Source organism: Paenarthrobacter sp. OM7, assembly GCF_029873575.1.
GTDB lineage: Bacteria > Actinomycetota > Actinomycetes > Actinomycetales > Micrococcaceae > Arthrobacter.
On the sequence record NZ_CP123579.1, the window covers coordinates 57,672 to 113,077 of the forward strand.

Genomic DNA, 55,406 nt, shown 5'->3' on the forward strand with positions numbered 1-55,406 from the left:
GCCTCGGAGCGTGCTTTGGTGGAGGCTGTTGCTGCAATCGCCGGCGACACCACGGTAATCACCGTGTCCCACAGGGAGTCCACCCTGGCCGCATGCCACCGGCGGGTGCAGCTGGGTTAGCTTCCCGCTCCCCCTTCCCCCGCCCGTCCCCTCGGGCGGGGGAATTGGAGGACTTAGAACGCGTCGGGGTGGAGGCCCTTGGCGATCTGCTCCACGGCGCGGAGGTTGCCCCAGGTTCCGGGCATGACGTCATCAGACTCGACGGCCACCAATCGCTGGTTCTTCACTGCGTCTACCTCGGGGAACTTCTCCTGAAGGAAGGCGCGGGTGGCGTCCTCGTGGGCCTTGTCCAAGGTGGTGAACACGATGACCTCGGGGTTCTTCTGTACAAGTGTCTCCGGAGAGATCATGGCAGAGAAGAACGTGGCGAAGGCTTCATCGGACGGGCTGAAGAGGTTCTCGCCACCGGCAGTCTTGATCATGTCGTACTCGATTCCCGCCCCGATGGCCGCAATGGAGTTCCCCTCAACAAACAGCTCCACCACGGTGGGCTTCTCTTTGCCTTCCACCTTTGATGCAACCGAAGCCAGCATCTCAGCTGCTTCCGTCCGAACGGCTGACGTACGCTCACCCGCGCCAACCACAGCGCCGATGTTCTCGATATCCGTGAGGATGTCCTTGACCTCGGCCTTGCTCCGGCGTTCCATGCAGCCCGCCGTTGCTATGTAGGACTCAGCGCCTGCAGCTTTGAGTTGTTCGATGCTCGCAAAGCCCTGCTCGGCAGTGAATTCATACGCTGTGGGGGAGTAGACGAAATCGGGGTTGGCGCCCAACAGGACTTCGCGCGACGGCGGCATCTGATCACTCAACTGCTGCACGTTACCGCGCTCTTTAAGTTCCGGCAGCAGCTCGCTGCCCTTGCTCTGTGCCTCGGCCACTACCTTGTCCGCGGCGCCCAGCTTCACCAACAGCTCGGACTGTCCGGGAGTCATGGCCACCACCCGCTGGGGCACGGAGGTGAAGGTCAGGGTGCGGCCGCAGTTCTCGATTGCTCCCGCGGGCTGCGCAGCGACACCGGCGTTTTCCTTTGCAGGTGTTTGGCTGACTGCTTGACCGCAGCCGGACAACAGCATTCCGCTGAGTGTCATCACGCTCAGGACCGCAGCGGTTTTGGGCAGGGTGGATTTCTTCATGTGTGTGCCTCCAGTTGGGTTGTATCGGGTGATGGGTACGTTCAATGGCGGGCGGCGGAGAAGTCCGCATCCTGGCTGGGTGGGGGCGTCTGTTCCGGCGTCTTCGCTGCAATGGCGATCAGCGCCCGCCCGGTCAAAGGATGCTCCAGCGTCCGGGATTCAACACCGAAGCAGCGGCGGACCAGTTGGGGGTCCAGCAGCGTTGACGGCGGACCGAAAGCCTGCAGCCGCCCGGACTGCAGCACTGCCACCTGGTCACAGAATTCAGCCGCCAGGTTCATGTCATGCAGGGCGGCCAGCACGGTCCTTCCCCGCGAAGTGACCAGATGCATGAGCTCCAGTTGGAAGGCGACATCGAGGTGGTTGGTAGGTTCGTCCAGGACCAGGACCGGTGCTTCCTGAACGAGCGCCCGCGCCAGGAGGACCCGCTGCTTTTCCCCGCCGGACAACCCCGCAAAGTAGCGGTCCGTCAGGGAGGAGGCTCCGACGTCGAGCATTGCTTGGTGGACGAGGTGGTGATCCCGGTCTGAATCCGCACCAAACCCGCGCTGATGCGGGGCGCGGCCCAGCATCACAACCTCGCGGGCCGTCATGGGAAAGTCCTGACTGGATTCCTGGGCCATCACGGCCACGCGGAGCGCGGCCTGCCGGGAGGTAAGGGCGCGAACATCCCGGCCGCCTATGGTGACGGTCCCCGAGGTGGGTTTGTTCACCCGGTACAGGGCACGCAAAAGAGTGGATTTGCCGCATCCGTTGGGCCCCAGAATGCCAACCACGGAGCCGCTGGGTGCAGTAAAAGTGACGTCGTGAACCACCGGAGTGCCCCCAAGGGCGATGCTGACGTTGAGGAATTCCACCTTCATCGTTTGATGCCACCCCGTACAGCGCCGTTGCCGCGCATGAGCCACAGGAAGAAGGGCGCTCCGACGGCAGCGGTGAGGATGCCCAAGGGAATCTCGGCCGGCTGCGCCACCGTGCGGGCCAGCAGGTCAGTGAGCATGAGGAAAAGAGCCCCGCCAAAGATGGTGACGGGCAGCATGCGGCGGTGATCGGAGCCCACCAGCATGCGCGCGGCGTGCGGCACCACCAAGCCAACAAATCCGATGCCGCCGCACACGGCAACCGTGGTGGCAGTCAGTAATGCCGTGGCCAGCAAGAGGGTCCGGCGCAGCGATTCCACGTTGACGCCCAGGGCCGTGGCCGTTTCGTCGCCGGCCAGGAAGGCGTTCAGCGCTCGGGATCGGAACATCGCGAAGACGCTGATGGCCACGAGTGCCACGCCCGGCAGCAGCAGTTGCGGATAGGTGGCTGCGGAAACGCTGCCCAACAGGAAAAACAGCACACTGTAGACGTTCTGGGCGTCGGTGGTGATGGTCAGGAAGTTGGTGATCGCGGAGAGGAGTGAGCCCAACGCCACGCCTGCCAGGATGAGCCGGGAGGGTGCAATCACACCATCCTGTTTCGCGAGCAAGTACACCAGGGCCGTCGCCGCCGCAGCTCCCGCGAATGCCGACGCGTTCAAGCCCAGCCCGCCCACCGCCGTCGAGCCTGCCACGATGGCCAGAACGGCTCCCACTCCCGCCCCGGCTGAAACACCCAGAATGTAAGGCTCGGCGAGTGGGTTGCGGACGTTCGCCTGGAGCAGGGCTCCGGCCAGCGCGAGGCTGGCCCCGGCAATGCCGGCCAGGAGCGCCCGGGGGAGCCGGAAGCTCCACACGGCTTGGTCCTGGGACACGGTGAGCGAGCCGTCCGACATCCATGGCAGGCCAGGGATCAGGTGCCCGGCCATGATCCGCAGCGATTCCAAAAACGTTGTTTGCAGCGGCCCGGTGCTGCCCGAAACCACCAGAAGCACAACGATTCCGAGCACCAGCATTGGTGTCAGCAACCGTTCAAGCACTGACCTGCGTGGGCGGGCGGGGCCGGCTGATGGGGTGGGGCGGTTGCCGCTGACTGGGCGTTCGAGGTCAGCGGTCATGGAGGAGTCCAATCACGCCCTGACACTATCTTAAATGAGAATGATTCGCATATATGTGATTGCCGGGTTGGTACTCAGTGCCCGTGTTGTCGGGTGGGATTGCTGTTGAGTGTTACCTCGGCGCGGGCACTCCGGCAGCGGGGACCCCTGCAGCGCGCTCAGCTTCTTCGAGCGCCTCTGCGAGGCGTTCGACGGCGGCCCGGTAGTCAGTTCCAGCCGTCACCTTGCAGTATTCGGCCTCCCGCATGGCCCGGGTGAGCGCAGCAGTCTCCGCTGACCTCACGTCCGTCATGGCGGGGAAATCGATGGTGCGTGCGGGGTCCAGTTCATACCGGCTCCACTGCTCCAGGACGTACTCGTGGCGGGCGGCGTCGTCGGCAAAGCCGGCACGACGGCGGGGCTCGGCGGCGTGGATCCGTTCCACTTTGCGGATGCTGACCAAGGTTGCTGCCGCCGTGGCGAGGCCGATGGAAATCATGATGAGCCCTGCCGGCGGCCATTGCACCGCGGGGACCAAGATGGCGGGCGCCACCACGACGAGCCCGCCGAACACGTCCCAAAAAAGCCCGTCCGGCTCCGCGCCGCGGCCGTAGGTCAGTTTCCTGTGCAGGACATACGTGGTTGCTGCGGTTGCGAGAACCAGAGCAACACCCCACAGGAGCATCATGGCGGGCATCGGACCACCTCCAGGCGAATTCGCTGCTTTGCCTTCAGTATGCGGCAGTGCCCGCGTTGGCGCGAGGGGTCATGTTGCCCCGGGGCGTAGCCTAGGCACCATGAGACTGAAAATGTGCAGCATCCACGTCAAAGACCCGGCAGCAGCCCATGCCTTCTACACGGAGACGCTGGGTTTCGAGACCTTGATGGCCATGCCCGAGTACAACCTCTTCATCATCAAGGATCCCGGAGCGGACAACAGCAATTCACCCGGGCTTCTGTTGGAACCCAGTGACAACCCCATCGCCTCGAACTACATGAACGCCCTGCACGAGTCCGGGCTGGCGGCCATTACGTTCGGGGTGCCTGATGTCCAGGCGGAATATGAGCGTCTGCTTGCCGCCGGCGTAACGTTCCAAGGCGAGCCCACCGAGGATCCCTCAGGCGTCAGTGCGGTTTTCGACGACGGGTGCGGCAACTTCATTCAGCTTCACCAAGACTGAGCTTAAACAGTTGTGGCCGGGACCATTGGTCCCGGCCACAGCTCAGACAGACTTAAGCGTGGTCGCGCTTGGAGGTCTTCGGGGCGTCGCGCTTTGCGGCGGCGTTGTCCCGGGCTTCCTTGGTGGCGGCCTTCTTGGCGGCTTCGTCCTTGACCCGCTGGGCTTCGGAGCGGACGGCAGCGTGGGTGGCGCGCTCGGTGACCAGCCACTGCGGCGGAGCCTGCAGCAGCTCGGTGATTTCCGCCGTCGTGAGCGCATCTTCAACGCCGCCGCGGGCGAGGCCGCTGATGGAGACGTTCAGCTTCTGCGCGACGACCGGGCGGGGGTGCGGGCCGTTCCGGCGAAGTTCGGCGAGCCATTCCGGGGGATTGGCCTGGAGTTCGGCGAATTCGTCACGGGTGATGGACGAATCCTGGAACTCTTGGGGTGTAGCGGGCAGGTAGATGCCGAGTTTCTTGGCAACTGTTGCCGGCTTCATGGACTGGGAGTTCGAGGACGTCATGCTTCAAGGGTATCTGGCCGGTACTGTGAGTGTGTGCCAGACGCTGAAGATTCCGCCGAAACAACCGGGCCCCTTGCCGGCCTCCGCTTCGCCTACGTTGCGGGTGTGACCCCTGGGAAATGGATCCGACGGTGGGAAGAGCGCATGCCCAACTTTCCGTTGCACTCGTTCATGTCCGACGACGACGCGCAGGTTTCGGTGTTGCATGACGGTTCCGCTGACCTGAGCTTTGTTCGGTTGCCTGTGGACCGTGAAGGCCTGAACGTCATCCCTCTTTATGAAGAGCAGCCAGTGGTGGTCGCTCCCAAGGGGCACGAGATCTCCGTGTTCGAAGAGGTGGCCCTTGAAGATCTTTCCGACGAGAACTTCCTCGACATTGAGGAAATGGGCGGGCCGGACATGGCCCTCCAGGTTGTCGCGTCCGGTGCTGGGCTGGCGATCCTGCCAATGTCAGTTGCACGGCACTTGAATGCCAAGGACACCGTCATGCGCCGCCTGACCGGCGCTCCCGGGACGCAGATCGGCCTGGCTTGGCTGGTTGGAACCGACAGTCCCGTGATCGAGGAGTTCATTGGAATTGTGCGTGGGCGGACCGCGCAGAGTTCACGCCAACCCTCGGCCCAGCAGGAGAAGCCCAAGAAGGAACCCAAGCCCGACCGCCGCGGGGGAGGCCCCAGGAAGCCTGCAGTCGCGCAGCGTTACGCCCCGAATCCTGACAAGGGCCGGGGCAAAGGTTCGCGCAAGAAGGGCAAGCGCTAGCTACGCGCCGTGAATTGCGGTCTGTTGCTGCTCTGAACGGTTGAGATAGGCCAGAAGAAGGTCGCCGGCCCGTTCCAGCTCTCCAGCCTCCAGCGCTGAACAGATGCGCTCGTTTTCTGTGAGCCAGTCGCTGTAGAAGTGCGCATTCAGGGTGGCCTTGTGGAAGTAAAGGCGCATCTCGGCCAGAATCTGGGCCATGATCGTGTTCAGCCGGTTGCTCTCGGCGAGGGCAACAATCGCGCCGTGGAAATGCTGGTTGGCACTTCCCAAGCCTTCGTTGTCCTTGGCTGCCGCTGCCCGCTTCCCCTCGTCGACGGCGGCCCTGACGGCGGCGATGCGTTCCGGTGAACCGCCCGCCCGGATGGAACTGACCTCAATCGCACGGCGAACCGTGTAAACGTCGTGAATGTCGCCTGCTTCAAGGGTGGCAACAAAAACGCCCTTATTGGGCTGGCGGAGGAGCAGCCGTTCACCGGCCAGCTCAGCGAATGCTTCGCGGACCGTGTTCCGGGAGACGCCCAGATCCTCGGCAATGGTGGCTTCGGTCAGCTTGGCCCCCGGGACCAGGAAACCTTCGGCCAGCTGGTAGCGCAGCTCTTCGGCGACTCTTTCGGCAACGGAAGGAACTCTCATGCGGACCCGGGCCCGCGCGCTGACAAGGCCAGCGGTTCCGTCTTTTTCCTGATCTGCACTGGCCATGACACCAAAATTACACGATTGCCCAAAACTGGGATCGCTGGATTGTTGAACAATCCAACAGATTGAGGCATTCTAGATGTAACGCACATCACGAGGCAGGGATCACATCATGGCAATCATCGACATGAACAGCGACGTCGGAGAGTCTTTCGGGCGCTGGACACTCGGCGATGACGCAGCCATGTTCGAGTCGGTCTCCAGTGCAAACGTTGCCTGTGGATTCCACGCTGGGGACCCCAGCGTCATCCGCAGCACCTGCGAAAAGGCGGCGAAGGCCGGCGTCGTCATCGGCGCCCATGTTGGTTACCGCGACCTCGCTGGATTCGGTCGCCGCTTCATGGACATCCACCCCAGGGAACTGGCGGATGATGTGGTGTACCAGATTGGTGCCCTGCAGGCTCTGGCGGCCACCGCCGGTGCACGCGTCCAGTACGTGAAGCCCCATGGTGGCCTCTACAACGCGATCGTGAAGCACACGGCCCAGGCCCGTGCCGTCGTCGAAGCTGTGAAATCGGTGGACCCCAACCTCCCGATTCTCGGCCTCCCGGGCTCCGAAGTACTGCGTCTCGCCGAAGAAGCAGGCCTTCGAGGCGTCGCCGAGGCTTTTGCCGACCGTGCCTACAACCCGGATGGAACACTGGTTTCCCGCTCACAGGCGGGCGCCGTTCTCCATGATCCGGCTGAAGTGGCAGAGCACGTCCTTCGCATGGCCACCGAACAATCCGTCAAGACCATTGATGGTTCCATCCTGAAAATCCGCGCAGAAAGCATTTGCGTGCATGGTGACTCGCCGGGGGCCGTTGCAATGGCCACCGCAGTGAAGTCCGCTTTGGGCGAGGCCGGCGTCACCGTCGGCTCGTTCCTCTAATCCGTTCCATTCAGGCCCAGCACTACATCCCTCACCCCCGGAGGAAACCATGACCAGCACCAACAAGGCAGCCAAGGCCGTGACAAGGAAGCCACCGGCCGGCGCCATCAAGGCGTACGTCGCCAGCCTCACCGGCACCTCGCTTGAGTACTACGACTTCGCCATCTACTCGGTGGCTTCGGCCCTCGTGTTCCCCAAGATCTTCTTCCCCGGCAATGACGAATTTGTCGCGTTGCTGCTCTCGTTCTCGGCCTTCGCAGTTGGCTACCTGGCCCGACCCATTGGCGGCGTCATCTTCGGCCGACTGGGCGACAAGATCGGCCGCAAGTACGTCCTGGTCTTCACGCTCGTCCTGATCGGTGTCGCAACTGTCCTGATCGGCGCATTGCCCGACTACTCGGTGATTGGCGTCGCGGCTCCCACCATTCTCGTCCTGCTGCGCCTGGCGCAGGGCATTGGCGTTGGCGGCGAATGGGGCGGGGCTGTACTGCTCTCCAGCGAATTCGGCGATCCCAATAAGCGGGGTTTCTGGTCTTCCGCAGCACAGATCGGCCCGCCTGCCGGTAACCTCATGGCCAACGGTGTCCTTGCCATCCTGGCCGCCTCGCTGAGCGAAGAGGCCTTCCTCTCCTGGGGCTGGCGCGTAGCCTTCCTTGCCTCCGCGTTGCTGGTGGTGTTCGGCCTGGTCATCCGACTCAAGCTCGAAGAAACTCCGGTGTTCAAGGCCATCCAGGCCCACGGTGATCGTCCCAAGGCTCCTATCAAGGAAGTCTTCACCACGCAGCCCAAGGCACTGGTCGCCGCAGCCCTGTCCCGAGTTTGCCCTGACATCCTTTACGCGCTGTTCACGGTGTTCGTCGCCGTTTACGCCACCAAGGAACTGGGCATGACAACGGGCAACGTCCTGTCCGCCATCCTGATCGGCTCCGCCTTCCAGCTCTTCCTGATCCCGTTGGCCGGCGCGTTGACGGACCGCTTCAACCGACGCTGGGTCTACGGCATCGCTGCAGCTGCGACCGCAGCCTATATCCCGCTGTTCTTCCTGATGATCCAAGGCAAGTCAGTAGCCATGTTGACCGTCGGTACGGTCATCGGCCTGGCCCTCCACGCCTTCATGTACGGACCTCAGGCGGCCTTCATCACCGAACAGTTCCCGGCCCGTCTCCGTTACGCCGGCAGCTCGCTGGCGTACACCTTGGCCGGTGTGATCGGTGGGGCGGTTGCACCCATCATCTTCACCGCTCTCTACGGAGCAGCAGGTGGCGGCTGGTATTTGATCGCTGTTTACATCCTCGTCGCTTCTGTTGTGACGATTGTTGGCATGCTCCTCGGTCGCGACCCCAAACCGGAAGAAGACGTCCGTTTGATGCAGGGGACGCACGCTCAGCCGGCGTCGTAGCGAAAAATGGAAACCGTGATGCACACAGCCACCGCAAAAAGGGTTCGTTCTGTCAGGCCTGTCGGTACCCGTGCCGTGCTCGCTGAACTGGATGGGCTGCAGGACGTCTTGGCCCTGCAGGACATGCTCAACAAGTCCCCGCTGCAGGGACAAGTGGACGTTCTTGCCGCCGCCGAAACTGTCATGGTGGTGGGCGAGTCCGCAGCGGCCACCCGCGCCATCGGCACCCGGTTGCTCGAGCTGGAAATCACGGCTCCGGAAGTCACCGACTCCGGGCTGGTGGTCATCGAGACCGTATACGACGGCGACGACCTCGCCGACGTCGCGGAGCTCACCGGCCTGAGCGTGGACGGCGTCATAGCCGCCCATACCGGCCAGATCTGGACCGTTGCCTTCGCAGGCTTCGCACCAGGTTTCGGCTACATGGTGGGCGAGAATGAAGCACTCACGGTTCCCCGCCGCTCTTCCCCGAGGACAGCTGTCCCCGCTGGATCTGTAGCCCTTGGTGGCCAATACTCGGCCGTTTATCCCCGCAGTTCACCAGGCGGTTGGCAGCTGATTGGCCGGACCGGTGCGCGGATGTGGGACCTTGACCGTGCACAGCCTGCCTTGGTCCGCCCCGGTGACCGTGTGCATTACAAGGCCGTCCGCGAGGTTGTGACAGCCGGCGCACACTCGGCAGGGAATACCTCAGCCGGCGACTCCCCGGCCGGCGGCTCCGACAAGGAGCGCCACACTGAGTCCGGTCTTCGGATACTGAATCCAGGGCCGCAGAGCCTTGTCCAGGACCTCGGCCGCCGGGGCTTCGGTCCGCTGGGAGTGTCTGCTGCCGGGGCTTTGGACCGGGCATCGCTGCGCCGCGCCAACCGGCTGGTGGGGAACGCTTCGTCGGCTGCGGCCATTGAGAGCGTCAACGGCGGCCTCACGGTGGAAGCAATCGGCGACCAAGTGATTGCCGTGGCGGGTGCGCCGACGACGCTGACCATCGAGTCGCCGTCGTGGGTTGATTCTGAAGGATCCGACGACGACGGCTACGTCCAGCCCGGCTCTCAGCGGACCGTCCCCATGGCCGCGCCCTTCGCACTGCTCGACGGCGAAGTGCTCACCGTGGGGGCTCCCGAGTCGGGATTCCGAAACTATGTGGCGATCCGTGGCGGCGTTGATGTCCCTGAGGTTCTGGGCAGCCGGTCCGCTGACACGATGTCCGGGATTGGTCCTGCGCCTTTGGCAGTCGGCCAGGAGCTTCCGGCTGGTGAAGACACCGCATCCACAGCCGTGGGAAGCCCAGAGCTCCAACCGGATTTCCCCGGCCTCCCCGGCCATGGCGTCACGGTACTTGACGTCGTTCCCGGACCACGTGCCGACTGGTTCGACCAGGAAGCGCTTGATTCCCTCTGCGGCCAGGACTGGCTGGTCACGCCGCAGTCCAACCGCGTGGGCATGCGCCTGGACGGAACCCCGTTGCGGCGCACCCGTGAGGGCGAGCTCCCCAGCGAGGGCACCATGGCCGGCGCCCTTCAGGTTCCGCCCGCGGGGCTGCCCGTCCTCTTCCTGGCGGATCACCCCATCACAGGCGGCTATCCGGTGATTGGCGTGGTGCGTGACGAACACCTCGACCTCGCTGCCCAGGTTCCCATCGGCGGACGGATCCGTTTCCGCCTCGTTCCGGATGCGCCGGACTTCACCACGACGTTTACCAAGACCCCAGAGAATTGAGTATTTGATGCGCAAGGTCCTGATCGCGAACCGCGGCGAAATCGCAGTCCGCATCGCCCGAGCCTGCGACGACGCCGGCATCCAGTCAGTCGCCGTCTATGCAGACATCGACGCAGATGCCATGCACGTTGGTGCTGCCGACGAAGCCTACAGCCTGCGCGGCAACTCGCCGGCTGATACCTACCTGAACATTGGGAAGCTACTGCATGTTGCCGAGGAATCCGGCGCTGACGCCGTCCATCCCGGTTACGGTTTCCTGTCCGAGAACGCTGACTTTGCACAAGCAGTGCTCGACGCCGGACTCAAGTGGATCGGCCCGTCGCCGGAGTCGATTCGCCAGCTGGGCAACAAGATCACGGCGCGCGATATCGCCGTCCGCGCCGGTGCACCTTTGGTGGCCGGCAGCGACGGCCCGGTGTCGTCTGCGGCAGAGGCCCGCGCTTTCGCCGAGGAACACGGACTCCCCCTTGCGATCAAGGCGGCCTTCGGCGGCGGTGGCCGCGGCCTGAAAGTGGTTCGTGAGCTTGCCGAAGTAGAGGAAGCCTTCGACTCCGCAGTGCGTGAAGCAGTGGCTGCATTCGGTCGCGGCGAGTGCTTCGTGGAGCAGTACCTCGACCGGCCCCGGCACGTGGAGGCGCAGGTCATCGCAGACATCCACGGCAACGTGGTGGTGGTGGGAACCCGCGACTGCTCCCTGCAGCGACGCCACCAGAAACTCGTGGAAGAAGCTCCGGCGCCTTTCCTGAGCGACGAACAGCGAAAGCAAATCTACGAGGGCTCCAAGGCCATTGTCCGCGAAGCAGGCTACTACGGTGCCGGGACAGTGGAATTCCTGGTCTCAGCTGACGGGGCCGTGGCTTTCCTGGAGGTCAACACCCGCCTTCAGGTCGAGCACCCCATTACGGAAGAGACTGCGGGGATTGACCTTGTCCAGGAGCAATTCCGCATTGCTGCCGGACTGCCGCTGAGCATCACGGAGGACCCCGTTGCCCGTGGACACTCCTTCGAGTTCCGCATCAACGCAGAGGATGTCGGGCGCGGGTTCCTTCCGTCGCCGGGCACCGTTGCGTTGTTCGAAGCCCCGACGGGACCCGGCATCCGAATGGATACCGGTGTCCGGTCCGGTTCCTTCGTGGCGCCACAGTTCGACTCCCTGCTGGCCAAGTTGATCGTGAGCGGAGCTGATCGCCAGCAGGCACTCCGCCGCGCACGCCGGGCCCTTGCCGAAATCAACATCACCGGCCTCCCCACCGTTCTGCCGTTCCACCGCGCGGTTCTGGAATCCGAAGACTTCACGTCCATTGCCGGAATGCGGGTCCACACCCGATGGATCGAAACCGACTTCGCGGACCAGATCCCGGTGGATCCCGAGTACAACGTGGTGGCCACGGAAGGTGCGCGCAGAACCATCACCATCGATGTGGACGGAAGACGCCTCGCCGTGGGACTACCGGCTGACCTGCTGGACGGCTGGGCCCGATCAGGGCAGGGCCTTCCTGCCGCGCCAGACGTGACGGGTTGGCCGGGTTCTGCCGCCGGTACCGGGGACTCGCCAGCCGAATCCGCGCTCGTCTCCAGCATGGCCGGCACAGTAGTGAAGTGGCTGGTGGAACCCGGTGAAGAAGTCGCCGCGGGTGACCCCTTGGTGGTCCTTGAAGCCATGAAGATGGAAACCCAAGTTCCCGCCCACCGGACTGGTACGCTCTCCGAGGTCCTGTCCGCACCGGGCGGAGTTGTCACCGCTGGCGCCGTGCTGGCCCACATCCAGTAGCTCCGCTAGGCGTGTGCCGCCGCTGATATGCCCAGCACGCTGTCCAGCAAGCTATTGCGGAACTTGCCAGTGGGGTCGTTCGCCTGAACCAAGGCGCGGAAGTCTTCGAACCGCGGGTAGAGCGCTGCGAAGTCGTACTGCCCGGGCGTGAAGAGTTTGCCCCAGTGCGGCCGTGCCCCGAACGGACGCAGGGCTTCCTCAAGCTCCGGGAGCACTGCTTCCACGTCAGACTGGAGGGGCTTCCACGTGAAGTGCAGCGCCACACTTTGCTGCTGATAGAACGGGCTGAGCCAGAACTCGTCAGCGGCAATGGTGCGGATTTCCGAGATGAACAGGAGCGGCGCCAGCTTGCCTGCAAGCGCGCGGACTGCCTGCAAGGCAGCAGGCGCCTGGTCCAGCGGCAGAAGGAACTCGCTCTGCAGCTCCTCACCGTTGCTCGGTGTGAATTCGTGGCGGAAATGCGGCAAGCGGTCCAGCCATTTTCCAGCGACATCCAGCTGCTCGGTGCAGTTTTCGGCCGACATGTCCGGCAGGGGGTGCATGGCCGCGGTCGCCGCTGTTGCTCCAAAGAGGTCCGGCAGGGGAGCCTCGGAGTCGAGTGCTTTGAGCCAGACCTGCGGGATGGTGTCTCCGGCGTAATCCGTGAAGAAGCTGACGCTGTAGGCGCTGGATGCGATGGCCTGGAAGTTCGCCAAGGCACCTTCCCACGACAACCCGGTGAGCACACGCTGCCGGACCTCGTAGCTCGGGCGGACTGCCAGCTCAAGTCCCGTGACGATGCCAAGGGCTCCCACGCCCACCACGCTGGCGGGGAATTCGTCGTCGTCCGCTGTCAGTGTCACCAGCTCGCCGGAGGCGCGCACCAGGTCAACACCCACGACGGCGGCAGCCAGCGAGGGGTTGTTGACCCCACTACCGTGCGTGCCGGTTTGGATGGCGCCGGCGACGGAGATGTGGGGGAGCGAAGCAAGATTGTGGATGGCGTAGCCCTGCTCCTCGAGCGCGCGACCCAGGGCGCCGTAGCTGATGCCGCCGCTGACCTTGACCGTGCCCTTCGCGACGTCCAGCAAAACTTCCTGGGGGAGGGCGTCGAGGAGGATGTGGGTCCCGTCCGTGTCGGCCACTGTGTTGAAGGAGTGCCTGGAGCCGAGGGCCTTGATCTTGGTTGCGTTCGCCACGAGCTCCTGCAGTTCAGCCACCGAGGTGGGGCGGTGGACTTCCGCGGAGGAGTATTCGAGGTTTCCTGCCCAGTTCTTCATTGAAGGATCTTCCCATCTGGCGTTATACGGACGTCCATAAATTGTTAACGTTCACAAATAGTTGAGTCAAGGGGTGTCCAGCCCTTGCCGATAGAGTTCAAGAAACCCGCTGTCTACCAGGAGCTGCACGTGAGCCAGGGATCCAAGCCCACCATCCGGGACGTTGCGAAGGCGGCTGACGTATCGCTGACCACTGTGTCCTACGTGCTTTCCGGCCGTCACGGCGGGACAACGCGGATCAGCCAACCCACACAGGACCGGGTGTTGGCGGCCGTGAAGGAGCTCGGTTACGTGCCCAATCAGGCCGCGCGAGGCATGCGTCGGGGGAAGACGGACGTGGTGGCGGTGGCTATCGGGAACCTCGATTGGCCATGGGACCGCGCCCTCGCCACGGCGGCGGCCCGGATCCTCCCGGAGCGTGGGTACCAACCGGTGATCCTGCTGGGCGACGATTGGCGGAAGTTCATGATGTCCGGGGGCGCCGATGGTGTCATCATCGGCTACTTCCCCGAGGCCAAGGCAGACGACGAAACCGTCACCGAACTGGCTCGCCGCGGCGTCGCCCAAGTAGTGATCTCCGGAACCATGAAGCCCGCCGGGTTTGATGTCCTGGCCCCCGAATCCGATGAAGGGCTCGCGGAGTGCATGGAATTCCTCACCAGATCCCACCGCAGAATCGCGTGCATCCGCAGGGCAGACCCAGCTGGACGGCCCAAGAGCCGCTTTGCCGCCTATGCTGCCGGGTTGGAGAAGGCTCGCATACCCCTGGATGAGTCCTTGGTCAGGACGTCGCAGCACCACCCTGCCACCGCGTATCGGTCAGCGGTGGAACTACTCCAACTGCCGGACAGGCCCACGGCCATCTTCTGCACGGACGACATGGAAGCGCTGCAAGCCATCCGTGCCGCGTACCGCCTGGGCCTGCGGGTCCCTGAGGATATCCAGATTGTTGGCGTAGGAAACTCCACTGAGGGCCAGGAGTACGACCCGGCCCTGACCACTGTTGGTCCGGACCCTATTTTTGAGCAGGTGGTCAGGATGTTGCTTGATCGCTTGGCGGGTGTGACGCCAGCGGAGGGAATCCGGATTGCTTCGCCATGGAAGTTGCACCATCGAGGCACCACGCAGCCCTAGGAGCTAGTCCTTCAGTGGGCGGCGCGCCAGCCAGGCAGCCACAATTGCCCCCGAGATGTTGTGCCACACCGAGAACACGGCCGACGGCAGTGCGGCCAAGGGGCTGAAATGCGCTGTGGCCAGCGTGGCGGCCAGTCCGGAGTTCTGCATGCCAACCTCAAACGCGAGGGCGCGGCGTGCCTTGTCGTCCAGCCGGCCGACCTTGCCCGCGAGGTAACCCAAGCCCAGACCGAAACCGTTGTGGAGAACGACTGCCAGGAAAACGATCGCGCCTGCAGCCACGATCTTGCTGGCACTTCCCGCAACGACAATGGCTACGATCAGCGAAATCACGACGGCGGACGCCCACGGCAGTGCGGGAAGAACCTTTGCGACGAGCTTCGAGAGGAAGAGGCGGGCCAGCAGGCCAGCGATGACCGGCAGCAGCACCGTCTTCACGATGTCCATCACCATGGCACCCGCTTCGATGTGCAGGAAAGATCCGGCCAGGAAAAGTGTCAGGGCAGGGGTCACGATGGGCGCGATCAGCGTGGAAACCGAGGCGACGGCTACGGAAAGGGCAACATCGCCCTTGGCCAGGAACGCCATGACGTTCGAAGCGGTACCCGAAGGTGCGCAACCCACCAGGATCAGCCCGACGGCCAGTTCCGGCGGCAACTGCAGAAGGACGGCGATGAGCCATCCGGCGCCGGGCATGATCACGTAGTGCGCCACAATGCCAAGGGCAACGGCCCATGGACGCCGGGCCACCGAGGCAAAGTCCGGCGGGGTGAGCGTGAGCCCCATGCAGAACATGATGACGCCCAGCAGGTAGGGAACCGCGACGCCCATTGGTTTGAACAGATCCGGAACCAGGAAGCCGAGGACTCCTGCTGCAACCACCAGGAGTGGGAACACAGTGACAGCGATGCGCGCAATCTTGGCTTCAGCCGCAAGGGCGGCGTTGACGGGCGCAACGGCTTGTTCGGTTGTCGACGGGGTATTGGTTGCCTCAAGCATTCATCCATGCTCACACTCGGCGCCCAACCCGAACGACTTCGTTACATCCACGCAGGGGTATATGTCAGACAACCGCTGTTTCGCACCCAACTAGGTGACAGTAAACGCACCACTGAGCCCTCATTAGGACGTGTGCTGTTACCTAGTTGGGAGGGGCGGATCAGGAGTTGAGCTTCCCGGCCAATCTCTCGCGCATGCGGATGCTGGCCTCGTTGAGCCCGATAAACTCCACCTCGCGCCCGTGATTCCTGTACTTTTCGGTCACGGAATCCAGCACGGCAACAGTGGACGCGTCCCAAATGTGGGAGCCGTGCAGATCGATGATCACACGATCTATGCCTTCTGAGGAATCTTTTGCATAGTCGAACTGCGTGTACAGATCATTGGACGACGCAAAGAACAGCTCGCCGTCCACGGTGTACGTGGCAACAACTTCGCCGTTGAGCTCGAGTTCCGTCCGCTCCACCGTTGCGAAATGAGCCACCCGCCGCGCGAACAGCACCATGGCAGTCAAAACGCCGACGCCGACACCCACCGCGAGGTTGTGGGTCGCCACGACAGCGGCAACAGTAATCAGCATGACGGCGGTCTCCGACTTGGGCAGCCGCTTCAGGGTTGAGGGCTGGATGGAGTGCCAGTCGAAGGTGATCAGCGAAACGAAGATCATCACGGCAACCAGCGCGGCCATGGGGATCATGCCCACGACGTCGCCGAGGACCACTACGAGCACCAACAGGAAGACACCGGCCAGGAACGTCGAGAGCCGGCTCCGGGCGCCGGAGCCCTTGACGTTGATCATGGTCTGCCCGATCACCGCACAGCCACCCAGGCCCCCAAGGAACCCGGTGACGATGTTCGCCGCACCTTGTCCCCAGGAGACGCGGGTTTTGTTGGACCGGGTGTCCGTGATGTCGTCAACCAGCTTGGCGGTCATCAGCGATTCGAGCAGGCCCACCAATGCCATGGACAGCGCGAAGGGTGCAATGATCTGGAACGTCTCCAGGTTCAGGGGAACGTTGGGGAGGAAGAAACCGGGCAGGCTGTCCGGGAGTTCACCCTTATCGCTGACAGTCGGAACATCGATGCCACCCAGTACGGTGACCAAGGTGATGGCAACAATAGCCACCAAGGGAGCCGGAATGGCAGTTGTCAGGCGGGGCAGTCCGAACACAATGACCAGGCCAACGACGACAATCGGGTAGACCATCCACGGCACGTTGAAGAGCTCTGGCATCTGGGACATAAACACCAAGATGGCCAGCGCGTTCACGAAGCCGATCATCACGGACCGAGGGATGAACCGCATCAACTTGGTCACGCCGAGCACCGCCAGGATGATCTGGAAGACGCCGGCCAGGATGATGGTGGCAATCAGGTAGTCGAGCCCGTGTTCCTTCATGACGGGAGCGATCACCAATGCCACCGCGCCAGTGGCAGCGGAAATCATGGCAGGACGGCCGCCCACCAGCGCGGTGACCACGCCCATGGTGAACGATGCGAACAAGCCAATACGAGGATCCACACCGGCGATCACCGAGAACGCGATGGCTTCCGGGATTAAGGCCAGAGCCACCACAAGTCCCGCGAGGGACTCCGTCAGCAGCCGGCGGGGCGAGCGAAAAGTCGCCCGCAATGACATGAGTTGCTCCGGAGTCATGGGTCCTTACAGGGCAGGTTTCTTACAGTGCAGTCTGGCGGTAGCGCTCAATCTGCTTAAGACGCCGCTGGAGGCTGTCGCGCCGCGGGTGCGGAACGGCGTCGGGCGCCTCAGCAGTGAGATCAATGTGTTCGGTTCCGTACTGCCACAACAAGAGGTCATCCAGGAGGCGGTCGGGGCCGGGTGAATAGCGATGGTCCAGGGCCTTGCGGACCTCGGTGATCCGGTTGGCACTGAGAAGCCCGGCCAGCTCCACGGTCTTGGTGAGCCCGTGGGCGGCGAGCAGTTCGGCAGCCCATCCCCAGTCGTCATCAACTTTACGGTCAACGTGCGGCAGGAGCGTACGCCAGACGTCCCGGACCCGGTTGGGGGTCAGCGGCGAGCCGCCCTCACCCTCCAGGTCCCAGTAGCCCCGGACTTCCTCGTACCGCTCGTGAAGATCGGCGAAGGCGCTCTCCACTGTTTCCAACATGGCAGCTGTGGCAGTGAACTGGCGGTCAAAGTGGGGCGTCCACGCACGCGGGTCTTCGGCCTTGAACCGGATGTCGTGCTCGATCTCGCTCCAGGCGTGGGCAAAAACGGTGCGGATCTGGCATTCGAAGAAGTAGCTGCCGTTGGCAGGCATGTCCGGATTGAAGACGTGCTGGTATTCCTTCACGGCCTCGTTCTGGATGGTCCGCAGAATGAGGTGGCGGCTGGAGTATCCGTAGGTTCCCGACTCGATGGAGCCGATGTCCTTCTCACGGTCTCCGCGGCAATCGAAGAGCTGCCGCTGCCGCTTGATGATGTTGGCCACGGCGGCGTTCTCGGCCGGTAGCTTGGTGATGACACGGATGCCCACCATGTCATTCAACGTGCGGAAGGGATCCGGAAACTTCAACAACCGGGGGCCACCCGGCTCCAAGGGATCATCGGTGCGGGAGATCTTTTCCCGAAAGGACTCCACTGTCTTGGTCCGTCCTGTGACAAACAACGGAGTGACCTCGGCGTCATTCAGCATGTCCCTCAAGGTGAGCAGGACATCACGCGTGACCCGCTTCAGGGCAGGGCGGACACGCTCATAGAGCGCCACGTTTGCTTCCACTGCGTCGCGCTGATCCTGGTCCAGGCTGTCCCAATTGCTTGCCATGCCCCCAGCTTACGGGGCGGGTCCGACACTGAACCGAGCCACTCGCCGTCGGGGTGCCTCTAGCCAAACTAGTGAATCGTCACGATAGGCTCAGTACAAAGGAGGGCGCAATGTTGCGGCACAAGTACAGCTACGGCGAACACCCCAGCCAATGGGGCGAACTCTTCATACCTGAACCGTCCAACGGAAACCATCGCGGCGCGCCTGCGCTGGCCGGTGGGATCGCCGTTGTGATCCACGGCGGTTACTGGCGGTCCCAGTACGGCGCGGAGCTTGGCGAGCCCCTTGCACGGGACCTCGCAGCGCACGGCATCACCGCCTGGAACCTCGAGTATCGGCGGGCCGGCAACGGCGGTGGTTGGCCCCACACTTTCGAGGACATCCTGGCCGGCATCGACCACTTGGCCACCATCGCCGGTGATCACAATCTCCAGCTCGGCAAAGTGGTCGCGTTGGGTCACTCGGCCGGCGGCCATTTGGCGGTCTGGGCTGCTGGACGGCAGCGGCTCTCGGACATCGGAACGCCTGACGCCGACCGCCAACTCCAGCGCAGCCCGGAGGACAATGCCGTGCACCTGACTGGCGTCGTCAGCCAGTCCGGCCTCCTGAACCTCGCGGCCGCGGAGAAGCTGAACCTCAGCAACGGAGCCGTCTGCAACCTCATGGGCGGGGATTCCCATAGATTCCCCAAACGGCATAAGTACGCGGACCCCATGAGTTCGCTGCCGCTGGATGTTCCGGTATATGCCGTCCATGCCACGGACGATGAGGACGTTCCCGCCAGCCAGTCCGAGGCCTACGTTGCTGCAGCCACGGCGGCAGGAAGCGCCGCCCAGTTGCTCCGGGTTCCCGGTGACCACTTCGACCTGATCGACCCCAAAGCCGTCGCCTACAAGAAGTGCCGCGAACTGGTCCAACGACTGCTCTCGTAAACTCTACGTCGCAGGGGCTTGCCTCTGGCAGAGTTGTCCCATGCTGACAGTCATTGGTGAAGCTCTTGTTGATGTGGTCCAACGCTCGTCCGGAATCGAGGCGCACGTTGGCGGCAGTCCGCTCAACGTAGCCGTCGGTCTGGCGCGCCTTGACCACCCGGTGCAGTTCATCGGGCGCTATGGCCGGGACGCCTATGGTGACTCCGTGGCGGCCCACCTCCGCTCAAGCTCCGTAATGGTGCCGCTTCCGCCGGACGAGAAGCCCACCAGCGTGGCCACTGCCACAATCGACGACGACGGCGCCGCCACCTACGTCTTTGACCTCGCCTGGGAATTGCCCGGACTCGCCGCAAGGTTGCCGCTGATGCTGCAGGGCGCCACCTTGCTGCACACAGGTTCCATAGCCACCGCACTGGAGCCCGGCGCCGCAGAGGTGCTTGCCGCCGTCGAACATGCCCACCCGGGCAGCACCATCAGCTTCGATCCCAACTGCCGTCCGAGCATCATTACGGACGTTGATTACGCGCGGACGCAAGCCGAACGCTTCGTGGCGCTGTCCGACGTCGTCAAGGCCTCCGACGAGGACCTTGAGTGGCTGTACCCCGGCATCGATCCAACGGAATCCGCGCGCCGATGGCTGACGTTGGGAGGCGCAGGAGGTCCGGCCCTGGTTGTGGTGACACGTGGTTCTCGAGGTCCGTGGGGCATCACCAGGGCAGGCGAGACCCAGATTCCCGCACCAGCTGTGAACGTGGTGGACACTGTGGGCGCGGGGGATTCGTTCATGGCGGGGTTGTTGTCCGCCATTGTTGACCATGGGCTGGATGGAGCGCAGAATCGTGACGCTTTAAGGGCCATGCCGGCTGAGACCTTGGCAGCCATCATGGATCACGCAACACGTGCGGCCGCCGTGACGGTGTCGCGGGCAGGTGCGAATCCGCCCACGCGGGCTGAGCTCAACCACGGAGTGGCGTAACCACGGGCCGAAAGCATAGGGGTCTAGCTGGCCCCGTGACCGGCGGCCACTTCCTCGCCGGCCTTCACTGGTCCCGGCGGGGTGCCTTCCCCGAACGGACTTCCTCCCAGGGATTCCCGCCCGTGGGGACTCAGCCAGCCGGATAGGTCCGGTCCCGCAGGAACGATCTGCGTGGGATTAATGTCCTCGTGGACGATGTAGTAGTGCTGTTTGATCTGCACAAAGTCGATGGTGTCGCCGAAGCCCGGCGTCTGGAACAGGTCCCGGGCGTAGCCCCATAATGCCGGCATTTCGCTGAGTTTGTTGCGGTTGCACTTGAAATGACCGTGATAGACGGCATCGAAGCGCGCCAAGGTGGTGAACAGCCGGACGTCGGCCTCGGTGATGGTGTCACCCACGAGGTATCGCTGGCCGGTCAGCCGTTCCTCAAGCCAGTCCAAAGCGTTCCAGAGACGGGTGTACGCCGCATCGTAGGCTTCCTGTGATCCGGCGAAGCCGCACCTGTAGACCCCGTTGTTGACCTCGGTGAAGACTCTCTTGTTGACGGCGTCGATTTCCTCGCGAAGGTGCTCCGGATACAGCTGCGGCGCGCCCGGACGGTGGAACTCCTTCCACTCCGTGGAGAAGTCCAGCGTGATCTGGGGGAAGTTGTTGGTGACCACTTGGCCACTGGGGACGTCCACCAAAGCTGGAACTGTGATGCCTCGGGGGTAGCCCGGAAAGCGCTGGAAGAATGCCTCCTGCAAGCGTTCGATGCCGAGTACCGGGTCCTTGCCGTCCGGATCCAGATCGAAGGTCCAGGATCGGGCGTCGTGCGTGGGACCGGGTTGGCCAAGGCTGATGACGTCCTCAAGTCCCAAGAGCCTGCGGACGATCACGGTGCGGTTGGCCCACGGACAGGCCCGGGCGGCGATCAACCGGTAGCGTCCCGGCTCCACGGGCCAGCCGGGCTCGCCGTTGGGTCCGGTGGCGCCGTCACGGGTGATCCGGTCCTCGATGTAGTTGGTATCGCGGTTGAACTCACTGCCAGTGACGTACGCGCCGCGGGTGCTGTGTTCGTCGACTTCGCTGGTCTTCTCACTCATGGCTTCAGCCTAAGCCGGGCTCACCGAACCGCGCGACCTTGTGGGCCGTTGTGCCCACGTAGACTGGCATGATGCGGCTCGTAGCAAGCGATATTGACGGCACCATCCTCGGTCACGACGGCAAAATCAGTGACCGGACCATCAAGGCATTCCAGGCGTGCCGCGACGCAGGGGTGGAACTCGTCTTCGTCACGGGTCGTCCGCCACGCTGGCTGTACCCGCTCCAGGAGCAGCTTGGCCATAGCGGAATCGTGATCTGTTCCAATGGGGCGGTGGTGTGGGACCTGGAAACCGAGAAAGCACTCTCTTCGTGTGCCCTGGACGCCGACTCCGTTTTTGAGGCCCGTCGGATCATCAAGTCGCTCAGGCCTGACGCGCTCTTCGCCGTTGAGACCCTCACGGGTTTCCAACTGGAGCCGGGCTTCATCGAGAACGAAACCAGCGAGCTTCTCGCCGAATTCACCCCGAAACCTCTGGCTGAGACGCTCACGGCGGATGACGCCGTCGTGAAGTTCCTGGCAATTACCCGGAAAGGCACGCCGGACGAATTCCTCGCCGAAGTTCAGCCTGCCGTCGCCCACCTGGTGAGCACCACCCACTCGGCACCTCGAACCGCGATGCTGGAGATGTCAGTGCCCGGCATCAACAAGGCCGTCACGCTCGCCAAGTACGCCGAGTCCCTGGGGATCGAAGCTGCTGATGTAGTGGCGTTCGGAGACATGCCCAATGACATCGAGATGCTCCGCTGGGCCGGTCACGGTTACGCCATGGCCAGCGGACACCCGGAGGCCATCCTCGCCGCCGGACAGCAGGCACCGCACTTCGACGACGACGGCGTGGCCCAAATTCTCGAGGCAAAGCTGACGGAGCAGCGGGTCTAGTTTGTTCGTGCCCTGGTGATGTCCGATTTCCGCCGGACGTCCACTGTGATGGCTGGTGGAATGGACTCATGAATCCGGAACAGAATAAAACCGCAGCCCACTTCAGATCCCTCCACACCAGCCAAAAGCCCTTGGCACTCAGCAACGCCTGGGACGTCGCCAGCGCCGTCATCACGGAGGCAGCTGGCGCGCCAGCTATAGCGACCACCAGCGCCGGAGTTGCCTGGTCCTTGGGTATGCCCGACGGCGACCGGCTGGACAGGGAGCGTGCTTTGGCAGTTATCGCCAGCATCGTGGACGCCGTCAACGTGCCCGTCACGGCGGACATCGAGGGTGGTTATTCGGAAACGCTGGAAGGAATCGCGAGGACGGTCGCCGATATTCTTGAGGCCGGTGCCGTGGGGATCAACATGGAAGATGGTTCCCGGGACCCGGAAGAATTCTGCGCGAGGATCTCAGCCGCACGGGATGCCGCACGTCAGGCGGGCAAGGACTTGTTCATCAATGCGCGCACCGATGTGTTCCTTGCCGGCGCCGGTACCGTCCAGCAGCAAATTGCCGAGGTCCTGGCCAGAGCCGAAAAGTATGTTGAAGCAGGCGCCGACGGCATCTTCGTTCCCGGAGCATCAGATGCAGACACCGTTGCCGCGTTGACCGCTGGGATTTCCATCCCCGTCAACGTGATGGTGGGGGCAGGATCGCTTAGCGTCAGCGAACTCGGAAGGCTTGGCGTCTCCCGGGTCAGCCTCGGCTCGAGCGTAGCCCAAGCCGCCTATGCCGTAGCCCAGCGTGCCGCGGAAGAGCTGAACACCGAGGGCACTTACAACGCAGTGGGCGAAGCCATCGACTACGGTTCCCTCAACGGGCTGTTCGCCAGCTCGAAGTAGTCCCCAGGCCAGCAAGAAGCCTTGCGCTTCACGGGTGTCGCACGCCCTTGCCGGCCAGCAGCGCGCGATAGCCCTCTTCGAAGGTGGGGAAGGTGAATTCGAAGCCTGTCGCCCGAAGCCGTGCGTTGCTGCAGCGCTTGTCACCGGGGCCGGCGTCGGAGGCGTCGCCGGGTGCCGCCGTCGGGGGTTCCGGGCATCCCATCTCCGAGGCGAGGAACCGCATGACGTCGCCCATTTCCGCCGCGAGATCATCGACGCCGACGTAGACGGAATCCGGGGCGGCTTCCATGGTGGTGAGGTGGACGATCATCGCGGCGGCGTCGTCCCTGTGGACGCGGTTCGTGTGCCGTGGTTGGGCAGGGATGACGGCCTTGCCACTGCGGACCTGGTCGATCAGCCGGGTGCGACCCGGTCCGTAAATACCGCCGAGCCGCAGCGAAATGGGCTGGATGCTGGTTCCGCGGGTCCGGGCGAACAGGAGCTTCTCTGCCTCCACCAGGACTTTGCCGCTGAATCGCGTGGGCTCGGTGGGGGTGGACTCGTCCACCACAGCCCCGCCGGAGTCTTTGTACACAGCCGTGGAGGAGACGAACAAGACGCGCCGCGGTTGAATGGCTTGCCGTTCCAGAGCGTCCAGCACGTTCCTGACGCCATCCAAGTAGGCAGCGCGGTAGGCCTCTTCGGTGGACGCGTCGGCAGCGATGGCCACCACCACAATATCCACGTCTGACGGCAGTTCCGGCAGCTCGGTGGAGAGGTCCGCGTACACGCCGCGGATTTCGGCAGGCAACTTCCCGGGGGACCGGCGCAATCCCACCACCTCATGGCCCGCAGCGGCGAAGCGGAGTCCGGCTTCGGTTCCAAGGTCGCCGCATCCGGCTATCAACACAGTCATGCCCCCAGTTTGCCAGTCCCGCGGTGTCACCCAGTTCCCAGCTTCCATACAACCGGCGTTCAACTTGGCTCCGTAGGCTTCCAGCCAAGGACCCGTTCGCACGGTGAAATCGTCTCGTTGAATGTGTAGGGGGAATCATGGCCAAGCGTCGGATCAACAACGTCAATACTGCGCCTTTGCGTCGGATCGAACCGGATCATCACTGGCGCTCGCTGCGCCAGGGCGATCGGGTCAGCGTCACTCTGACGCCGGGTTACGAATCGTCCGGGGTGGTGGACGCCGTCACCGGCGATGCCACCGCGGTGTGGGTGGAGCTCGACGGCGGTCGCGGCCGGACGCTGGTGCACGTCAGCGACGGCGTGGCGATCGTTCCGCAAAGGACGACGGCGGCACTCCCGCAGGAGTCCTAGCCGCACCTTGGCGATGGGCTACGCTACGGGTGTGACGCTGCCCTATTTCCTCCGCAAGGATGGTTCAGTGGGCCCTCTGGCCTTCGCCCACCGGGGATTCTCCTTGGACGGTCTGGAGAATTCCCTGGCAGCATTCCGGGCTGCGGTGGATCTGGGTACGATGCACCTTGAGACAGACGTACACACCACGTCCGACGGCGTGCTGCTGGTTTTCCATGACTCGTCCTTGGACAGGGTGACTGATTCCGCGGGGAAAGTGTCCGAGCTGACGGCGGCCGAAGTAGCTCTGGCGAGGATCGGCGGGGTGGAGCCGGTGCCAACCTTTGAGGAGCTGGTCACGGCGTTGCCCGGTGCCCGGCTGAACCTGGACGTCAAGGACTGGAATTCTGTGGACACAATGGCTGCCGCCATTGAGAAGCACCGCATCCATGACAGGGTTCTGGTCACCAGCTTCTCGGATAGGCGACGCCGCGCAGTCCTTTCCAAGCTTTCCCGCCGAGTGGCGTCCTCGGCAGGCAGCTCCCTGACAGCGCTTTTCGTCCTTCTTGGGCCCATACTTCCGGCGCCTCTGGCACGCAAGCTGCTCTCCGACGTCGACGTCTTCCAGGTTCCCGTCCGCTATGGATGGTTGCCGGTGGTGACGCCCGGATTTGTACGCCGCGCCCATCGACTTGGCAGGCAGGTGCATGTGTGGACCGTCAACGATCCCGTAGAGATGGAGCGTCTGCTGGACCTTGGAGTGGACGGCATCGTGTCCGACCGGCTCGACCTCCTCAAGAAAGTTCTGGTGCGCCGGGGCGAATGGGTCTGATAGAGCGTCCGGGGGTGCGGACGCTCTATCACTTCCCTCGGGTTTGGTGGGGACGCTCTTTCAATTCCCTCGGGTTTCGATCGCTGCAGGCCGGATTTGGCTCGCACGGATCCTGGCGAGGTCGAACTTGTTGCTGCGGTCGAAGTTGAAGATGCCGTTTTTCTCCTGGAAGACGTCCGTCAGTTGGGTGTAGCAGTACCCGAACATGTCCGGGTTCTCCAGCAGGACTGAGCACAGACCGTCGAACCGGGCGTAGAACTCCTCCTCTGAGCCGACCCGCTGGCCGTAGCCCCACGAGGAGGCGACGTCGCTTCCGTCCACAGCCTGTCGGGCCTCAACTTCGTTCCACCAGATCCCTCCGAATTCCGAGACGAAGTAGGGCTGCCCGGCATACGGCACTGAGTAGTCCTGGCCGTCCCCTGTGCGGTTGACGAACGGTTTGCCGTCCGCAAGGCCTTGTTGTTCCAGGCGGAAGCGGTCCGGATCCTGCTCATAGGAGTGGGAATCGTAGATGTCCGTTTCCCGGATGCGGTGGGAGTAGCCGGAGGCGTCGATGACCGGGCGTGTGGGATCAGCAAGCTTGGTAGCCAGGAACATGGCTTCGGTGACGTCATCCAGCACAGTCGGGCGGTCATGCATCACTTGGTGTGTCTCGTTCAGCGGGCACCAACCAATGATGGAAGGGTGATTGAAGTCGCGCTTAAGCACTTCCAGCCATTGCGCTACGAAGCTCGCTGTGGGCTTTTGGTTGTGCCCCACAGTTCCTCCGCCGGAGACACCCCAGTCGCCGAACTCGCCCCACACCAGATAGCCGAGCCGGTCAGCGTGGTAGAGGAAGCGTTCCTCGAAGACTTTCTCGTGGAGCCGGGCGCCGTTGAAACCAGCTGCCATGGACAGTTCGATGTCCTTGATCAAGGCTGCGTCATCCGGAGAGGTCATCAGCGATTCGGGCCAGTAGCCCTGATCCAGAATGAGGCGTTGGAAGACTGCTTTGCCGTTGATGCGAACAACCTTTCCGTCCAAGGCAACGGACCGCACTGCTGCGTAGCTGCTGACGTGGTCAACAGTATTGCCTGCGGAGTCCATCACGCTGACCTCAAGGTCATACAGGAAGGGATCTTCAATGGACCAAGGGCGCAGGGACTCGCTGGGGATTTCCAGCCGAAGGGAGGGCGTAAGGTCCAGATCGGCTTTGACCGTAGCTTCAACCCGCATGTCACCCTTGTCGCTGAGTGCCGCGGTGATGGTGTGCCCGCTCCGGTTCTGGCTGACAGGCACCTCAAGTGTGATGCTGGAGTCCGCCAGGTTGGGGGTCATTTGGAGGCGCTTGATATGGACCTCAGGGACTGCTTCCATCCACACGGTCTGCCAGATTCCGGTCGTCCTGGTGTACTGGCAGTGGGTGTTGTTGTACCACGTGGCTTGCTTGCCGCGGGCCTGCATTTCGTGCCGGGAATCCCTGGCCCGCACCACAATTACTGCGTCCGTACCAGGCTCGGCCACTCCTCCAAGGTCTGCAGTGAAGGGCGTGAAGCCGCCGCGATGGCGGGCCACTTCGACGCCGTTCACCCACACCGTGGCGTCGTGATCCACAGCGCCGAAGTGAAGCAGGACGTTTTGACCTACCCATTCCTGCGGGATGGTCACCGTGCGCCGGTACCAGACTGCTTCCATGAAATCGACGTGCTCAATCCCCGACAGCTTGGATTCCGGCGCGAACGGCACCAGGATTTCGCTGTTGAGTACGCGGGTGGTGAGACCGCGTTCCAAACCGGAGTCACCGGCGTCGATCTCAAATGCCCAGGTTCCATTGAGGTTCAGCCACTGCTCGCGGACCAGCTGCGGGCGGGGGTGTTCGGGCTTCGGGAGGGAGGGGATCACATCAGAGTACGTCAAGGCCAGTCCTTCGAGAGCGGGATGGGGGAGTCATTTCCAGTGAAGCGCATAGGGAGAGAATTTGCAACGTTAGAAACTCCAAGGGCTTAGCTCAAGTGGAGCCCTGAGGGTCAGTAGGTGGACTCCCGGCCTTTCAGCTCATGCGGGATCACTACTTCCTCGGCAGGGAGGTCGGTTCCGGCGATCCGGGCCAGCAGAAGGCGGCAGGCTTCGTCGGCAAGGGCGGACATGTCGGGAGCGATGCTAGTCAGTGAGGGGGACATGAATGCGGCCTCGGGGATGTCATCCCAGCCGGCCACTGCCATCTGCTCCGGCACCCGTAATCCCCGCCGCCTGAAAGCGCGCAAGGCGCCCACGGCAAGGACGTCGCTGGCGCAGACAACGCCGTCGCAGTCAGCGCCCGAGTTCAGGAGTCGCAGGGCTGCAAGCTCGCCTTCTTCGCGGCTGTAGTGCTGCACGTCCACCACCAAATCCGGCTCGTAAGGAATGCCGCATTCCTCCAGCCCACGCCGGAAACCATCCAGCCTGAGCATGGCCGTGCCCTCCCCGCTGCCCGGGCGTGCGCCGATGAAGCCCAATCGTCGTCGCCCCCGGGCTGCAAGATGGCTGACGAGATTCCGCGCGGACGCGTCGTTGTCAATGCTCACGTGGGGAACGCCTGCTCCACTCAAACGTTCACCGAGCAGGACCATGGGGGTGGTGTCGGTGCGGGTCTGAAAAAGGGACAAATCCATGGTCAATGGACTGTAGATCACGCCGTCCACCATCCGGTCCCGATAGCCTGCCAACACGGACTTCTCCGCCTCGGGATCCAAGCCGAAAACCTCAGTGAGGACGGTGTAGCCCCTGCGCTTGGCCGCTGAGATGACTTCCTCTGCAAGTCGGCCAAAATAGGGTGAAGAAATTTCGGGAACAGCCAAGACCAAGGTGTTGGACGTTCCTTGGCGCAGTTGGCGCCCCGCAAGGTTGGGGCGGTAGTCCAGCTCCGCGATGGCGGCTAGAACTTTGTCCCGTGTAGAAGCCCTGACGTTGGGGCGGTTATTGACAACGTTGGACACCGTTTTCCATGACACGCCGGCCAGGCTGGCAACCTCTTTGACCCCCGGTTCGCCGCTTCTAGTCCTCCGCACAGCAGGGCGTACAGGATGAATTTCGTCAGAAGTCATGCGTTGCGTTCCTAGCGGCGTCGGTGAACCGGTCAAGGCAAGGATGCCCTTGACAAACTCTATCGGCCCCTTCATTGTTTCTAACGTTAGAACTTTATCAAGGACGTAAGTTCACCAGCGTCGCGTCGGGCAGGAAACATCGATGTACGAGCCAAGAAGTCTAAAGTCGCTGCTGCGACCCAACCAAGAGCAGTCTCCCAAGCAGGGTCTCTATGCGGGCTCTTCGGGAATCAGCCGGCGCGCAGTGCTGCGCACGGCAGCTGCAGCCAGTGGAATTTTCGCTGCGGGCGCCCTAACCGGGTGCGCCGGCCCCTCAAGCGGGACGCCCATTCAGTCCTGGGATCTGTTTTCAGGTGCTGACGGCGTGAAAATGCGGGCCATGATAGGGGCCGTCAGCACAGCCAAGGGCATTGATGTCCGGCCAGTCACGCTGGCCTGGGGATCGCCCTACTACACCAAGCTGGCCATGGCAGCCTCCAGCGGCAAGGCTCCGAATACCGCAATCATGCACCTCTCTCGCTTGGCCGGTTTCGCACCCGAGCGCCTGCTCCAACCCTATGACCTGGAGCTATTGGCGGAGTATGGGCTAAAGCCGGCGGATTTCGCTCCTGCAGTGTGGGAGAGGTGCTTCTACAACGGAAAACTCTTTGCTGTTCCCATGGACACCCACCCCTTCATCCTGCTCTACAACAAGGACTTGGCCGTCAAGGCCGGCATTGCGGACAGCGACGGCAAGCTTTGGGAAATTTCCTCACCCCAGGCACTCATGGAGGCAGCCTCCAGAATGGCTGTCGCCACTGGAAAGCAGGGTCTCTCCTTTGGCCATGTGCTGGACTCCGCGCAGTCGTGGCGACTGTTTTGGGGCTTCTACAATCAAACCGGGGGCGGATACACGATGACCGCCGGGCAGCCTGCACAGATAGACAAGGCCAAGGCAACAGAGGTGTTGACCTTCCTGAAGGAGCTGCTCGACGGCAAAATGGCCGTCAACAACCAGACGTACCATGGCGCCATCGCCGACTTCACTACCGGCGCCACAGGCATGATCTTCTCCGGTGAATGGGAGCTGCCCGCGTTCGCCAAGGCAGTGCCCAACCTTGGCGCCGTTCCCATGCCGACCCTCTTTGGCACACCGGCCAGCTACACCGATTCTCACGTCTGGGTACTGCCGAAGCAGGTACACAAGGATTCCGAAGCTTACAAAGCCTCACATCAGTTCGTGGCCGGAATTCTCAAGGAAGGACTCAATTGGGCCCAGGCGGGCCACATTCCGGCGTTCACTCCGATCCAGGCCACGGATGAATACCGCGCGTTGGTGCCGCAGGTGGATTACGCGGCTGCCGGCGAAACACCGGCGTTCGATCCTGCTGTGTGGTTCGCGGGTGCCGGCACTGATTTTCAAAATCAGCTCTCACAGACGCTTTCCGCCGCGCTACAGGGCACCGTCACGGTGAAGGACGCCGTGGATTCCATGATGGAGCACGTGCAGACGATGCTCTCAGCCCCCAACCCCACGTAACGCCGAGGTGAAAACAATGCTGACAGAGCTCTCCGAAACCAAACCTGGCACCGCGTTGGTTAGTCCAATTCCGGGACGGAAGATCAGGCAGGCCAGTGGATTCTGGTATGTGGTCCCTTTCCTTGCAGCCTTCGCACTTTTCCTTCTTTGGCCCATCATTTCCGGACTGTGGATGAGCATGACCAACCAGAGCCTCACGGGTGCCGGGGGCGAGTTCACAGGATTCGGTAACTACGCGGAAGCCTTGGGAGACAAGGCCGTCTGGCAGTCGCTGGGCAACACCGCCGTCTTCACCCTCTTCACCGCAGCACCCCTGGTGGTGTTGTCGTTCGTGATGGCGCACTTGGTGTACGTGGGACTTCCGGGCCAGTGGCTTTGGCGCCTCAGCTTCTTCGCACCGTTCCTCCTGCCCGTTTCGGTGGTGGCCGCGCTGTGGCAGTGGATGTTCCAGCCGGGCTTCGGGCTGGTCAACGCCACACTGGACGCATGGGGAATCAAGCAGATCGGCTTCCTGAACACCGAAGGTGTGGCCATGTTCTCGGTGGTCCTGGTGACTATTTGGTGGACCGTGGGCTTCAACTTCCTGCTCTACCTTTCAGCCCTTCAGAACATCCCGGACCACCTCTTCGAAGCGGCGCAGCTGGACGGGGCGGGGCCGTGGCGGCGTCTTTTCTCGATCACCATTCCCATGGTTAACCGAAGTACAGTCATGATCGTCATGCTCCAGATCCTGGCATCGCTGAAAGTCTTCGAGCAGATCTACCTTCTGACGTCCGGCGGCCCCCGCGGCAGTACCAGATCGGTCCTGGAGTACATCTACGACATCGGCTTTAGCGGTTACAGGCTGGGTTACGCCTCGGCCATTTCCTACCTCTTCTTTGCACTTATCGTCGTCATCGCAGTGGTTCAGTTGCGTCTGATGAACAGGAAGGCGTCCTGACCATGTCCATCCAAACGCAAACCCGGCCTGCGGCCCCGACTCGATCTCCCCTCAGGAACAGCGCACAGAACGGCAGCACAATTGCCAGGGTCGGCGGGATTCTGGCGCTTGTCATCCTCGCCCTCATGTGGCTGCTGCCTATCCTTTGGGGCGTCACCACCTCCCTCAAAAGCGAAGAAGACGCCGCTACGTCACCTTTTGTGGCACCCGCATCCGGCTGGAACTTCGATGCCTACGTGCAAGTCCTCAGCCAAGGGGACGTGCCGCGATGGATGCTGAACAGCCTGGGCATCTCGATTGCCGTCACCGTCCTGACCGTAGGAATTTCGGCACTTGCCGCGTACGGCTTCTCCCGCATGGAATTCCGGGGGCGGAGATGGCTTTTCGCGATGACCGTGGCATCCATCATGGTCCCCGGCCAAATTCTCATTGTGCCGTTGTACCAGCAGATGAACTCCATGCAGCTTGCTGATACATGGGCGGGCATCGTCCTGCCGCAGGTGGTTGCTCCCATGATGGTGTTTATTCTCAAGAACTTCTTCGACACCATTCCCAAAGAGTTGGAGGAAGCGGCCAGGATCGACGGCGCCGGCGGCCTTCGCGTGTTCTTCACCATTGTGATGCCGCTGTCCCGCCCCATCCTGATTGCCGTCTCCATCTTTGTGTTCATCGGAGCGTGGAATAACTTCCTGTGGCCTTTCATCGTCACCAACAACCCGGATCTGCTGACGCTTCCGGTTGGCCTCGCGACCATCAAGAACGCCTACGGTGTCCAGTACGCGCAGACCATGGCCAGCGCCATCCTCGCGGCCCTGCCGCTGCTGATCATGTTCATGCTGTTCCAGCGCCACATCGTGAAGGGGTTCGCGACCTCCGGTTTGGGCGGCCAGTAGCGTCGGCAGCCCGACCATCTCCCGGAGAAATCAAAACCCAACGCGAGATGGGGTTGAGTACCACCGGCCACCACGCGAGGATAAGGAACGTGACCCGATTCCGTTTAGCCATCCTGGACGATTACCAGCAGGTCTCCGGCGATTACGCCCCGTGGGACTCACTGCTCGACGACGGCGTTAAAGTGAGCGTTTTCAGCGCACCTTTCGTGTCGGAAGAGCAAGCCGTGGCCGCCCTGGCGCCGTTCGACATCATTGTGGCGATGCGCGAACGCACGCGTTTTCCTCAGGATGTCCTTGAATCCCTGCCCAACCTGAAGCTGCTGGTGACCACCGGCATGGCGAACGCAGCTATTGACTTGGAAGCAGCGGCAGACCGGGGCATCGTCGTGTGCGGAACGGGTGGTTCTCCGGCAGCGGCGCCCGAGCTGACGTGGGCTTTGCTCATGGCCTTTGCCCGGAATCTGACCGTGGAGGAGAACTCCCTGCGGGCAGGCGACTGGCAGGCCGGCGTCGGGTTTGAACTCGAAGGCAAGACGCTGGGAATCGTTGGACTGGGCAAGATCGGCAAGCGGATCGCGGGCTATGCGAAGGCTTTTGGGATGGACGTTCTCGCGTGGAGCCAGAACCTCACTGCGGACGCTGCCGAGGCCGTCGGTGCACGGAAGGTCAGCAAAGAGGAGTTGTTCCGTGAGTCTGACGTCGTAACGCTGCACCTCCGGCTGTCCGAGCGGACTGAGGGGATTGTCGGTTCCAAGGAGTTGCGTCTTCTCGGCCCCGAAGGCGTGCTGGTCAACACCGCGCGGGGTCCTTTGGTGGATGAGGCTGCGCTGATCCAAGCACTGGAGGAGGGGTGGATCCGCGGCGCGGCGTTGGACGTGTTTGATGAGGAGCCCTTGCCGGCCGGGCACGCGCTGTTGCATTCTTCGCGGACCATGCTTTCCCCACATATCGGTTACGTGACGCACGAGAGTTACCGGCAGTTCTATGGAGGGGCTTTCGAGGACGTCAAAGGGTGGCTCGACGGGGCACCAGTTCGGGTGATCAACGGTTAAATCAGCCGCTGTATTACGCGCGGGCAAGCGCTTTCCGAGCGAAGCTGGCAAGATGGACCCATGCGTATCCTCATCGCCCCGGACAAGTTCAAGGGATCACTGACCGCCGCCGAAGCCGCGTCAGCCATGGCCGAAGGCGCTCTCCGTGTTTACCCCGATGCCATTACCACCCAGTTCCCTGTGGCCGATGGCGGGGAAGGCACGCTGGATGCTGCGATCGCCGCTGGCTACGAAGAGCGAAACAACGCGGTGGTCGGCCCCATCCTCAAGCCTGTCGGAGCCTCCTGGGCGATCCGGAAAGACGCTTTCGGCGGGGCCGGCGTTGTCATCGAAACCGCGATGGCTTCCGGCCTGGCCCACATGGAGCCGACGCCGGAGAATTCCCTGCGTGCCCACAGTTACGGCTGCGGCCAGTTGATCGCCGCTGCCCTCGACGCCGGTGCCACCGAGATCGTGCTCGGCCTGGGTGGTTCGGCAATGTCCGACGCCGGTAGCGGCGCCCTGCGTGCTTTGGGGCTCAAGCCCCTCGATGCGGCCGGGAATGTGGTGCCGCTCGGCGGAGGTTCCTTGGCCGACGTCGTGGCCATAGATGTCTCCGAGCTGGATCCGCGGCTGTCTACCGTGAAGTTCCGCATCGCCGTCGACGTCCAAAACCCGCTGTACGGCCCCGAAGGTGCCGCTCATGTTTTCGGTCCGCAAAAGGGTGCCGATGAGGACGCCGTTGAAAGGCTCGACGCCGGTCTCCGCAACTGGGCGTCGCTCCTTCGGGAAGCTACTGGCCGCGACGTGAACGTTCCGGGAGCCGGAGCAGCTGGTGGGTTCCCGGCGTCGTTCCTGGCTTTCACTGATGCGGAGCTGGAAGGCGGCTTCGCGCTGGTCGCCGGCCTGACAGGCCTCGCGCAGCATTTGGGCGAGGCCGATCTGGTCATCACCGGCGAAGGGTCCATGGACGAGCAATCGCTCACAGGCAAGGCGCCGATCGCACTTGCCGACGCCGCAAGTGTGCACGGAATTCCCGTCATCGCAGTCGCAGGGCGCATTACGGTAACGCCCGAAGACCTGGCGAAGCACGGCATTGTGGCCGCGGCCCAGTTGTTGGACGTTGCGCAGCGCAAAGATGGCGTTCCTGACGTCGCCGACGCTGTAGCCAATGCAGCTAAATACCTCGCATGGGCTACCAGCCAGGTGCTTGAGGGAGCCTGACTACTGCCGGTAGCCTTCGACTTCGCTGACGGGCCGCGGCTCGGCGTCGTCGGGATTCCCGCCTGCGTCCTTCTTGGCGCGACGTTGGCGCAGCAAGTCCCAGCATTGGTCCAACTGGGCCTCCAGTTGGGCGAGGCGGGCGGTGTCATTGTCTGACCCTTCGGAGTCACGCAAGCGGTGCTCCTCTTCGACCAGCGACTGGATGCGTTCCAAGAGATCCTGGTTGTCCATGTCTAAGACTCCTCGATGTGGTTTGGACGGTTATCTAGAAACTAGTCCTGTAGGTCCAGTGCGTCTACCAATGGCCAACGGCATACTGGGGACATGAAATTCACAACCACCATCGTTGGCGATGGCAACAAGGCAGGCATCGAAGTTCCCGACGAGATTGTTGACGGACTTGGAGCCGGCAAACGGCCCCCTGTGGTGGTGACCATCAACGGGCAGAGCTACCGCAGCAGCATCGCGGTGATGGGCGGGAAGTACATGGTGGGCGTCAGTTTGGCCAACCGTGAGCTCACGGGCGCTTCGGCTGGAGACACGGTTGAGGTTGGCCTTGAAGTGGACACCCAGCCACGCGTGATCGAGGTGCCCGAGGACTTGGCCGCCGCGCTGGATGACGAACCTGAGGCAAAGGCCTTCTACAAGACCCTGAACTACAGCTCTCAGCGGCGATACGTAGAGCCGATCGGGGACGCCAAGACCGAGGAGACGCGTGCCCGGCGGATAGCGAAGGTGGTTGCGGATTTGAAGGCGGGGAAGAAGTAGCCCAGTTGGCCGTAGGCTGGTTTTTTCGACCTTGGAGGGGGACTGCCCGTGGTCTACGACCGGGAGCGTGAGCGGCGCGACGACGCTGCCTATGCGGAACATAAGGAAGCTGTGGCACGCGGCGAGAAGCGTGTCCTTCGACGGACCAGCACCGGTGAGTTGCACAGCTATCCCAAAGAGGAGATCGGGTTTACGCCGGGGCGGGGGCAGGCGCAGGTCAGTTCGTGGTGGGGCATGGCAATATTGGCTGCTTTTGGGGCGGTGGGATTCGTTGCCACGGTGGTGCTGTTCATCATGCCTGCGTTCCAAGGAGGCGGGCCCTCATGGGGTGCCCTGTGGCCCATGGGCATTGCGGGCTTCCTGGCTTGGTACGGGTTCAGCTTGTCCAAGGATGAGTATCGGGCAACACAATTACGCAAGAAACGGGGATCCCCGAAGCCTGGCACGGGAAACGTGGACGTGAATCTGCTGGAGCTGGGTACCCGTCAGTAGCTCGATTCGAGGACACCACCCAGGAGTCGTCCGGGGTGCAGTCATGTGGCCCCCTCAGGCGAGCGCCGCCGTCGTCGACGCCTTCCGCGCTATCAGCGCGATTCCCGCCGCCGAGGCAAGGAAGACGGCACCCAGGATGGCCCAACCCAGCGTGCCATGTTCGACGACGGTGGCGGTCACCACGAGCGGTGCGAGCATGGCCCCCAGGGCAGATCCCATGCCGAACATCCCTTGGTAAGCGCCTGCTTGATGGGGGTTGGCGAGTTCGAAGCTGAGTCCCCAGGCACCCGCTTGCGAGAGGATCTCCGCGAACGAGTGAAGAAGTGCCGCGCCGGATAGAAGGCTGATGGCGGCGATGACCGGCACCCCGCCCGCCGTGGCATAGAGCGCGCAGGCTGCGGCCATGAGCACGCCGCCAATCATCACGATCTTTCCCGCACGCCGGGGGTGCTCTGTACCGCGGGAGAGCGGCACTTGCAGCAGAACGACACACAGGGTGTTGATGACAAGGATTGCCGATATCAGGACGTCTGGGGCACTGGTGTCCTGCGAAATCCACAGCGGTACGCCCATCTCGGCGAGCCCAAACTGCATGCCGAAGATACCGGACAGCACGGTCAGCAGTACGTAGCGGCGGTCCTTGAAGGGGGAGATGCCCCGCGTTGGGGCAGGTTTGGCGGGATCGTGGCGGGGTGCGTCCACCCTGGCGGGGAGGCGGCGGAGGGCCATCGCGCTCAGGAGGTAGGCCACGCCGGCGCCGATCATCATTCCCCGGAAGGCACCCGGAGTACCGGCCAACAACGCGAGCCCGGCGATCATGCCTCCCACGGCGATGCCGAGGTTGGTGATGGTGCGGAGGACTGCGCGCGCATTCACCCGGTTCGGGCCGTCGAAGGCCCGGGCGATGATCGCGGACCGCGTGGCATTCGCGCCCCGGTCCACGCCGACTGCTATACAGGCGATCACGACGGCGGTGCTGAAGTTCCCGGCGAACGTATAGCTTGCGATCGCGAGACCCTGGACGGCGACCATGCCGACAAGGAGTCGACGTGCGGAAAAGTGGTCGGCGAGTCGACCACCGATGTACGACGTCGCGACACCGACCCCGCTGGAAACCGTGAGGATCACAGCGATTTCGAGGGCACTCAGCCCGACGAAGCGGCTGAAGTACAGGACCGTCAGGGTGAGGAAGATTCCGCGGCCCACTGTGGATACCAGGATGGCGGAGGCGAGGATCTTGAGGGCGGGATCAGAGAGCGCGACGCGGAGGTTGTGCTGCGGAGCGGGGGCGGTATTGGCCGGGGATTTAGTCACACCCCTAGTTCTGTCACCCACTGACGGCGGGCGGTATTGATGTAGCGTAGTGCTTCATGTTGAAGTACGAGCTGTCAGAGGCAGATCTGGGCGGCGTGCGGTTTGGCATCTCGCCCCTCTGCGAACTGGGGCTCTCCCTCAGGGCCGTTCGCGATCCCAGCCAGTATCCACTCCAGCTGCCTTGGTTGCGCCGGACGGAAGAAGCCCGCTCACGCTTGGACCTCGATGGATTGCTGTCCTTGGTGGATGACAGGCTGTGGACACCGGACTTCCTGAATCCCCGGCCTCAGTCCCCACTGACCAGAATCGACGACGAGTTCGCAGCATTGGAGCAGCTTTCAGCCGAGCAGTTCCACGGGGATCTGGTCAGGGTGCACGGCGCTGTCCCGACAGTTTTTTCCGGGCCCGTTGGGCCGGCGATCCGACGCATGGTCGGTATCCTCCGGGACTTCTGGGAAACCTGCTTCGAGCCGCACTGGCTGCGCATGCGCACCATCCTGGAAGCGGACATTGTCTACCGGGGCCGGCAGATTGCACAGGCCGGGCTGTTCACGATGCTGAACGATTTGTCCGGTGCTGTGGAATTCGATGGCCGCGTCATCTCCGTGCGGCTGAAGAATCCGGCGTCGCGGACCGAGAGGACGGACGGCTTGGGGCTGACGCTTGTTCCCACCATGTTCACGCGCCGGGCCTCTGCTCCCGTGAACCACGGCGATCCGCCGATGCTGATGTACCCGGCAAGGGGCCAGGGCGCCATGTGGGAAACGGAACGGATCACCAACCCGGCCGCGATTGTGGCCGTGTTGGGTGAGGTCCGGACCAGCCTGCTCACCGCCTTGGCAGCCCCGGCCTCGTCCACAGAGTTGGGCCTGCGCTTTGGCGTCACGACGTCGGCCGTGAACCAGCACCTCAGAGCGCTCCGGGACGCAGGACTCGTGACGTCAACCCGCTACGGCCGCAGTGTGCTCTACTTCCGGAGCGAACTGGGCGCGGCGTTGCTGCTGGGGTGACTTCACAGGCGGGCTGACGGCGACAGGCGAGTGTCGCCGTCGTACGTTTTAGTCTTTGCGGAGGCTGTAGGTGCTGATCACGTTGCCCTTGCTGGTAGCGTACTGGTCCTCCAACACGAGCCGGTGCAACGGGTCGCCGTCCTCAAAGAGCCGCCGCCCGCTGCCGGCCACCACGGGATGCGTCATGAGGGTCAGTTCGTCCAGGATGCCCGCGAAAAACAGTTGGCGGACCAGGGAGATGCTGCCGCAGACGGCAATCTCGCCGCCATCCCGGGACTTGAGGTCGGCGACGAACTTCTCCACATCGCCTTCGATCAGGTGCGAGTTCTCCCATTCAAGGGGCTCTGTGAGGGTGCGCGATGCGACGAACTTTTCCACGGGATTGATGAAGGCAGCAAAGTCCTCATCCCGAGGTGCGGTGGGCCAATATCCGGCCCACTCCTGGTAGCTGACCCGCCCCAGGACCACGGTGTCCACCGTGGTGATCATCTTGGTCAGTCCTCTGCCGAGTTCGTCGTCGAAGCTGTCGAACTGGAACTTGAATGGGTCCTGAACCACGCCATCAACGGAGTGGAACAGGCCGGCGGTGACTTTGCGCAATTGTTTCTCCTGTTGGGCGGCGGGTGTTTGGAGTGTTGGTGTTAGGCGGCGCGGCTGGTGGTTTGGAGGCCGCGGGGCGGAAGGGCGGTCACATTGTTGTGGTCCGGGTTGAGGCGCACGGGCACTTCATGGAGTTCGGCGTAGACCTGGAGTTGTTTCAGTGCATCCTCATCAATGGTCGCTTGGGACAGGTCCATCTCCACTCCGAGACCGCCGCCAAGGCCCTTGGTGCGTTGGACCACTGGGTAGAGACCCTGAAGGCTCAAAGCGGTCACGCGACCGGTCGCTTCGATCTGAATTTGCTCGCCGTCTACGTCGACGCGAACAACAACGGAGAGCTTCTCGCTGGCCAATGCACTGCCTTTCATCCTTGCTGCCACGCTGCAGCGCCCCCAGCGTATGTGCCATGTGTGACCTGCGCAACATTACGACGGCGGTGGCCGGCATGGCAGCTGCGGCTGAGGATCGTCGGCGTCGACCAGGCCGCTGTGTAGCCACGCATGGATATGGGCTCCTGAGTCACAAACCGAACTGTCCCGGAAGTTGTCTTTGTGACAGCTGGCTGCAGGGGATGTTTTGGGACAACATACGGGACTGAAATGTTACGTCGAGGCTGATTCGGCATTCCACCAGTGCTCAAAAGTGCCTTGATGAATGGCCTAAAGCCGTTTGCAAGATGCCCCGGCGTGGATGCCCTTTAGTCCGTTTTGCGGCGGGGCGCGGTGTCGGGGTGCCGTCGCCGCCTAAATCGGCCGAGTGGGACCGTCCCAACGAGAGTGTTCCAGTACTAAGGAAGTGGGACGGAACCCGGTGCTGATCAGAGCTGGGTCAAAGAAAAGTGCGTCAACACTTTTGCCGCGACATCGCGGGGCCCGCATTCAGATGTTTCGATGATGACCTCGTCTAGATCTGCTTCGACCAAGCGTGCGTTGAGGTCGCGGTATCGGTCGAGGTGCCAGTTAAGGCTTGAACTCTGCTCGGGGGTGTACCGGCAGTGGAGGCGGCGCTCGATTTCCTGTTCATCGGCAACGAGGCGAACGGCTCGCACCGGCAGTTCGAAGGCGGCCTCATACCTCGTACGATCCTGAGGACTGGAAATAACGCCGCTTACAATGAGCTGCCGCTGCCCTGTGCTTCTGTAGTTCCTCCAGACGGCCGCCATGTTTGCTGCTTCGATGAGGACGTTCGAGGGATCATGATGGCTTGGGGGCCAAGAGCGGTGGAACCAATCGACGTCCATCAGACTGAATGGCATGGTGGCTTCGGCCATGAGATCACCAACATGATTCAACGTGGACGTTTTGCCAACGCCGTAGGATCCGTTCAGGAAGATAACAAAATTGGTGCTGTTCAAGTCGTTTTCTCTCCGTGGATCAGGGCAGCCTCGTACCCAGGCTGCTGTTTGAGTAAACCGGATCTTGATGGCGGTCCAAAGTAAGTGTCCCAGTTCCAAGGAAGTGGGACACCTCCCTGCCGTCTCTTGTTTGGTGGGGTTGGGACGGAGTCCGTGAGGCGTGCGGCGTTAGCCGGTTGGGTTGGGATGGTGGTTTGCTATTGGGCATGGGTTTGTTTAATTGGAAGAAGTCAGCGGTCAGTGCAGATGAACATGAGCAGCCGGTATTTTCGGAGCTCACCGCCGAGCATCGGGAGTTCATTGCTGCATGCGTGCAGATAGCTGAAGGTTCAGGCGTGGATCTTCAGAATCCGGAGAGCGTAGCTCAGTTCTATGAAACGGCGCTGGCGACATGGCAGAGCTCGGACGGACAGATGGACGCCGAACCATACGCAAACGCTGCTGGTGTTGCATTCGGTGAGCTCCTCGTTCGCGCGTCTCCTCTTCGGTGGGTCGTAGCCGAGGACTCAAAGGGGCGGGAGTTGGCTGTGCATTCCGAACGGAACAACTTTCTTGTTTACCCTCTCGACGCGGTCGAGAAGAGGTGGGCCAGAGGTGAAGGCGGGGAGTTCATCAAGGCCCTCACTCACAAGGTGATCGAGCACTTCAAGGTGTACTAGCCGGAGAGACGGACAACATTTCATCGGCTGCTGCGTGCCCCCATGGTTCATGCAGTGCCAAGGTTCTCCAAGCTTAAGTGAATGAAGAAGGGGGGCCGGCCGACTTTGATGTCGGCCGGCCACCCCCTTTGTTGGTCAGGTGATGCGGGTTTAGCTAGGGCATCGTGGAACGGAAGATGGCCAGTGTCTGCCATCCCCATCCGACGGTGACTGGGGCTGCCCAGGAGTTGTTGGCGTTGATCTGGTAGTACCGCAGGTCCCCGCCGGTAGTCCGGGCGAGCATACCTGTGGTACCTGCACCGTTGAAACCGGAGGTCGGTGAGATCGCGGTGATGACGTCCCAGCCAACGCCGACCGTGGTCGGGGTACGGGAGATGAATCCGCCGATGCCGTTGCCGCGGTAGAGCTTCAGCTCGCCTGCAGCGTTTTTGGCAACGATGTCGGTTTTACCGTCTTTATCGAAGTCCATTTGGACAATTTCCAGCCCGGTCCAGCCAGCCCCGATCTGCGTGCCGGCGCCGATTCCAGCGCCTCCCAGGTTGGGGTAGTGACGCATGAGCCCACCGGCGTCGGTGGTAATGATGGACGGGAACTTATCCCCGGTCTTCCATTTACCGACGCTCAGTTTGAGTCCTTGCCAACCTTGGCCGATGACGGTGTAGCCGCCGAACGGTTGGGTGGTTCCTGCGTAGAGACGCATTTTGCCGTCGTTCCATTGCACCAGCAGGTCTTGGAAGCCGTCGCCGTTCCAGTCTGTGACGAAACCGGCTGTAATGTCTTTCCACCCGGAACCCATTTGCTGTCCGTTGAGCAACCCGGGCTCACCTGTGGTGGATTCGTACTGGTACAAGTTGTACGCGACACCGTCGGGGCTGACTGCCACAACGTCCGAGGCGCTGAGGTCGAAGTAGTCACCGGAGCCCATGCCCCATTTGATGGTGGCACTGGTGCTGGGGCCCTGGGTGGCGTTCTTGGTATCGGCCGAGGCCTCGAACTGGGCGTATGTATCCTCGCCACAGCCGGGACCAAAGTCGAAGCCGAAGCGAAAAAAGCCCTCGGAACCGCCGATTCAGGACAGGCCGTGCGTGTGTTCCTTGAAGAGGGCTACCAAGCAGCCCTCTTCAGCGACGAACGGCAGGAAGTCAACCGCATCCTGGGCGCCGCAGTAGCCAACGGTGAGCTCGAAGCAGAAGCCAAAGTCGTCCTGGGCGGTTCACGGGAAATGGTCCGGCAGTTCCTGTCTGTCGGCCAATTCGACGCGGCGCGACGAGACCTCGAAGCCGCAGCACACGACCAAGCCATGAACGCCATGGTCCAAATCATCAGCAAAGACGCCAAAAACGCTAGAGCTGACGCCCACACCGCCGAACAGGCCGCGCTATCAGCCAACGGCTCGGCAATCGCAGCCCAGGAAGAAGCGAGAAAGGCTGCCGGGTATCGGACCCAAGCAGCGACCGCGGCCTCCACAGCGGTCGATCTGGCCCGACAGGCAGGAATCTCAGCGGACAGCGCCGTGAAGTCCGCTGATCGTGCCCAGGAAGCCGCAGCCCAAGCAAGTTCCGACGCTCGGGCCGCGAACACCAGCGCAGCTCAAGCCGCCGACTCAGCCCAACAAGCCAACCGCGCAGCGCAAACAGCGATGGCCGCAGCCTCGGACGCTCAAAATTCGGCCACCGTTGCCGGACAAGCAGCCACTGAAGCTGCAGCCGCGGCCACTAGCGCCATGGACATTGCCGCTGAAAAGCAGCGCGTGGAAGCCGAGGAAGCCAGACTCGCCGCAGCAAATAACCCAGAAGCAGGGACCGCTGACACGTCGGCGCAAGCAGCAGCCGATGCAGCTGGAGAAGGTGACAAACTCCGCGAAGCCAACGCCCTGCTCAAAGACGGTGACCTGGCCTCCTTCCTCATCAAGGAAGGCGGCGGTCTGCTGCTGGAGTTCTTCGGCGTCAACGACATCATCGACTGCCTCACCAAGGGCGACTTCATGGCCTGCGGCATGGCCCTGGTAGGTTTCCTGCCCATCGGCAAAATCTTCAAAGCCGCAGAAGTCCTCGGCCTCGTCGGCAAACTCCTTCCCAAAGCCTTCGAATTCTTCGGAAAACACCAAGAAGCACTCAAGACCGTTGGAAAATGGGTGGGTGCAGCAGGGCCCTGCGCAACCGGAGCCGCACTATCCAGCTGGCGCTGGCAAATCAACAGCGACACACCCCGCGTCACCACCGCTGTGCACAAAACAGGATCCTCTGACCTGATGGTCCGCACCGCCAACACCACCGGCGCGTCCAAGCCATGCTCCACCGTGCAAAAAGCCGCCCAAACAATCATCGAGACAGCAGCTTCCCCCAAAGAAGCCATGGATAAGCTCCGTGTAGCCATTACCGCCAACCCCGGAGCCCACCGCCGCCCTCTGGACCTCTGGGCACAAAAATTCCCTCCCCGGACGGCCAATGCCGACGATTTCCTGACAACGGAGGTCCGCAAACAGCCTAAAATCGGCAAAGATCCGCACCAGGCTGAATGGATGCATAATGAGATTCAACGCATCAAGGATCTAGGCGCCACAAATATCAGGGTCAACCAAAAACAAGTGGATTTTGGCTCTACTAAGGTGCTTGGTAACAACCGCCCGGACCTTCAGTTTGACTTGGGTGGGAAACACCATGTGGTGGAATTGGATAGGCCAAAAACGGACTTCAGTGATGACACTGACCGGGGTATGGGTCACTTCCTGCGGATCCTGGCCAACGACCCGTCCTTGGCTAAAGAACAGCTTCGAATACTGCCGGTAGGGGATCCGATTAAAAAGTGGTGGCAGTGAGACTGGTCAACAGAGAGGAATGGAGGCGGCCGTGGTGGTAAGAAGTGTCAGTGATGGTGATGCGTTGGCTGCTGAGCTGTTGCTGGGCAGCCGATGGGCACCCATCACCAACCGGCTTTCGTTCATCAACCTGCCCCTGGAGGACGCCGCAGGCATTTGGCGTGAGTGGGAGGAGTCCAGGGACTACGAGGGCAAGGAAAGTGTTGTCACGTCGGCCCATCATGGTGGGCTTGAGGACCTGCTAGGCACACTCCTGCCCTTGGGCGCGGGCACGCGGGTGTTGTTTGTGGAGACGGCAGATCCCAACTGGACCCTGGCAGTAGACAACTCCGTCAGGGGGCCGGACCTTCACTCGGTCTTGACCGTCCAGTACGGGCAAAAGAGGAAGATCAGGTCCGTCATCGTAACCGAGATCCCCCACACGCTGGAGAAGAAAACTCGTCAAGATCAATACCGAGGCTGCTACGGGGCCCGTAAACTCCAGGTGGTCGGGCCTGGAGGTTTCGCACGCACGGTTGCTGTGATCAACGAGGACAAATGGGTTTTCATCTCCAACGGCGACCCCTTCGAATTCGAGAACACAGCAGCTTATGGCCTGCCTCGAAAGGCGGAGCGTTTCACCCACGAGATGCTGGTGGACTACTGTCGGCACCTGGGGCTGGATCCCTTCAACGAAAGCTTCTACGTTCCCAACGGTCGCGCCATCCTCGTGGAAAGCATCGTCAGTTACCCCGTAAGGGAATACTCTCTGGCCGAAGCGCGGGCCGGTAACGAGGACCGGGACGTCCCACGAACCTGACTCGACCGGGCACCTCAATCGACCAACTGGACTACGAAGCAGGGATGCTCAACGACCGTTCGTCGCTCGAGAATGGTCTGCGCGCGACGGCAAGCGGAACTACAACTTAGACAGCGTCCGTCCCGGCAGCGTTGGGACGACGGGAACGAGGAACCGATTCATGCAGAAACAGTTGATCCAGGCTGATCAGCTTGCCGCCCGGTTGTTGCTTGGCAGCAGGTGGGCGCCTGTGACGAACACGATGTCGTTCATCAAGGCGCCGTTGGACGAGGCGGCTCGTATCTGGCATGAATCTAATAAAGCCGACCTTCAGGACAAAGCCGATGCCTTGATGATCGAGGCCACCGGTACGTTGGAGGAGCAGTTCGCGAGATTGCTACCACTCGGTGGCGGGAGCAAGCGTCTGTTCCTGGAGACCTCGAATCCGGAGTGGACTGCAGTGGTGAGCGATTCCGCCTCTGGTTCCGACTTGAGCTCGATGCTCTACTTCGAGTACGCGAAGAAGCGTGGCATCCACTTTGTGATCGTCGATGAGATCCCGCACTCTGTGGACAAGAAAAACTATCCCGAGCACCGGGGAAGACACGGTGTCCGCAAGATCATGGTGATGGGCTCTGAAGAATACGGTTCTTTTGTCAGCCTGGTCAACGATGACAAGTGGGTGTTCGACAGGGACGGTACGGCGTTCGCTGATTTTGAGGACTCCGCCGCTTATAAATCGTTCAAGACCACTGACCGGTTCACCCACGACATGCTCATCAGCTACTGCCAGAACCTGGGTCTTGATCCCTTCAACGAGGACTTCTACGTCCCCAACGGGCGTGGAATACTCCTGGACTTCCGGCACCACCACCCCGACAACAAAATCTTCACCCTGGCCGAAGCCCGCGCCGGACGGGAAGACAGGGACGCGCCGCCCACCGGCCGCTAAGATACGAGCCGTTGGTGGCCACTAGGTTAGGTATGGAATTGACTACTTTGGATGAGGTTCAGCAAGTTCTCGAGGCGCGGGGTTTGCCCTCTCCATTGCGTTCGCTGACACCGTCAGGGGCCCAAGCTCTCATCTGGGGGCCTGAGCTGAACGGTGCCCAGCTGTGGCGGGCCACCGGTGAACTGTCGGGAAAGCTGCCAGGATGGCACATATTCTCCTACGGTGTGGAACCGTCGGACCCTGAAGAACTCGCCGAAAGATGGGCCGAGCAAGGCCCTGAATCCGAAGAACTCCCACCCTTGCTCGATACCGAGGCCGAGAAGCAGGCACTGCACGAATACACGGTCGACGCCGACGCAACCGAGGGCCTCGACAGAGCGCCCCAGTCAGTGGTCCTGCCCGCGGACGCGCCGGTGGTCAGCATTGGTGTAGGTAACCTGGTTGCCGTTCAAGTTGAAAACCCCGGCGATGTCGTCCACACCCTCGAATGGGAAGGCGCCGACAACCTGGGCGCCCGCACGGAACTCGCAGTGCTCCTGCGCCGATGGAACCGGCTCGCAGGTGCCGTGCCGCTGCACCTCTCGGACACGGACAACGCCACCCTCGTTCTGGCTGTCCCGGACCTGTCAGGCATCCAAGGGGAGCTGGAACAAGCCTGCGATGAGGTCACCATCGTCTCCGCAGAGCCAAACTGCAGCACCATTGTCGAACTCTGGTGGGACTAGACCTCCGTGACCTGGTCCTAGGGCCGTAGATCTGTCCCTACATCAGCCTGATCGCACACTGCACACTCAGTACTTCAACCAGTTGCCCCTCAAAAACGGCGCCTGCTCGTGCTGTCCCACTTCCAAGGAGGAAGTGGGACACCGAAACCACGGCAGAGAAGCGAGTCCGCGTAGCGTGATTCCTAGCGAGCAGGAAGGCGCGAGTACATGTACATGTCCTTGCGCTGGCCGCCAATCTCTAGCCAGCTCCTCATCGTCCCTTCCCGTACGAACCCGCTGCGCTCGGCTGCGCGCCAGGAGCCCTCATTCCAAGGCTCGACGTAGAGTTCCAGTCGATGAATCCCGGGTTGCGCAAGACCCCAGGCGGCGAGGGCATCTAAAGCAGAGGAGGCAGCTCCATTCCCCCGATGACTTGGCGCCACCCAATAGCCAATGCTCGCCCGGCCTTGGCTGAGGTTCTTTAGCCACAGCCCGATTTGGCCAACTGCCTGATCAGAGGAGGAATCAGCAATAGCGAAGGAGTACCCGGTGCCATCAACTAAGCGTTGGTGTTGTCTTTGGATGAAGGCTAGAGCTGCCTGGCGTGAACCGCTGGCGGGAACTGTTGTGATGGCAGGAATTAGTGGATCGCTCGAGGCTTCCTGGACCACAGGAACATCGGCTGCCGTAAATGGGCGGAGCCTGTAAGGGGGCGCAACGAGTACAGGCTGCTCCAGAGGATTCATTCTCAGACTCTACGCGGAGCCCCCGGGCAGCGGGGGAGATACCGAAACTGCCACCGTCCCACTTCCAAGGAAGTGGGACACCGCTGGATTGCCGGGGAGATGACCGCCGTGCACGGCCTGCGCGCATAGGGATCTCTGTGAACGAACGTAGAAACGTAGAGACGCGCCTTCCCCCCGTGAGTCGGCGTGCTCAGCGATCGTTCGAATTAGCCCGTAGCGAACCCGCGACGGCATGCGTCTAATGAAGGACTCCTGATGACAGCTCTCTCTTACATTCCCGAGATCACCGGTCAATTCGGTTGGATCTGTGTTCTCTTCCTCGTCCTCCTGCATGAACCTGCGTCGCAGCGAGCGACACGGCTTGTTCGATCGCTGCGCCGCAAGTAGACGAGAGGCGGAGCTGAGGTGCCCCACGCGGAGCTTTTGCCCGGTGGGGCACCTGAACCGCTCTACGATGGACGGATGTCCGACGAAGCCAAGAAGTACAGGCTCCTAACCGTTGAGCAGGTCGCCGAAGAACTCAACGTGTCCGTGAGCCAGATCAGGGCGTTGTTGAAGTCAGGCGAACTCCGGGGGATCCAAGTCGGAGGACGGAACGTGTGGCGCATTGCCGCCACCGATGTTGAGGACTACATCACCGAGGCATATCGGGTCACTGCGGAACGGATCGCGGCTGGAGAGTTGTCCGAGTAGATGACCATCGCTACGCGGAACACCCCGATCGCATCGTTGCCTGGCGGACCGGTCGCTGCAGCCCAACGGATTGTGGCGTACTGCCGCACCCATGGCACCTTGCCTACCGTGGCAGCGGCGCCCGACAGTGAAGAAGGAGAGCTGTACCGGTCCCTGAAGAGGCTCCGTTTACTCCATCGCCAGGAAAAGCTGGAACCACAGGCCTCCAATATCCTCGACAAGCGAGTACCGGGGTGGGCGGACGGTCACAGTTACAACAGTGAACGCCCGTGGCGCCAGCGCCGCGACGAGCTCGTCCGCTGGATGAAGAAGAACAAACGCCCACCGCACTACGCCGACGGCGACGATACCGAACGTGCCTTGGCAGCTTGATCGGGTGGCGATAGGACGTTCCTGTTCATGCGATGTCGGACGCGATCTTCACCACGAACGTTGACCAACGTCATTCTTTGCCTAATAGTGTTGGCCTTCCACCTTCCATACGGTGATGCATATTTTTTCTTTGAATTCCAGTCAATTACACCGAATTAGGCGACAAAAGAGCGTGACAAGCGAGGAATCAGAGTTCGTGTTAGCCTCACCACGTCCGAAGCAAGAGCTAGATTTGGGGGTTTCTATGAATAACTCGGCATTAGCAATAGAGGCAAGTAAGACTAAGTTCACACGTCCGATCACACTATGGTAGCAGCGCTGCTCGCGCTGGTATTCGTGATCATGGCCTCAACGGCGGCTCAGGCCTACACCCGCCGCTACCACGCTGATTTCAACTACGCGAACCAGGTTCGTGGCAGCGGGTTCATTGACAACCTGTCCAGCGGGGGTACCCACGTCGGGTACACGCCGCCATTGGGGTTCCAGTCCTGGTCCTACGGCGGCACATACAACTACGCCAACGGCAACGCATATAGTACCGGCGCTGCACAGGGCCAAGCTTGGTCCAGTTACAGCCATGCCCTGTACCGCTATGGCGAAAGCAAGTGCTGGTGGAACACGTCCTACCCTGAAGCCCGTCATAACCCGCAGCTTCTTTGTGATCAGTATGTTGGTTAGTAGCTACTCAAAATTATTGGGGGAAAAATGAAATTTTCTAAAGCATCCGCGTTAGTCCTTTCCGTTGGCGCCGTTGCGGTCGCCAGCATTGGCGTCGGGGTTTCCCCTGCGCTTGCCGGCGAGCAGCGAAGCATCGGCGGAACGGATCTCGTTCCTGTTCTCGCCGCCGCGCAGGTTCAAACCGATTCCGCAGCTGCGGACAAATTGGGCAAACCAATCATCAGCCGCGTGGACAAAGCCTCTGTCAGGGTTATCGCGGTCGACGACAAGGCAACGTACTCGACTGGTCAGGATCATTCAGGCCGTGAGGTTTGCCTCATCGTCCAGACGAATGGCCCGGAACAGGCAAGTACAGCATCGTGTATTGCCGTTGAAAAGTTTGTACACAGCGGGCTCACGGCCATGGCCTCAGGCGCAGATCCAGCCTCGCAGGTCGTTGCTCACTTGTTGCCGGCAGACGTCGATACCAGTGCTCTGACGTCCGTTGCTGCCCGCCGAGAGGCCGGAGTGCTAAACCAAGTGCGCTCGGAAGGAGCCGGGCAGCTTGTTCTTCAGCGTCCCAACGACGGACTCCCGGCTGTTAGTGAGCTTCCCATCGAGGGCGCAGCGGACACATTCTCTTTCGTGAAATTCCCTGAATAGGAGTCAAATGGCTATTCGAACATTGCTGTCCAGCTTGATTAGCTTGGTCGCCCTTACCATCGTTGGTTATGTAGGCATCTTCATCGATGCCAGTCTAGGGGGCTACGTGGCTGACCTTATAGGTAGACCGACGGCCGGTGTTTCACCGCGTTTTCCGTGGGAACTCCAATTCGTTATCGTAGTTATCAGCTTCACAGCGGTTCTACTATTGCGTCAGGTCCTGGGCGGCTTGTTTGGGCTGGGAAGATTCGTCGCGGCCCTGGTTCCGGCTGCGCTCCTGACCGTGTCATATGTCATTGGTGCGACGCATTCAGGAGGTGAAGCCCTTGTGGGCAACGTTCTTCTCAGAAGCTACATAGGTGGCTCGCAATCGCAGATGGTGCTCCTCGCTGTGGCGGCTCTGCTAGTGACGGCACTGGCCTCAATCCAGCAGGCACCGGCGTCGAGGGCAAAGCCTACGAAGACGTCCGTCTCCTCGCCAGAATGACCTTCCGCCACAGGTAGAACCAAGGCATTGGGTCAAAAGGTGAGAGCCTGCACCCCCATTGGGGGGTGCAGGCTCTCTCTTTTCGCTGTAAGACAGTCACGGAGTCGGGGTAAAGGGGTGCTGGCTGATCATGTCAATCCAATCGGTGCCCGCATGCCGCCCGCTTAGCTGATCCCCAGTGATCATGCCAAGTATTTCGGGCCCACCGTCGCGGCTATATGGAGGCCTCAGCCCAGTGATCTGGAAGGAACAGCTAGGGCGTCATTTGCAGAAGCTCGATCGAAGCTGCAGGCATCAAAACCCCAGAGGCTATTCGTTCAAAAGCTATCCCGCACGTTACGAACACGCTGGGGCGGCGCGGACGGCTTGCACGCCAATAGGGGACAGGGCGGTTTCCAACGATCGTCGCAACGGGTTTGCTGTGAACACACATGGTAAGCGGCCAGCTCAAAGATCAGAGTGCACGTGTAGCGTTTAGGGCACCTTCACCGGGCAGTTTTGCGGGCGGGTGTTACGGGAATCCGAATGCCGCAGAGCCACGAGGACTTGGATCGGAGCTCGTCAGGAGTGAAGAGCGTCCGGTGGAGGACCGCCTTACGGGCGGTCGTGTCTTGTCGCCGGACTGACTGGCTGGAGAGCCTCGGGCGCTACAGTGTGCCCATCAATCCGACTAGTACCTTGGCGCTTGGAATCAACCTGCATCTCTTCAAGAGCGGGGGCCGGCAGAGTGCCCTTCCAGGCGGTCACTCACCCGAAAGTCGGTTCACCTATCGGCCGAACTGGGGCCTTCCGGGCTGGGCAGACGGTGAGCTGACGGCTGCGCCGGTGCTCGGATTTTCCAAACAGAACATCAGCCCGGGGAAATCCAGCCGCGCCGTGATAGTTCCGCCCGAGGAAGCACCCGCCTGGTTCACAATACGGATAGGCGAGGAACTACTACTGTACGAGGGCCTTCGAATCTGCGGGAGAGGCACCGTCCTTTGGACAGAACCGACGACGTCGCCGCTACAAACTGAGGAGGAAGAACGGCTCGCTGCGTGGCTCATTAACCCACCTACCGAATAACGGACAAATATTCGCTCGCCTGTAGTCTGGAAACCTTGCGGTCTAGCCGCCCCAACATGTTGCTGAAGATTGAGGATTCGAAGATGGTCCATCCTGTCGCACAAAGGACAGCAGGCAGCCTCCCCAAGGTGCTTCGAACATCAAGTTACCTCTGGCTTTCAGCCGCAATCCTAGCTTGCATTCAGCCAGGCGTCTTGATGTTCACGTGGGACGCGAGCGTCATTGTTATGCTCGTTAGCGGTCTGTTCCTCTTTCTATTTATGGCTGTTCAGATCCGGGCAGCTTTGGGACTCCTCAGAGGTCAACGCTGGGCGAGGGTAGTTCTTTCTATCTTGGCTGTTTTGGCTCTCGGAGGAGTTTTCAATCTCGTCCTGACGCCTCTCGCAGTAGCGGTCCTGATCTTGACGTTTGCCGGTTCCGTGCTGATATGGATGCCAGCATCCAGCGGATATATCCGACAATGCGGCCCCTCCAGCGATCAAGCGCCAGCTCGCGAGTCCCAGCTCTAGAACTGGTAGAGCAGTGCCTTCGTTCTTCCGCTTGGCGCAATGTCCGCAAGGGATCCCTCACCCGGACGCCCACAGCTTGCCTTCGCTCGCGCCGCTGACCGAAGCTCGGCAACGATGAGATGGCTACGATTACTTCAAGTCCCTGTAGCCGGATTTTTGGAAGTGAACTATGCAGCTGGAATTTGACTCTGAGGTACCTGTAAGGAAAGTCAGGCTGACGCTAGCTGTCGATGAGCTCGAAATATTCTGGGGGTCTTTTCGTGAGACCTTGGAGGCTGTCGACGAACACGAGTTCCAAACGCGTGTTGGGTTTGGGTCCCAGGAAGTCCGACGACTGCAGGCTGAGCTAGCACGGCTGATGAACACCCTTCCCTACGTGCCAGAGTAAAGACCTCTGGCTATTCCGAACATGCATTCGTGAATCCGGTCAGAAGGACTGCGCACCTGGTCAGGGAATCCAAGCCCCCAGCTGGAGTCAGGCCCAACACTTCACCGGACTCCCGGCGTCCGCTGAAGGATCCTCGAACGGACGTGCGTAGCTCGTACTGTGATGCTCGTACGCTATGAGACATTGACGTCAGGACTTGTCATGGACCGGGTGCAAATGGTCGTCTTATTGATCGCAACTCTCGTCTTCGTTGGGTTTATCGCCTTGGTGATCACGGGGAAGGCCGGCAACACCGCTGTTCCCTAGTGGATCCTGCAGAAGAGTGCCTCACTTATTCGTTGTGTCGGCACCATGTTCACGTCACGGGGTTGGAGCCATTCTTCTACGTTTGCGGGGACCTCCTACGCTGCGCATTGCGACGGATGAGGTAGAGAGTGAAGAGCACGAGGGACAACACGGCAAGCGCGACTGCGCGCCACCCGAAATCATGCGCGTTGGTAACGTCACCCCTGCTCTCAATTTCCTGGAACAGAATTAAAGTCAATCCTGCCGTTAGTAGCGCCAACACTCCGCTGGCGATCGAGCCGTAAAGAAGTATCTTCAGCCAGTTGCGCTGTTGGCTCTTACTGCGATGAATCGTATTCATTTCGAATCAAACTCCTCTCGACATCATGCAGTCGACCCTACCTCTGCTGCTAGTCAGACGATCCTGCCCGCTGGGGGATGGATCAACGGACGCGAGCCATCATTTTCGATGGCTCGCTTAGCTCGGTGAAGCCGTATTGGGCGTAGAGACCGTGCGCATCGGCAGTTGAAAGCAGAATGCGTTTCAGGTCTAGAGGTTCCAGATCCGCGATTACGCCAGCGGCTAGCATCTTGCCGATGCCTTGACCGCGGGCTTCGGTTGCGACGAATACGTCGCAGAGCCACGCGAACGTCACACCGTCAGTCACGACGCGACCATAAGCCACCTGCTCTCCAGATCCGATGTCGTACACCCCGTAGTTCCGAGAGGCGTCCATCGCTGCATCCTGTTTCTCACGAGCCCGATCCTGCGCCCAATAGGCCCAATAGGATTGCTCGCTGAGCCACTGGTGCACGCGGGCACGATCAACTCTGTCCGTTTCGGCGGAGAAGAAATAACGCTCAGTCATGGACAACACCCTAGGGGGACGTGGCAAGCTCAAAACAACGGACAGCATGCCAATGTCCGTCCCGTTGAGGCATCCTCCTACGCGCACAATTGCCAGTGCAGTCGACTTCTGACATTCAGTGCAGTCAGCTTCTGAAAACGACATCTGGCTTGAACGGGGGAGTGTCCCAGTTCTAAGGAAGTCGGACAAGCGATCGGATCAGTGACTTGCAGCGCTGCTTGTCATTGCTGGCTCTTGTGCGCTGGTGTTTCTTCCCGCGAAGGCCAGCATGATGGCGGCGAAGCCGAGGAGGCAGGCGCCGATGAGTGCGGGTGTCTGGATCGAGACTCCCACGAGTGTTGCTCCGCCTGCGGATCCTGCCGCGATTCCTGCGTTGAACGCGACTACTGCCGCCCCGGAGGCTATGGTCTGGTTTCCGAGGGATCGGTCGAGGATTTCTGTTTGCATGAGGGTGGGTAGCAGGCCGAAGCAGGTTCCTGCCAGGGCTGCCGTTGCGAACACTACTAAGGGTCCTGCGAGCAGGGCGGCGCCAGCGACGATGACAGCTTCGGCAATTAAGACGATAAGCGCACGTTGCAGGCGTCTTTTGCCGGCCAGACGTCCGGAGAGTGCTGTGGCGATGATGACGGCTCCTCCGTAAACCGCCAAGACAATGGACGGCTGGGTTCCTGCGTGGGTGGCCAGGGGTGCGAGGAACGTGTAGTAGGAAAAGTGTCCGGCCAGGCTCACGGCAAGGATGAGGGCTATGGGCACGAAACTTCCGCTGGAACCGCCCGTGGTTGTCATCTCAGTGGGCGTGGTCCGTGCTTGCGGTTGCGGTGCGCAGATCATGGCTGCGAGGACGCCGCAGGATGCCAGGGCAAGGGGGATCCGCCAGTCGAGGGAGCTTAGGGCTTCGGCTGCGGGTACGCCGAGGGCGAGGGCGCAGCCGTTCCCCAAGAGAACCCTGGCTGTTGCTTTGCCGGTGTTGTTGGGCGAGGCCGCGGCCGCCAGGGCCAGGACCAGGGGGAAGAACGCGCCGTGGGCGGCTCCTTGGATTGATCGAAGGATCAGATAGGTCGACATGTCCGGGGCAGCGCTGGTGGCGAGGCCGAGAACCGTGAAGATGCCGGCGGTGAGGATGGCTGTTTTTCGGAGATTGAATCGTTGGGCCAGGGCTGAAAGCGGAAGCGCAAGTACCGCTGTGCTGAGTGCGTAGAGGCTGGAACCGGCGGCGGCGGTTCCAATGTCTGAACTGAAGGCCTTGGCGATGTGTTCAAGCGCGCCGGCGGGGGCCATCTCGACTGTGACGGCGAAAAAGAGTGCGAAGGGCAGGGCCCAGTCTGTGAGCTGCCCTCCCCTTCGCGTTTCAGATGGCACGTTCACTTTCGGGCAGCTCGGGGACCCTGGGCGGGAGGTTACTGGTGACCGTCTGAGGGTACGTCCTGACGCTTAGCAGGATGGTTTCCGTCTCGGCACGCAGGGTTCCCTGGTCTTGGGCTGGTGCCAACAGCACAGAGCCCGCTGACAGCTTCCGGCCTTCGATGTCGACCTGACCGGAAAGAATGATGAACGCTTCGTGCACGCCTTGGTCGCCGAGGGCCATACTTTGCTGAGGTGCCAGCTTCCAGTGCTCGATGGCTTCTGTTTCGCTGTGCAGCATTCCGCGGCGGATCAGGCAGCTCCAGTAATCTGCCGGGTCCGGTGTGTTGATGATCATGAGCCGGGGGTCCTGAGCTCTACGGCAAACAATTCCACGTCGGAGGTTGCTGCCAGCGAGGCAGGAGACCCGTTGGGCACCAGGAATGAGGTGGGCGCATCGATGGTGGCGGTGGTGTCGGCAAATGAAAGGGTAGCGCTGCCGGTGTTGAGGAAACCTGCGATTTCCGCGCCGGGCTTCCCGAGGTTCAGGCTCTGTCCTGCGGCGAGGGTGTGCCGTTCGATGGCGGCCAGTGGCCCGTCAAAGGTCCCTTGTGTCTCGACTCGGGGGGTTGCGTGGAGGTCATGGATCCGGGCAGGCATGGGCGGCCTTTCTGTGTGGAGAGTGCCTTCGAGGTAGCTCTGGGTGTGTGGTGTGAGGGTCTCAATGACCCACCAGTTCAGCGTCGTCGAGCCGGTGTTACGCAGGCCGTGAGTGTTCCCTGGTGTCGTCAAAGCGAGGGTCCCTGGGCTGACCTGATGCGCTGTTCCGTTGAGGAAAAACTCACCCGTTCCCTCCAGAACCAAATAGATTTCCTCGGTGCGCGTGTGGCGGTGTTCACCGCTGACACCCCCCGGCGGGAGAGTCGCCCATTCCACGGCTTCTGTCGCGGATTCGAGCTCCCGCCGAGTGTAGAACGCCTTCCATCCGGTGGTGCCTGCTGCTCCGTGGACGCCCAGGACGGTGGCGTGTCCGGTGGGGGTGCGGGGCCGGGGTGGCACTTTGGTGAGGATGTTCATGCGGCAGACCTTTCCAGTTCCCGGTTCACGGCGCCGGTGAGGATGTTCAGTGCTGCTTCGATGTCACCGGGTGTTAGGTCGTTGATGAAGGTTGCCGCGCCGATTCCGGTGGGCAGAGGCAGGCGCTGGAGTCCATTGCGGTGGCGGGTGGTGTCGATGAGTGCCGTAACCAGGACATCGACGTTCATGGAGGGGTGGGTGACAGGCAAACCCAGTGCGCGCATGACGCTAAAGATCCGGGAGGCTTCGTCTACGGTTACCAGGCCCCGGTGGACGCTGATGGCGGTGGTGAGCGCCATGTCCAGGCAGACGGCTTCGCCGTGGAGCAGTTCAGGTAAGGCGGTCATTTCCACGGTGGGGGAGAAGGTGTGGCCGTAGTCGACCAAACGTTCCAGGGTCTGTTCCCAGAGGTTGGGTTCCAGCTCTTCGAGCATCCCGGTGATGGCTTTGTCGATGATCTGTTGTTCGGCCTCCGTGTGCTGTTGGAAACGTCCGGACAGTGCAGCCGCGCCGTGCTCTTCGAGCAGGGCGAACAGTTCTTCGTCCTTGACTAGAGCGATTTTGAGAATCTCCGCGAGTCCGTTGGAGACATGGCGCGGGTCCAGGGAGCTGAGGAAGGAGGTGTCGAGGAGGTTGCGGGATGCGGCGAAGTAGGTGCCGATTTTGTTTTTGCCGGTCTGGAAGTTCACTCCGGTCTTGACTCCGACGCTCGCGTCAACGATTCCGATCAGGGTAGTGGGAACTCTAACGAAGGGGGTGTTGCGGCGGTAAATGCTGCAGGCGAAACCAACGATGTCTGTGAGGACTCCGCCGCCGATGGCGATCACGGGTTCACGCCGACGGTCGAGTTTGAAGGTTTCGATGGCTTCGAGGACAGTTTCCACTGCACTCCAGCGTTTATTCGTTTCGCCATGGGGCAATACCAGGATCTTGTATTCGGAGAGGTTCGCTGCGGCGTAGGCGCGGATTTTCTCGCCGTAGAGGTCGTTGACGGTGGTGTCGGTGACGATGAGTCGTCGTGCGCCGTGTTCTCCAT

Annotated in this window: 59 protein-coding genes (2 of these 59 cut by a window edge); 32 read left to right on the forward strand and 27 right to left on the reverse strand. The window is 61.8% G+C overall.

All coding sequences use genetic code 11. The features are described 5' to 3' along the window. On the forward strand, positions 1-120 hold the 3' end of the coding sequence (locus QEH68_RS00275) for an ABC transporter ATP-binding protein (protein ID WP_280625336.1). It extends 1,542 nt beyond the left edge of the window; only the last 120 of its 1,662 coding nucleotides appear in the window; the start codon falls outside the window, past its left edge; its stop codon occupies positions 118-120. A gap of 53 nt (positions 121-173) precedes the next feature. Here the strand turns inward: QEH68_RS00275 and QEH68_RS00280 are convergent, their stop codons facing one another. From QEH68_RS00280 to QEH68_RS00295, 4 genes are all read right to left on the reverse strand, one after another. After that, a complete protein-coding gene (locus QEH68_RS00280) occupies positions 174-1,193 on the reverse strand; it encodes an ABC transporter substrate-binding protein (RefSeq protein ID WP_280625339.1) in 1,020 nt (339 codons plus the stop codon). A gap of 41 nt (positions 1,194-1,234) precedes the next feature. Further along, entirely contained in the window at positions 1,235-2,056 is an 822-nt protein-coding gene (locus QEH68_RS00285; protein ID WP_207595621.1) for an ABC transporter ATP-binding protein, read from the reverse strand. Continuing rightward, a complete protein-coding gene (locus QEH68_RS00290; RefSeq protein WP_280625342.1) occupies positions 2,053-3,171 on the reverse strand; it encodes an iron ABC transporter permease in 1,119 nt (372 codons plus the stop codon). The genes QEH68_RS00285 and QEH68_RS00290 overlap by 4 nt, the downstream gene beginning before the upstream one ends. Before the next feature lie 112 nt (positions 3,172-3,283). Beyond that, positions 3,284-3,847, reverse strand: coding sequence for a hypothetical protein (locus QEH68_RS00295; protein WP_280625343.1), 564 nt, complete (start codon positions 3,845-3,847; stop codon positions 3,284-3,286). A gap of 100 nt (positions 3,848-3,947) precedes the next feature. Here QEH68_RS00295 and QEH68_RS00300 point away from each other — a divergent pair, with 100 nt between their 5' ends. After that, positions 3,948-4,331: a VOC family protein gene (locus tag QEH68_RS00300; protein ID WP_280625347.1), complete on the forward strand. Its 384-nt coding sequence runs from the start codon at positions 3,948-3,950 to the stop codon at positions 4,329-4,331. A gap of 52 nt (positions 4,332-4,383) precedes the next feature. Here the strand turns inward: QEH68_RS00300 and QEH68_RS00305 are convergent, their stop codons facing one another. Next, entirely contained in the window at positions 4,384-4,833 is a 450-nt protein-coding gene (locus QEH68_RS00305) for a DUF5997 family protein (RefSeq protein WP_280625351.1), read from the reverse strand. 33 nt (positions 4,834-4,866) lie between these two features. Here QEH68_RS00305 and QEH68_RS00310 point away from each other — a divergent pair, with 33 nt between their 5' ends. Then, positions 4,867-5,592, forward strand: a complete 726-nt coding sequence (locus QEH68_RS00310) for a LysR family transcriptional regulator substrate-binding protein (protein ID WP_207595626.1) — start codon at positions 4,867-4,869, stop codon at positions 5,590-5,592. Here QEH68_RS00310 and QEH68_RS00315 read toward each other — a convergent pair whose 3' ends face one another. Further along, on the reverse strand, positions 5,593-6,291 hold the full coding sequence (locus QEH68_RS00315; RefSeq protein WP_280625354.1) for a GntR family transcriptional regulator: 699 nt from the start codon (positions 6,289-6,291) through the stop codon (positions 5,593-5,595). It lies immediately after the preceding gene. Between the two features lie 109 nt (positions 6,292-6,400). Between QEH68_RS00315 and QEH68_RS00320 the strand changes: the two genes are divergently transcribed. The 4 genes from QEH68_RS00320 to QEH68_RS00335 are packed head-to-tail and all read left to right on the forward strand — an operon-like array spanning position 6,401 to position 12,045. Beyond that, a complete protein-coding gene (locus QEH68_RS00320; RefSeq protein WP_280625357.1) occupies positions 6,401-7,159 on the forward strand; it encodes a 5-oxoprolinase subunit PxpA in 759 nt (252 codons plus the stop codon). 49 nt (positions 7,160-7,208) lie between these two features. Next, positions 7,209-8,558: an MFS transporter gene (locus tag QEH68_RS00325; protein ID WP_280625360.1), complete on the forward strand. Its 1,350-nt coding sequence runs from the start codon at positions 7,209-7,211 to the stop codon at positions 8,556-8,558. A 6-nt stretch (positions 8,559-8,564) separates the two neighbouring features. Continuing rightward, on the forward strand, positions 8,565-10,274 hold the full coding sequence (locus QEH68_RS00330; RefSeq protein ID WP_280625362.1) for a 5-oxoprolinase/urea amidolyase family protein: 1,710 nt from the start codon (positions 8,565-8,567) through the stop codon (positions 10,272-10,274). Positions 10,275-10,281: 7 nt separating this feature from the next. Then, positions 10,282-12,045, forward strand: a complete 1,764-nt coding sequence (locus QEH68_RS00335; RefSeq protein ID WP_280625368.1) for a biotin carboxylase N-terminal domain-containing protein — start codon at positions 10,282-10,284, stop codon at positions 12,043-12,045. Positions 12,046-12,050: 5 nt separating this feature from the next. Here QEH68_RS00335 and QEH68_RS00340 read toward each other — a convergent pair whose 3' ends face one another. Beyond that, entirely contained in the window at positions 12,051-13,304 is a 1,254-nt protein-coding gene (locus QEH68_RS00340; RefSeq protein WP_280625371.1) for a D-arabinono-1,4-lactone oxidase, read from the reverse strand. Positions 13,305-13,433: 129 nt separating this feature from the next. On the opposite strand from QEH68_RS00340, the gene QEH68_RS00345 reads away from it, so the two are divergent. After that, a complete protein-coding gene (locus tag QEH68_RS00345) occupies positions 13,434-14,438 on the forward strand; it encodes a LacI family DNA-binding transcriptional regulator (RefSeq protein WP_207595632.1) in 1,005 nt (334 codons plus the stop codon). A gap of 3 nt (positions 14,439-14,441) precedes the next feature. On the opposite strand, the gene QEH68_RS00350 is transcribed toward QEH68_RS00345, so the two are convergent. The 3 genes from QEH68_RS00350 to QEH68_RS00360 all read right to left on the reverse strand — a co-directional run bounded on the left by QEH68_RS00350 (position 14,442) and on the right by QEH68_RS00360 (position 18,223). Next, positions 14,442-15,437 carry a bile acid:sodium symporter family protein gene (locus QEH68_RS00350; protein WP_280625375.1) on the reverse strand — a complete coding sequence of 332 codons (996 nt, stop codon included), beginning with the start codon at positions 15,435-15,437 and terminating at the stop codon, positions 14,442-14,444. A 160-nt stretch (positions 15,438-15,597) separates the two neighbouring features. Beyond that, entirely contained in the window at positions 15,598-17,094 is a 1,497-nt protein-coding gene (locus tag QEH68_RS00355) for a SulP family inorganic anion transporter (RefSeq protein ID WP_207595634.1), read from the reverse strand. Positions 17,095-17,116: 22 nt separating this feature from the next. After that, the gene (locus QEH68_RS00360; protein WP_207595635.1) at positions 17,117-18,223 is read right to left on the reverse strand and encodes a RelA/SpoT domain-containing protein; all 1,107 of its coding nucleotides are present in this window, start codon (positions 18,221-18,223) and stop codon (positions 17,117-17,119) included. A 110-nt stretch (positions 18,224-18,333) separates the two neighbouring features. Between QEH68_RS00360 and QEH68_RS00365 the strand changes: the two genes are divergently transcribed. After that, a complete protein-coding gene (locus QEH68_RS00365; RefSeq protein ID WP_207595636.1) occupies positions 18,334-19,155 on the forward strand; it encodes an alpha/beta hydrolase in 822 nt (273 codons plus the stop codon). 40 nt (positions 19,156-19,195) lie between these two features. Then, entirely contained in the window at positions 19,196-20,131 is a 936-nt protein-coding gene (locus QEH68_RS00370; protein ID WP_089593110.1) for a carbohydrate kinase, read from the forward strand. Positions 20,132-20,154: 23 nt separating this feature from the next. Here the strand turns inward: QEH68_RS00370 and QEH68_RS00375 are convergent, their stop codons facing one another. Next, entirely contained in the window at positions 20,155-21,216 is a 1,062-nt protein-coding gene (locus QEH68_RS00375; protein ID WP_280625385.1) for a glutathione S-transferase family protein, read from the reverse strand. Positions 21,217-21,287: 71 nt separating this feature from the next. Between QEH68_RS00375 and QEH68_RS00380 the strand changes: the two genes are divergently transcribed. Together QEH68_RS00380 and QEH68_RS00385 are read left to right on the forward strand one after the other, a co-directional pair. Beyond that, positions 21,288-22,097 (forward strand): HAD family hydrolase, encoded by an 810-nt coding sequence (locus QEH68_RS00380; RefSeq protein WP_207597412.1) that lies wholly within the window; start codon positions 21,288-21,290, stop codon positions 22,095-22,097. Between the two features lie 68 nt (positions 22,098-22,165). Continuing rightward, positions 22,166-22,984 (forward strand): isocitrate lyase/phosphoenolpyruvate mutase family protein, encoded by an 819-nt coding sequence (locus QEH68_RS00385; protein WP_280625394.1) that lies wholly within the window; start codon positions 22,166-22,168, stop codon positions 22,982-22,984. A gap of 28 nt (positions 22,985-23,012) precedes the next feature. Here QEH68_RS00385 and QEH68_RS00390 read toward each other — a convergent pair whose 3' ends face one another. Further along, the gene (locus tag QEH68_RS00390) at positions 23,013-23,879 is read right to left on the reverse strand and encodes an SDR family oxidoreductase (RefSeq protein WP_280625397.1); all 867 of its coding nucleotides are present in this window, start codon (positions 23,877-23,879) and stop codon (positions 23,013-23,015) included. A gap of 137 nt (positions 23,880-24,016) precedes the next feature. Between QEH68_RS00390 and QEH68_RS00395 the strand changes: the two genes are divergently transcribed. Both QEH68_RS00395 and QEH68_RS00400 read left to right on the forward strand, forming a co-directional pair. After that, positions 24,017-24,289: a hypothetical protein gene (locus QEH68_RS00395; protein ID WP_207595640.1), complete on the forward strand. Its 273-nt coding sequence runs from the start codon at positions 24,017-24,019 to the stop codon at positions 24,287-24,289. Positions 24,290-24,302: 13 nt separating this feature from the next. After that, positions 24,303-25,100 (forward strand): glycerophosphodiester phosphodiesterase, encoded by a 798-nt coding sequence (locus tag QEH68_RS00400; protein ID WP_280625399.1) that lies wholly within the window; start codon positions 24,303-24,305, stop codon positions 25,098-25,100. 60 nt (positions 25,101-25,160) lie between these two features. Here the strand turns inward: QEH68_RS00400 and QEH68_RS00405 are convergent, their stop codons facing one another. Both QEH68_RS00405 and QEH68_RS00410 read right to left on the reverse strand, forming a co-directional pair. Then, complete coding sequence (locus QEH68_RS00405) at positions 25,161-26,981, reverse strand: sugar-binding domain-containing protein (RefSeq protein ID WP_280628062.1); 1,821 nt, start codon at positions 26,979-26,981, stop codon at positions 25,161-25,163. A 125-nt stretch (positions 26,982-27,106) separates the two neighbouring features. Further along, complete coding sequence (locus QEH68_RS00410; protein ID WP_280625402.1) at positions 27,107-28,162, reverse strand: LacI family DNA-binding transcriptional regulator; 1,056 nt, start codon at positions 28,160-28,162, stop codon at positions 27,107-27,109. A 142-nt stretch (positions 28,163-28,304) separates the two neighbouring features. Between QEH68_RS00410 and QEH68_RS00415 the strand changes: the two genes are divergently transcribed. From QEH68_RS00415 to QEH68_RS00435, 5 genes are all read left to right on the forward strand, one after another. Beyond that, the gene (locus QEH68_RS00415; RefSeq protein ID WP_280625404.1) at positions 28,305-29,681 is read left to right on the forward strand and encodes an extracellular solute-binding protein; all 1,377 of its coding nucleotides are present in this window, start codon (positions 28,305-28,307) and stop codon (positions 29,679-29,681) included. 178 nt (positions 29,682-29,859) lie between these two features. Next, a complete protein-coding gene (locus QEH68_RS00420; protein WP_280625407.1) occupies positions 29,860-30,621 on the forward strand; it encodes a sugar ABC transporter permease in 762 nt (253 codons plus the stop codon). Between the two features lie 2 nt (positions 30,622-30,623). Continuing rightward, positions 30,624-31,514 carry a carbohydrate ABC transporter permease gene (locus QEH68_RS00425; protein WP_280625408.1) on the forward strand — a complete coding sequence of 297 codons (891 nt, stop codon included), beginning with the start codon at positions 30,624-30,626 and terminating at the stop codon, positions 31,512-31,514. 89 nt (positions 31,515-31,603) lie between these two features. Then, the gene (locus tag QEH68_RS00430; protein ID WP_280625410.1) at positions 31,604-32,566 is read left to right on the forward strand and encodes a D-2-hydroxyacid dehydrogenase family protein; all 963 of its coding nucleotides are present in this window, start codon (positions 31,604-31,606) and stop codon (positions 32,564-32,566) included. A gap of 60 nt (positions 32,567-32,626) precedes the next feature. Then, entirely contained in the window at positions 32,627-33,769 is a 1,143-nt protein-coding gene (locus QEH68_RS00435) for a glycerate kinase (RefSeq protein ID WP_207595643.1), read from the forward strand. On the opposite strand, the gene QEH68_RS00440 is transcribed toward QEH68_RS00435, so the two are convergent. Then, positions 33,770-34,000, reverse strand: a complete 231-nt coding sequence (locus tag QEH68_RS00440; RefSeq protein ID WP_207595644.1) for a DUF2630 family protein — start codon at positions 33,998-34,000, stop codon at positions 33,770-33,772. It lies immediately after the preceding gene. 93 nt (positions 34,001-34,093) lie between these two features. Between QEH68_RS00440 and QEH68_RS00445 the strand changes: the two genes are divergently transcribed. Together QEH68_RS00445 and QEH68_RS00450 are read left to right on the forward strand one after the other, a co-directional pair. Continuing rightward, positions 34,094-34,537, forward strand: a complete 444-nt coding sequence (locus tag QEH68_RS00445) for a YdeI/OmpD-associated family protein (protein ID WP_280625412.1) — start codon at positions 34,094-34,096, stop codon at positions 34,535-34,537. A 48-nt stretch (positions 34,538-34,585) separates the two neighbouring features. Then, entirely contained in the window at positions 34,586-35,029 is a 444-nt protein-coding gene (locus QEH68_RS00450) for a hypothetical protein (RefSeq protein ID WP_280625415.1), read from the forward strand. Between the two features lie 54 nt (positions 35,030-35,083). Here the strand turns inward: QEH68_RS00450 and QEH68_RS00455 are convergent, their stop codons facing one another. Then, positions 35,084-36,343: an MFS transporter gene (locus QEH68_RS00455; protein WP_280625418.1), complete on the reverse strand. Its 1,260-nt coding sequence runs from the start codon at positions 36,341-36,343 to the stop codon at positions 35,084-35,086. A gap of 56 nt (positions 36,344-36,399) precedes the next feature. Between QEH68_RS00455 and QEH68_RS00460 the strand changes: the two genes are divergently transcribed. Then, positions 36,400-37,353 (forward strand): DUF5937 family protein, encoded by a 954-nt coding sequence (locus QEH68_RS00460; RefSeq protein WP_280625421.1) that lies wholly within the window; start codon positions 36,400-36,402, stop codon positions 37,351-37,353. 48 nt (positions 37,354-37,401) lie between these two features. Here the strand turns inward: QEH68_RS00460 and QEH68_RS00465 are convergent, their stop codons facing one another. From QEH68_RS00465 to QEH68_RS00475, 3 genes are all read right to left on the reverse strand, one after another. Beyond that, on the reverse strand, positions 37,402-37,953 hold the full coding sequence (locus QEH68_RS00465; RefSeq protein ID WP_280625423.1) for a dihydrofolate reductase family protein: 552 nt from the start codon (positions 37,951-37,953) through the stop codon (positions 37,402-37,404). Between the two features lie 41 nt (positions 37,954-37,994). After that, entirely contained in the window at positions 37,995-38,321 is a 327-nt protein-coding gene (locus QEH68_RS00470; protein WP_280625425.1) for a hypothetical protein, read from the reverse strand. Positions 38,322-38,770: 449 nt separating this feature from the next. Beyond that, on the reverse strand, positions 38,771-39,307 hold the full coding sequence (locus QEH68_RS00475; RefSeq protein ID WP_280625427.1) for a hypothetical protein: 537 nt from the start codon (positions 39,305-39,307) through the stop codon (positions 38,771-38,773). Between the two features lie 206 nt (positions 39,308-39,513). Here QEH68_RS00475 and QEH68_RS00480 point away from each other — a divergent pair, with 206 nt between their 5' ends. Next, complete coding sequence (locus QEH68_RS00480; RefSeq protein ID WP_280625431.1) at positions 39,514-39,966, forward strand: DUF3806 domain-containing protein; 453 nt, start codon at positions 39,514-39,516, stop codon at positions 39,964-39,966. Positions 39,967-40,120: 154 nt separating this feature from the next. On the opposite strand, the gene QEH68_RS00485 is transcribed toward QEH68_RS00480, so the two are convergent. Beyond that, positions 40,121-40,891, reverse strand: a complete 771-nt coding sequence (locus tag QEH68_RS00485; protein ID WP_280625433.1) for a hypothetical protein — start codon at positions 40,889-40,891, stop codon at positions 40,121-40,123. 156 nt (positions 40,892-41,047) lie between these two features. On the opposite strand from QEH68_RS00485, the gene QEH68_RS00490 reads away from it, so the two are divergent. The 4 genes from QEH68_RS00490 (at position 41,048) to QEH68_RS00505 (ending at position 45,239) form a co-directional block, all read left to right on the forward strand. Continuing rightward, complete coding sequence (locus QEH68_RS00490) at positions 41,048-42,784, forward strand: hypothetical protein (protein ID WP_280625436.1); 1,737 nt, start codon at positions 41,048-41,050, stop codon at positions 42,782-42,784. 31 nt (positions 42,785-42,815) lie between these two features. Next, complete coding sequence (locus QEH68_RS00495; RefSeq protein ID WP_280625438.1) at positions 42,816-43,583, forward strand: hypothetical protein; 768 nt, start codon at positions 42,816-42,818, stop codon at positions 43,581-43,583. Positions 43,584-43,743: 160 nt separating this feature from the next. Further along, positions 43,744-44,514, forward strand: coding sequence for a hypothetical protein (locus QEH68_RS00500; RefSeq protein WP_280625439.1), 771 nt, complete (start codon positions 43,744-43,746; stop codon positions 44,512-44,514). 32 nt (positions 44,515-44,546) lie between these two features. Then, positions 44,547-45,239 carry a hypothetical protein gene (locus QEH68_RS00505; RefSeq protein ID WP_280625440.1) on the forward strand — a complete coding sequence of 231 codons (693 nt, stop codon included), beginning with the start codon at positions 44,547-44,549 and terminating at the stop codon, positions 45,237-45,239. Between the two features lie 182 nt (positions 45,240-45,421). Here the strand turns inward: QEH68_RS00505 and QEH68_RS00510 are convergent, their stop codons facing one another. Further along, positions 45,422-45,964, reverse strand: a complete 543-nt coding sequence (locus QEH68_RS00510; RefSeq protein WP_280625441.1) for a GNAT family protein — start codon at positions 45,962-45,964, stop codon at positions 45,422-45,424. A 462-nt stretch (positions 45,965-46,426) separates the two neighbouring features. Here QEH68_RS00510 and QEH68_RS00515 point away from each other — a divergent pair, with 462 nt between their 5' ends. The 5 genes from QEH68_RS00515 to QEH68_RS00535 all read left to right on the forward strand — a co-directional run bounded on the left by QEH68_RS00515 (position 46,427) and on the right by QEH68_RS00535 (position 48,836). Next, positions 46,427-46,657: a helix-turn-helix domain-containing protein gene (locus QEH68_RS00515; protein ID WP_280625447.1), complete on the forward strand. Its 231-nt coding sequence runs from the start codon at positions 46,427-46,429 to the stop codon at positions 46,655-46,657. Next, complete coding sequence (locus tag QEH68_RS00520; RefSeq protein WP_280625450.1) at positions 46,658-47,029, forward strand: hypothetical protein; 372 nt, start codon at positions 46,658-46,660, stop codon at positions 47,027-47,029. It begins immediately after the preceding gene. A 306-nt stretch (positions 47,030-47,335) separates the two neighbouring features. Continuing rightward, complete coding sequence (locus tag QEH68_RS00525) at positions 47,336-47,707, forward strand: hypothetical protein (RefSeq protein ID WP_280625454.1); 372 nt, start codon at positions 47,336-47,338, stop codon at positions 47,705-47,707. 27 nt (positions 47,708-47,734) lie between these two features. After that, on the forward strand, positions 47,735-48,349 hold the full coding sequence (locus tag QEH68_RS00530) for a hypothetical protein (RefSeq protein WP_280625458.1): 615 nt from the start codon (positions 47,735-47,737) through the stop codon (positions 48,347-48,349). 7 nt (positions 48,350-48,356) lie between these two features. Then, positions 48,357-48,836, forward strand: coding sequence for a hypothetical protein (locus tag QEH68_RS00535; RefSeq protein ID WP_280625461.1), 480 nt, complete (start codon positions 48,357-48,359; stop codon positions 48,834-48,836). A gap of 2,344 nt (positions 48,837-51,180) precedes the next feature. Here QEH68_RS00535 and QEH68_RS00540 read toward each other — a convergent pair. The 6 genes from QEH68_RS00540 to QEH68_RS00565 form a co-directional block, all read right to left on the reverse strand. Next, positions 51,181-51,444 (reverse strand): hypothetical protein, encoded by a 264-nt coding sequence (locus tag QEH68_RS00540; RefSeq protein ID WP_280625462.1) that lies wholly within the window; start codon positions 51,442-51,444, stop codon positions 51,181-51,183. 82 nt (positions 51,445-51,526) lie between these two features. Further along, positions 51,527-51,952 carry a GNAT family N-acetyltransferase gene (locus QEH68_RS00545; RefSeq protein ID WP_280625464.1) on the reverse strand — a complete coding sequence of 142 codons (426 nt, stop codon included), beginning with the start codon at positions 51,950-51,952 and terminating at the stop codon, positions 51,527-51,529. A 198-nt stretch (positions 51,953-52,150) separates the two neighbouring features. Continuing rightward, positions 52,151-53,311, reverse strand: a complete 1,161-nt coding sequence (locus QEH68_RS00550) for an MFS transporter (protein WP_280625466.1) — start codon at positions 53,309-53,311, stop codon at positions 52,151-52,153. Beyond that, a complete protein-coding gene (locus QEH68_RS00555; protein ID WP_280625468.1) occupies positions 53,301-53,651 on the reverse strand; it encodes a hypothetical protein in 351 nt (116 codons plus the stop codon). Before QEH68_RS00555 ends, QEH68_RS00550 begins: the two co-directional genes overlap by 11 nt. Next, positions 53,648-54,370, reverse strand: a complete 723-nt coding sequence (locus tag QEH68_RS00560; protein WP_280625470.1) for a cupin domain-containing protein — start codon at positions 54,368-54,370, stop codon at positions 53,648-53,650. The genes QEH68_RS00555 and QEH68_RS00560 overlap by 4 nt, the downstream gene beginning before the upstream one ends. Beyond that, positions 54,367-55,406, reverse strand: partial view of a sedoheptulose 7-phosphate cyclase gene (locus QEH68_RS00565; RefSeq protein WP_280625473.1) — the 3' portion only. It continues 106 nt past the right edge of the window; the window shows 1,040 of its 1,146 coding nt (coding positions 107-1,146); its start codon lies beyond the right edge, outside the window; it ends in the stop codon at positions 54,367-54,369. Before QEH68_RS00565 ends, QEH68_RS00560 begins: the two co-directional genes overlap by 4 nt.

Bases quoted from the DNA above. Each gene is read 5' to 3' on its own strand.
- QEH68_RS00280 (WP_280625339.1), bottom strand. From the start codon at position 1,193: ATGAAGAAATCCACCCTGCCCAAAACCGCTGCGGTCCTGAGCGTGATG.
- QEH68_RS00285 (WP_207595621.1), bottom strand. From the start codon at position 2,056: ATGAAGGTGGAATTCCTCAACGTCAGCATCGCCCTTGGGGGCACTCCG.
- QEH68_RS00290 (WP_280625342.1), bottom strand. From the start codon at position 3,171: ATGACCGCTGACCTCGAACGCCCAGTCAGCGGCAACCGCCCCACCCCA.
- QEH68_RS00295 (WP_280625343.1), bottom strand. From the start codon at position 3,847: ATGCCCGCCATGATGCTCCTGTGGGGTGTTGCTCTGGTTCTCGCAACC.
- QEH68_RS00300 (WP_280625347.1), top strand. From the start codon at position 3,948: ATGAGACTGAAAATGTGCAGCATCCACGTCAAAGACCCGGCAGCAGCC.
- QEH68_RS00305 (WP_280625351.1), bottom strand. From the start codon at position 4,833: ATGACGTCCTCGAACTCCCAGTCCATGAAGCCGGCAACAGTTGCCAAG.
- QEH68_RS00315 (WP_280625354.1), bottom strand. From the start codon at position 6,291: ATGGCCAGTGCAGATCAGGAAAAAGACGGAACCGCTGGCCTTGTCAGC.
- QEH68_RS00320 (WP_280625357.1), top strand. From the start codon at position 6,401: ATGGCAATCATCGACATGAACAGCGACGTCGGAGAGTCTTTCGGGCGC.
- QEH68_RS00325 (WP_280625360.1), top strand. From the start codon at position 7,209: ATGACCAGCACCAACAAGGCAGCCAAGGCCGTGACAAGGAAGCCACCG.
- QEH68_RS00330 (WP_280625362.1), top strand. From the start codon at position 8,565: ATGGAAACCGTGATGCACACAGCCACCGCAAAAAGGGTTCGTTCTGTC.
- QEH68_RS00335 (WP_280625368.1), top strand. From the start codon at position 10,282: ATGCGCAAGGTCCTGATCGCGAACCGCGGCGAAATCGCAGTCCGCATC.
- QEH68_RS00340 (WP_280625371.1), bottom strand. From the start codon at position 13,304: ATGAAGAACTGGGCAGGAAACCTCGAATACTCCTCCGCGGAAGTCCAC.
- QEH68_RS00350 (WP_280625375.1), bottom strand. From the start codon at position 15,437: ATGCTTGAGGCAACCAATACCCCGTCGACAACCGAACAAGCCGTTGCG.
- QEH68_RS00355 (WP_207595634.1), bottom strand. From the start codon at position 17,094: ATGACTCCGGAGCAACTCATGTCATTGCGGGCGACTTTTCGCTCGCCC.
- QEH68_RS00360 (WP_207595635.1), bottom strand. From the start codon at position 18,223: ATGGCAAGCAATTGGGACAGCCTGGACCAGGATCAGCGCGACGCAGTG.
- QEH68_RS00365 (WP_207595636.1), top strand. From the start codon at position 18,334: ATGTTGCGGCACAAGTACAGCTACGGCGAACACCCCAGCCAATGGGGC.
- QEH68_RS00370 (WP_089593110.1), top strand. From the start codon at position 19,196: ATGCTGACAGTCATTGGTGAAGCTCTTGTTGATGTGGTCCAACGCTCG.
- QEH68_RS00375 (WP_280625385.1), bottom strand. From the start codon at position 21,216: ATGAGTGAGAAGACCAGCGAAGTCGACGAACACAGCACCCGCGGCGCG.
- QEH68_RS00380 (WP_207597412.1), top strand. From the start codon at position 21,288: ATGCGGCTCGTAGCAAGCGATATTGACGGCACCATCCTCGGTCACGAC.
- QEH68_RS00385 (WP_280625394.1), top strand. From the start codon at position 22,166: ATGAATCCGGAACAGAATAAAACCGCAGCCCACTTCAGATCCCTCCAC.
- QEH68_RS00390 (WP_280625397.1), bottom strand. From the start codon at position 23,879: ATGACTGTGTTGATAGCCGGATGCGGCGACCTTGGAACCGAAGCCGGA.
- QEH68_RS00395 (WP_207595640.1), top strand. From the start codon at position 24,017: ATGGCCAAGCGTCGGATCAACAACGTCAATACTGCGCCTTTGCGTCGG.
- QEH68_RS00400 (WP_280625399.1), top strand. From the start codon at position 24,303: ATGGGCTACGCTACGGGTGTGACGCTGCCCTATTTCCTCCGCAAGGAT.
- QEH68_RS00410 (WP_280625402.1), bottom strand. From the start codon at position 28,162: ATGACTTCTGACGAAATTCATCCTGTACGCCCTGCTGTGCGGAGGACT.
- QEH68_RS00415 (WP_280625404.1), top strand. From the start codon at position 28,305: ATGTACGAGCCAAGAAGTCTAAAGTCGCTGCTGCGACCCAACCAAGAG.
- QEH68_RS00420 (WP_280625407.1), top strand. From the start codon at position 29,860: ATGACCAACCAGAGCCTCACGGGTGCCGGGGGCGAGTTCACAGGATTC.
- QEH68_RS00425 (WP_280625408.1), top strand. From the start codon at position 30,624: ATGTCCATCCAAACGCAAACCCGGCCTGCGGCCCCGACTCGATCTCCC.
- QEH68_RS00435 (WP_207595643.1), top strand. From the start codon at position 32,627: ATGCGTATCCTCATCGCCCCGGACAAGTTCAAGGGATCACTGACCGCC.
- QEH68_RS00440 (WP_207595644.1), bottom strand. From the start codon at position 34,000: ATGGACAACCAGGATCTCTTGGAACGCATCCAGTCGCTGGTCGAAGAG.
- QEH68_RS00445 (WP_280625412.1), top strand. From the start codon at position 34,094: ATGAAATTCACAACCACCATCGTTGGCGATGGCAACAAGGCAGGCATC.
- QEH68_RS00460 (WP_280625421.1), top strand. From the start codon at position 36,400: ATGTTGAAGTACGAGCTGTCAGAGGCAGATCTGGGCGGCGTGCGGTTT.
- QEH68_RS00470 (WP_280625425.1), bottom strand. From the start codon at position 38,321: ATGAAAGGCAGTGCATTGGCCAGCGAGAAGCTCTCCGTTGTTGTTCGC.
- QEH68_RS00480 (WP_280625431.1), top strand. From the start codon at position 39,514: ATGGGTTTGTTTAATTGGAAGAAGTCAGCGGTCAGTGCAGATGAACAT.
- QEH68_RS00485 (WP_280625433.1), bottom strand. From the start codon at position 40,891: ATGGGCTCCGGTGACTACTTCGACCTCAGCGCCTCGGACGTTGTGGCA.
- QEH68_RS00500 (WP_280625439.1), top strand. From the start codon at position 43,744: ATGCAGAAACAGTTGATCCAGGCTGATCAGCTTGCCGCCCGGTTGTTG.
- QEH68_RS00505 (WP_280625440.1), top strand. From the start codon at position 44,547: ATGGAATTGACTACTTTGGATGAGGTTCAGCAAGTTCTCGAGGCGCGG.
- QEH68_RS00510 (WP_280625441.1), bottom strand. From the start codon at position 45,964: ATGAATCCTCTGGAGCAGCCTGTACTCGTTGCGCCCCCTTACAGGCTC.
- QEH68_RS00515 (WP_280625447.1), top strand. From the start codon at position 46,427: ATGTCCGACGAAGCCAAGAAGTACAGGCTCCTAACCGTTGAGCAGGTC.
- QEH68_RS00520 (WP_280625450.1), top strand. From the start codon at position 46,658: ATGACCATCGCTACGCGGAACACCCCGATCGCATCGTTGCCTGGCGGA.
- QEH68_RS00525 (WP_280625454.1), top strand. From the start codon at position 47,336: ATGGTAGCAGCGCTGCTCGCGCTGGTATTCGTGATCATGGCCTCAACG.
- QEH68_RS00530 (WP_280625458.1), top strand. From the start codon at position 47,735: ATGAAATTTTCTAAAGCATCCGCGTTAGTCCTTTCCGTTGGCGCCGTT.
- QEH68_RS00535 (WP_280625461.1), top strand. From the start codon at position 48,357: ATGGCTATTCGAACATTGCTGTCCAGCTTGATTAGCTTGGTCGCCCTT.
- QEH68_RS00540 (WP_280625462.1), bottom strand. From the start codon at position 51,444: ATGAATACGATTCATCGCAGTAAGAGCCAACAGCGCAACTGGCTGAAG.
- QEH68_RS00545 (WP_280625464.1), bottom strand. From the start codon at position 51,952: ATGACTGAGCGTTATTTCTTCTCCGCCGAAACGGACAGAGTTGATCGT.
- QEH68_RS00555 (WP_280625468.1), bottom strand. From the start codon at position 53,651: ATGATCATCAACACACCGGACCCGGCAGATTACTGGAGCTGCCTGATC.
- QEH68_RS00560 (WP_280625470.1), bottom strand. From the start codon at position 54,370: ATGAACATCCTCACCAAAGTGCCACCCCGGCCCCGCACCCCCACCGGA.